The 41,075-nt window shown below is 34.4% G+C and carries 34 protein-coding genes, 4 pseudogenes and 1 other annotated feature; of the genes and pseudogenes, 7 read left to right on the top strand and 31 right to left on the bottom strand.

From position 1 onward, the window contains the following. Positions 1 to 68: 68 nt before the first annotated feature. From KUA57_RS08585 to KUA57_RS08540, 10 genes and pseudogenes are all read right to left on the bottom strand, one after another. Complete coding sequence (locus tag KUA57_RS08585) at positions 69 to 1,142, bottom strand: ABC transporter permease family protein (protein ID WP_250646347.1); 1,074 nt, start codon at positions 1,140 to 1,142, stop codon at positions 69 to 71. Positions 1,143 to 1,445: 303 nt separating this feature from the next. Beyond that, positions 1,446 to 1,595, bottom strand: a pseudogene (locus KUA57_RS09655) (helix-turn-helix transcriptional regulator); the annotation flags it as partial. 196 nt (positions 1,596 to 1,791) lie between these two features. Then, on the bottom strand, positions 1,792 to 2,532 hold the full coding sequence (locus KUA57_RS08575) for an ABC transporter permease (RefSeq protein ID WP_218494067.1): 741 nt from the start codon (positions 2,530 to 2,532) through the stop codon (positions 1,792 to 1,794). Position 2,533: 1 nt separating this feature from the next. Continuing rightward, a complete protein-coding gene (locus KUA57_RS08570) occupies positions 2,534 to 3,277 on the bottom strand; it encodes an ABC transporter permease (RefSeq protein WP_033685031.1) in 744 nt (247 codons plus the stop codon). A gap of 1 nt (position 3,278) precedes the next feature. Continuing rightward, positions 3,279 to 4,187 (bottom strand): ABC transporter ATP-binding protein, encoded by a 909-nt coding sequence (locus tag KUA57_RS08565; protein WP_218494066.1) that lies wholly within the window; start codon positions 4,185 to 4,187, stop codon positions 3,279 to 3,281. 113 nt (positions 4,188 to 4,300) lie between these two features. Then, a complete protein-coding gene (locus tag KUA57_RS08560; RefSeq protein WP_033685033.1) occupies positions 4,301 to 6,373 on the bottom strand; it encodes a cysteine peptidase family C39 domain-containing protein in 2,073 nt (690 codons plus the stop codon). A 22-nt stretch (positions 6,374 to 6,395) separates the two neighbouring features. After that, positions 6,396 to 9,176: a type 2 lanthipeptide synthetase LanM family protein gene (locus KUA57_RS08555; RefSeq protein ID WP_125448197.1), complete on the bottom strand. Its 2,781-nt coding sequence runs from the start codon at positions 9,174 to 9,176 to the stop codon at positions 6,396 to 6,398. An 18-nt stretch (positions 9,177 to 9,194) separates the two neighbouring features. Beyond that, positions 9,195 to 9,359 carry a lacticin 481 family lantibiotic gene (locus tag KUA57_RS08550; protein WP_080713125.1) on the bottom strand — a complete coding sequence of 55 codons (165 nt, stop codon included), beginning with the start codon at positions 9,357 to 9,359 and terminating at the stop codon, positions 9,195 to 9,197. Positions 9,360 to 9,758: 399 nt separating this feature from the next. Then, positions 9,759 to 9,914 carry a lacticin 481 family lantibiotic gene (locus tag KUA57_RS08545; RefSeq protein ID WP_033685035.1) on the bottom strand — a complete coding sequence of 52 codons (156 nt, stop codon included), beginning with the start codon at positions 9,912 to 9,914 and terminating at the stop codon, positions 9,759 to 9,761. Between the two features lie 27 nt (positions 9,915 to 9,941). Next, positions 9,942 to 10,097 (bottom strand): lacticin 481 family lantibiotic, encoded by a 156-nt coding sequence (locus KUA57_RS08540; protein ID WP_033685037.1) that lies wholly within the window; start codon positions 10,095 to 10,097, stop codon positions 9,942 to 9,944. Positions 10,098 to 10,293: 196 nt separating this feature from the next. On the opposite strand from KUA57_RS08540, the gene KUA57_RS08535 reads away from it, so the two are divergent. Continuing rightward, complete coding sequence (locus tag KUA57_RS08535; RefSeq protein ID WP_024056647.1) at positions 10,294 to 10,992, top strand: response regulator transcription factor; 699 nt, start codon at positions 10,294 to 10,296, stop codon at positions 10,990 to 10,992. Positions 10,993 to 11,011: 19 nt separating this feature from the next. Then, positions 11,012 to 12,367 carry a sensor histidine kinase gene (locus tag KUA57_RS08530; RefSeq protein ID WP_078238648.1) on the top strand — a complete coding sequence of 452 codons (1,356 nt, stop codon included), beginning with the start codon at positions 11,012 to 11,014 and terminating at the stop codon, positions 12,365 to 12,367. Between the two features lie 335 nt (positions 12,368 to 12,702). Here KUA57_RS08530 and KUA57_RS08525 read toward each other — a convergent pair. The 6 genes and pseudogenes from KUA57_RS08525 to KUA57_RS08500 all read right to left on the bottom strand — a co-directional run bounded on the left by KUA57_RS08525 (position 12,703) and on the right by KUA57_RS08500 (position 20,560). Then, a pseudogene (locus KUA57_RS08525) lies at positions 12,703 to 14,568 on the bottom strand (SAG1250 family conjugative relaxase). After that, positions 14,555 to 14,920: a plasmid mobilization relaxosome protein MobC gene (mobC, locus tag KUA57_RS08520; RefSeq protein ID WP_000263039.1), complete on the bottom strand. Its 366-nt coding sequence runs from the start codon at positions 14,918 to 14,920 to the stop codon at positions 14,555 to 14,557. Before mobC ends, KUA57_RS08525 begins: the two are co-directional and overlap by 14 nt. A 9-nt stretch (positions 14,921 to 14,929) precedes the next feature. Further along, complete coding sequence (locus KUA57_RS08515; RefSeq protein WP_218494065.1) at positions 14,930 to 15,289, bottom strand: SAG1252 family conjugative relaxosome accessory protein; 360 nt, start codon at positions 15,287 to 15,289, stop codon at positions 14,930 to 14,932. A gap of 327 nt (positions 15,290 to 15,616) precedes the next feature. Beyond that, on the bottom strand, positions 15,617 to 17,932 hold the full coding sequence (locus KUA57_RS08510) for a hypothetical protein (protein WP_049552028.1): 2,316 nt from the start codon (positions 17,930 to 17,932) through the stop codon (positions 15,617 to 15,619). 10 nt (positions 17,933 to 17,942) lie between these two features. Next, a complete protein-coding gene (locus tag KUA57_RS08505; RefSeq protein WP_218494064.1) occupies positions 17,943 to 18,989 on the bottom strand; it encodes a TGBp1 family protein in 1,047 nt (348 codons plus the stop codon). After that, the gene (locus KUA57_RS08500) at positions 18,971 to 20,560 is read right to left on the bottom strand and encodes an ATP-dependent nuclease (RefSeq protein WP_094753326.1); all 1,590 of its coding nucleotides are present in this window, start codon (positions 20,558 to 20,560) and stop codon (positions 18,971 to 18,973) included. The genes KUA57_RS08505 and KUA57_RS08500 overlap by 19 nt, the downstream gene beginning before the upstream one ends. Positions 20,561 to 20,833: 273 nt before the next feature. On the opposite strand from KUA57_RS08500, the gene KUA57_RS09650 reads away from it, so the two are divergent. Beyond that, on the top strand, positions 20,834 to 20,965 hold the full coding sequence (locus KUA57_RS09650; protein WP_250646346.1) for a hypothetical protein: 132 nt from the start codon (positions 20,834 to 20,836) through the stop codon (positions 20,963 to 20,965). Positions 20,966 to 21,345: 380 nt separating this feature from the next. Here KUA57_RS09650 and KUA57_RS08490 read toward each other — a convergent pair. After that, a pseudogene (locus KUA57_RS08490) lies at positions 21,346 to 21,759 on the bottom strand (XRE family transcriptional regulator). Between the two features lie 360 nt (positions 21,760 to 22,119). On the opposite strand from KUA57_RS08490, the gene KUA57_RS08485 reads away from it, so the two are divergent. Beyond that, on the top strand, positions 22,120 to 23,070 hold the full coding sequence (locus KUA57_RS08485; protein ID WP_094753327.1) for an ATP-grasp domain-containing protein: 951 nt from the start codon (positions 22,120 to 22,122) through the stop codon (positions 23,068 to 23,070). On the opposite strand, the gene KUA57_RS08480 is transcribed toward KUA57_RS08485, so the two are convergent. Continuing rightward, the gene (locus tag KUA57_RS08480) at positions 23,051 to 25,357 is read right to left on the bottom strand and encodes a hypothetical protein (RefSeq protein ID WP_179211360.1); all 2,307 of its coding nucleotides are present in this window, start codon (positions 25,355 to 25,357) and stop codon (positions 23,051 to 23,053) included. The two genes, KUA57_RS08485 and KUA57_RS08480, sit on opposite strands and share 20 nt — an antisense overlap. Positions 25,358 to 25,450: 93 nt before the next feature. Here KUA57_RS08480 and KUA57_RS08475 point away from each other — a divergent pair, with 93 nt between their 5' ends. Then, the gene (locus KUA57_RS08475) at positions 25,451 to 26,347 is read left to right on the top strand and encodes a tyrosine-type recombinase/integrase (RefSeq protein WP_125448006.1); all 897 of its coding nucleotides are present in this window, start codon (positions 25,451 to 25,453) and stop codon (positions 26,345 to 26,347) included. 345 nt (positions 26,348 to 26,692) lie between these two features. On the opposite strand, the gene pezT is transcribed toward KUA57_RS08475, so the two are convergent. The 12 genes from pezT to mecA form a co-directional block, all read right to left on the bottom strand. Then, a complete protein-coding gene (gene pezT, locus KUA57_RS08470) occupies positions 26,693 to 27,463 on the bottom strand; it encodes a type II toxin-antitoxin system toxin PezT (RefSeq protein WP_033685075.1) in 771 nt (256 codons plus the stop codon). After that, positions 27,463 to 27,939, bottom strand: coding sequence for a type II toxin-antitoxin system antitoxin PezA (pezA, locus tag KUA57_RS08465; RefSeq protein ID WP_125448005.1), 477 nt, complete (start codon positions 27,937 to 27,939; stop codon positions 27,463 to 27,465). The genes pezT and pezA overlap by 1 nt, the downstream gene beginning before the upstream one ends. A 151-nt stretch (positions 27,940 to 28,090) precedes the next feature. After that, positions 28,091 to 28,318 carry a hypothetical protein gene (locus KUA57_RS08460; RefSeq protein WP_115904248.1) on the bottom strand — a complete coding sequence of 76 codons (228 nt, stop codon included), beginning with the start codon at positions 28,316 to 28,318 and terminating at the stop codon, positions 28,091 to 28,093. Between the two features lie 501 nt (positions 28,319 to 28,819). Next, positions 28,820 to 29,188: a 50S ribosomal protein L7/L12 gene (rplL, locus tag KUA57_RS08455; protein ID WP_001196965.1), complete on the bottom strand. Its 369-nt coding sequence runs from the start codon at positions 29,186 to 29,188 to the stop codon at positions 28,820 to 28,822. 72 nt (positions 29,189 to 29,260) lie between these two features. Beyond that, a complete protein-coding gene (gene rplJ, locus KUA57_RS08450; protein ID WP_001287277.1) occupies positions 29,261 to 29,761 on the bottom strand; it encodes a 50S ribosomal protein L10 in 501 nt (166 codons plus the stop codon). Between the two features lie 38 nt (positions 29,762 to 29,799). After that, positions 29,800 to 29,935: a sequence feature (ribosomal protein L10 leader region), on the bottom strand. Positions 29,936 to 30,010: 75 nt separating this feature from the next. Next, positions 30,011 to 31,270, bottom strand: a complete 1,260-nt coding sequence (locus KUA57_RS08445; protein WP_218494063.1) for a TRZ/ATZ family protein — start codon at positions 31,268 to 31,270, stop codon at positions 30,011 to 30,013. Positions 31,271 to 31,371: 101 nt separating this feature from the next. Beyond that, positions 31,372 to 33,120: an ABC transporter ATP-binding protein gene (locus tag KUA57_RS08440; protein ID WP_084862399.1), complete on the bottom strand. Its 1,749-nt coding sequence runs from the start codon at positions 33,118 to 33,120 to the stop codon at positions 31,372 to 31,374. Between the two features lies 1 nt (position 33,121). After that, the gene (locus KUA57_RS08435; RefSeq protein ID WP_218494062.1) at positions 33,122 to 34,846 is read right to left on the bottom strand and encodes an ABC transporter ATP-binding protein; all 1,725 of its coding nucleotides are present in this window, start codon (positions 34,844 to 34,846) and stop codon (positions 33,122 to 33,124) included. Positions 34,847 to 34,906: 60 nt separating this feature from the next. Then, positions 34,907 to 35,845 carry a peptide-methionine (R)-S-oxide reductase MsrB gene (msrB, locus tag KUA57_RS08430; protein WP_218494061.1) on the bottom strand — a complete coding sequence of 313 codons (939 nt, stop codon included), beginning with the start codon at positions 35,843 to 35,845 and terminating at the stop codon, positions 34,907 to 34,909. 214 nt (positions 35,846 to 36,059) lie between these two features. Then, entirely contained in the window at positions 36,060 to 36,929 is an 870-nt protein-coding gene (gene thrB / locus KUA57_RS08425; RefSeq protein WP_125448003.1) for a homoserine kinase, read from the bottom strand. Position 36,930: 1 nt separating this feature from the next. Next, on the bottom strand, positions 36,931 to 38,217 hold the full coding sequence (locus KUA57_RS08420; protein WP_084862407.1) for a homoserine dehydrogenase: 1,287 nt from the start codon (positions 38,215 to 38,217) through the stop codon (positions 36,931 to 36,933). 151 nt (positions 38,218 to 38,368) lie between these two features. Further along, positions 38,369 to 39,106, bottom strand: coding sequence for an adaptor protein MecA (gene mecA / locus KUA57_RS08415; RefSeq protein WP_084862409.1), 738 nt, complete (start codon positions 39,104 to 39,106; stop codon positions 38,369 to 38,371). Between the two features lie 207 nt (positions 39,107 to 39,313). Here mecA and KUA57_RS08410 point away from each other — a divergent pair. Continuing rightward, positions 39,314 to 39,618, top strand: a pseudogene (locus tag KUA57_RS08410) (helix-turn-helix domain-containing protein); the annotation flags it as partial. A 36-nt stretch (positions 39,619 to 39,654) separates the two neighbouring features. Beyond that, positions 39,655 to 40,380: a polysaccharide biosynthesis protein gene (locus KUA57_RS08405; protein ID WP_125448009.1), complete on the top strand. Its 726-nt coding sequence runs from the start codon at positions 39,655 to 39,657 to the stop codon at positions 40,378 to 40,380. Between the two features lie 47 nt (positions 40,381 to 40,427). On the opposite strand, the gene KUA57_RS08400 is transcribed toward KUA57_RS08405, so the two are convergent. Then, positions 40,428 to 41,075: N-acetylmuramoyl-L-alanine amidase family protein (locus tag KUA57_RS08400; RefSeq protein WP_431830576.1), on the bottom strand; the 648-nt coding region annotated here is incomplete at its 5' end.

The following is a 41,075-nucleotide window of genomic DNA, read 5'->3' as shown; positions in this document are numbered from 1 at the left end:
CCCTTTATTCGCACAAAATAACAATAACCCTTGAAAATCCAGTATTTCCAAGGGTTATATTTTTGTCATTAGAATCCAGCTACCAAGGTATAGAATAACAAGCATGTTACCATTAAAGGCTTCATTGGTAATCGTTTATGAATTGCGGCTAATGGAGAAACCGAATAAACAATAATCGTTGGAATAATGAATATCAATAGTAGCAACAAGACTGAGAGGCTGACTCCAGCAAAAACTAGAATAAACGATGATAAACCAAAACTAGACCAGCCTGACAACAACCAACTACATAAAGAGATAATTGGAATAATGTAGATTGAAAATAGTAGAGAATTTTTGAAAAAAGCAGACCATAATTCTTTTCTATCCCATCCTAAAAGAATCAATGTTCCGAAATGTTTAAAGGATTGAAGAACACAGATTAAGAATAGAATCAGTAAAATGAAGGCATTTACTAAGATGCTGATAGCAAGTATTATTCCCCAAATTCCCTGATCAGTACTACTTCCAAAACTTTCTTTTGTCAAATCCTCAACAGAAATACCTGACCTCTTTGAAAGATGCAACAGAAAGTTATCTCTTGAGACAGCATCGTGGAGACCATTGATATGGTATATCCCATTAATCATATTAGTGTTTTGGAAAGTATAATCTAATCGTTCAATGACTACAGGCGTGCTAAATAATAAATCTGGAAGCTCGTAAAGCATATTATTTGAGCCTTTGTCAAGTCCAATAGTCATACTATTATCACTATGAGATAATAAATTTGCAAATTGTTGTTGTGATACAACTATTTTACCCGTACTTTCAAAATCTGAAAAACCAGCAGAGCTACCAAGGATGTCTATATAAATCCTATTTAGACCTTCTCCTGTATCACTACTTTCAGAACGTTTTGTCCATATGGACAAGTCACTCTGTTCTAAAAAATAATTAAATACATCTTGTGATTGCTCTTCTGTTAACTTCTGAAGATAAACTGTTACGGTCCCGGAATGATGATTATAACTCTGCCATGACTGCTGATACTGTAAACCTGCTAAAAAAATTGCTACCAGAGCAAGTAAGACACTCTGGATGGCAATCAAAAACAGGATTAAGTATCTCATTTTACCTAATAATATGTTTTTGTATGTCATAAGTACTTACCTACAATTCCAGTAACATTCAGCTGTACAGTTCCAATGAATTTAGAAACATGTGCTTCTACTCCAGGTGATTGCCAGCCTGAGAATGCCCCGTTAGCAGTTGCTGAGTGTTCGTAAACACTAGACTGAAGATTTGAATAGCTCCAAGCCGTCTTTTTTGACGCCGTAATTCATCTTGATGAAAAGACCTTCCTTAACCACCTTATCAATATGATACTCGGCTAGGACAACTTCAAACTCCTGAATCTGGTCATGTTTCTCTTTGACCTCCTTGTAGGCTGTTAGGAGTTCCTCACTTGAGAGTTTAATCAAGTAATCAATCGAAATCTGGCGTTGACCAGATTCGATTTTAGAATATGCCGACTGACTACATGATAAATATTTAGCAAGATACTCTTGCGTATAATCATAATCTTCTCTAAGATCCCTGACACGCCTATACATTCGTTTACTTCTAAGAAAATTATAGTTAAGTTTTGAACGAATCTTAGATTTTATACCAAATTGGCATAAGAAGATTATTAATTAGAATATAAATATAGATCTACATCTACATCTACATTTTACACAGAATAACCTATATAGCTTTAATTCAATTTTTCTGACTGATGATACTCAATTTTAAATAGTGCACTATATATCAATATTGTTTATCTTTTTCCAAAGCCCCTACAGTAAATTTATAAAAAACAAAACTATAAAATATATTCACTGCTAGAAAGATAATCATATCGTTTAATGACATATCCGCTAGTGACCGACTACGAAGCGCAATCATCGGTTGAGAATATGGAAAAAATTTTGTTAAGTCTTCATTAATAAAGATGAGGACAAAATTAAACATGCTCCCAATAGTTGCTAATCCCACACTTTTACTGAAATTTCTAGTTTTTACAGTTACATAGGATTGAAGAGTAATTATTGGAAAAGATGCTAGAACTGCTAAGAACAACCATTTGAAATAAGTTTGCAAACTCAGATCTAACGTAATTCCATCAACCTTAGTTGCTATAATAAAAATAAGGAACAGAATTAATTGAACTGGCAAAATTATGATGAAACTACATAGCAATTTCCCAAAATACAATTTCCCCATTGATACTTGATTCACCTTCAACATATCAAGAGTTTTCCTTTCAAACTCAGGCATAATCAACAGTCCTGTAATGATAGCTAGCATAGGGGGATAGAGCAAGGTGCTGTTATAAAAAGTCAACTGCCCCCATAAAACAAGGGATTGCGTCCCATCAACTAATACCTCTCGACTAGCAAAATAGATTCCCAGTCCAATAAAACTAGAAAAAATCAGAAAGGCAATTCCGATCAATAAAAGTTGAGTCTTTCGCGTTTTTTTCCATTCTGCTAAAAAATAACTTCCCATCTTAGTTTCCTCTCTTTTTCAAAATGATATTAGCCAAACCATATAATAATGCACAATAGAATACATAAACTACTAGTTTCCATAGTAGTTGTTCGTCAAAAATATATGTAAATACTCCATTTCCAAGGAACTGGTACTTATAAGGTGCTAAACTACCGAAACCTGTTATAGGATTGAGTAAACTACCAAAACCATTGCTTCTTGGGTTTAAAACAATTCCCAAAAAACCACCTAACAGACCTAACGCTAATAATATACCTTGCCTTTCCAAGAGCATTGCTAGGGTTAAATAGATACAAATCAGAGAAAATATTGCAAGTAGTTGTCCAACAAACTGAAGTCCAATAATTGAGAAGGGAATTGAGATACCTACCTGTTTTCCAAAAAAATAAATAGCAGTAACTTCTACTACCGACATGATGCTAAAGAAAATCATCATAAATAGGAGTTTGTGATTAAAAATAGTTAGAAAATGTTGACCGTTTGCAGCTTGTAACCTAAATGTTTGCCCCTCACGCTCATTTCCAACAATGCGAGCTGCAAATACACAGACTGCAATGGGAAACATAAGAAGATTGACATTTTGATTGCTAAAAAGTGTTCCTACAGTTTTTAACTCTGGATGTGAAAATGCAGATGAGAATGTAGCGATATTCCAAAGCGTAGCAACGACTATTAAGATAGCAACTATGGAAAAAGATTTTGTTCGCCTGCTTTTTAACCATTCAATGTAAATACCTGACATTTTATACCTCCTTTGTTAAATCTAAGAAAATGTCCTCTAGTGTCTCACTTTCTCTAACTACCCGAAAAATTCGATATCCATTTTCCGTTAAATAACTGATCATATCAGCTAGTTTATCATTATTAATATTGCTTAATTTGATATGACTTGCGGATGCGTCCAATACTTCTACCGAACCGAACTCAATCAAACTTTGAACAATGTTGTTCTGTGAAAAATCTCCACCAATCTCAATCCATGTGTTAGATTTAATTGCTTCAATTTCTCCTTCATAAACAAGGCGCCCGTGATTAATAATCCCTACTCTGTCTGCAATATGCTCAATCTCCGGAAGGATATGACTAGAAATAAATACTGTTAGCCCTTCTTCTTTCGCCAACTTCACAATCAATTCACGAATTTCATGAATACCAGCTGGATCAAGACCATTGGTTGGTTCGTCAAGCAATAGAATTCGCGGTTTCTTCACCAATGCGAAAGCAAGTGCCAGTCTTTGCTTCATACCGAGAGAATAATCTTTAACAAGTTTTTTTCTATTCTTTTCTTCGGCCAAACCTACCAACTCCAAAGTCGGATAAATATTACTTTTCTTAAATCCTACCATTTTTTGAAAAACAAGTAGATTTTCATAACCTGTCAAATTAGGATAGTAGGAGGGCTCTTCAATCATTGAACCGATTTGGTTTAAATAAGTCTTATCTTTTTTGATGTTCTGACCATGAACTAAAATCTCTCCAGAAGTAGGCGTTACTAAAGACAGTACCATTTTCATAGTTGTTGTCTTTCCTGCACCGTTTGGTCCAAGAAAACCGTAGATTTCTCCCTCTCGGACTGTGATTTTTTCTAAGTCTACCGTAGTAACATCTTTGTAAACTTTTGACAATTTACGTAATTCAATAATATTTTTCATTCCTATATTACCTCTCGTAAGTCTTGGTCTTAAAGACTTTCCCTTCTCTTGTTTATACTATAAATTATATCTCTGCCAGTTAAAGGTAACATTAAGAAAGAGGAAATTTTCCCTTAAACTTTCGAACGAATAAAGTTCTCGTAGTTTGAATTCCTTTTCATAAGGTTCTCATGGCTATCTTTGATTACTTCCCCCGTTTCACTATCAATGAAAATGATGTAATCAACAAAATTAACAATGTCTAAATGATGACTAACCATCAACATTGTTTTATCTGAATATCTAGTACTTCGTAGTACATTCTCATAGATTCTATTTTTACTATGTTCATCCAAATTACTAAAAGCTTCATCCCAAAAAATAATTCCATCTTTTTTTATCAAAGATTTAGCAATAAGTAATTTTTGAATCTGCCCACCTGATAGATTCTTCCCCTGCTTCAATAGCTTAGAATGTATTTTATTTGGCAACTGAGAAATAACCTCATCAGCTGTCGTATCATTCAATATCTGATAAAGTGGAGATAAGTCATCAGATATCCATTCCAAATTTTCTAAAATACTTCCTTTTCTTAACGTCATGTTTTGCAATACTACACTCAGGTAATTCTCAAACTCCTTAATTCCGTATTTTAGAGAACCACTATAGCGTAGCATTCCCGCTAATAATAACAATAGTGTAGATTTTCCACTACCCGACTTCCCGACAATAGCGATTTTTTCTCCTTTTTTAATTGTCAGATTCACATCATCATAGATTGGTTTGCTGCCATACGAAAAATTCAATTTATTAGTTTGAATTAGATAATCCTTTGAGTCTTCACTCGGTACAGTAATTGGTAACGTATCTTTTAACAAATCACTTTGTTTTTCAGCATAAACCCCTAATCGAAGTATTTCAAAAACAGCTCCTTTTACCTGTTCAATTGCAGAAATCAATATTGAAATACTAGTCTGATATACAAGTAAATCCGGGAGCGAGACCTTAATGTAATCATTATAATAAACTGCTATAACTATTATTGATGATAAACTAATGTAGTTAAATATAGTTCCAAGCAGTTGAGACAAATTTTCAATTTTCAATATTTGCGAATATTTAGTTGTAACTTGATTGTTAACTGTCATCCAAGAATTGAAGACATTATCTTCTTTCCTCATTATCTTAATATAGTCTATATCCTCCAAATCAGTCTGTAGTTCAGAATTGAAATCAATTAGATATTGTAGATAGGTCTGATTATATTCATTTTGCTTATAATATAGCACTATAGAAAACACACTATATATAGCAATCATTACGACTAAAATCAAGGTTAATTTTACTGAAATAGTTATTAAATAGATAAAAATTACAATAACAGAAATAAGACTTATAAATGACGGAATAATTTTTAATGTAACATTATCTCTTAATGTCGATTTAAAATTAATTTTTTCAGAAATTCCCCCACTTAGATGATTTCGAAAATATAACAATGGCTTTTGTAACAGCCTTCCAAATAATTCCCTACTATAATAATCATCAAAATCTTTATTATATCTATCTAAAGCACCATTTTTGATGAAATATCCTAACAATTGAAAAATAAGAACGATACCTAATAAAAGTAAACTAACACTAAACTTGAAATCATCTGCTAGCATTTGTCGCAAAATTATTGAAAACAATAATACACTTGTTTGGATAAATAGCAAAGATAGCATAAATAACGCAATTGGTTTCATTTGAAGAGTTTTCTTGAAATACTTCCAAAAGATTGAGTTGTATTTTTGTGATTTAAAATCACTACCTTTGTTTACCATAATCATTGTTTCGGAATAATGCTCCATAAACTCACTTTTACGGTATCTTACTTGTCCAATAGCTGGATCTACAATTAAAACTTGCTCAGATGTAATTTTTTCAAGAACCACAAAATGATCATTATTCCAATGGATAATCATTCTTTGCTTAGTTTTTTGATAGACTTTTAGTAACTCGTCAATTGAGGCATGATAGGCATTTATGGTTACTCCAAATCTATCATTTAGAGTCAACAGATAAGATACACTTAGCCCATCTGCTGGCAATGAATCTCTATCATAAACTTCATATAGTGGAACTCTGTGCCCTAAGTCGTTCAACAACATAGTATAACAGGCCAAAAGACAATCTTCTTCATTGTTTTGTAAAATAATCTTCATCGTACTTCTTCCTCTCTATCCCTTATAAATTAGGAATAAGAATGTCAAGCGAACTGTCTTCTTTTAAATATTTTGCTGTAGAAAATAGAACACCTGGAATTCCTGTCATTAGACCATAGACATTATACTTTGTATTAAAACTACACATCCAACCTTTTTCTAAACCAAATGCATGCAATTTTTTATATTCTCTATCTAAAATGCTTTTGAATTTTTTGGACTCGTCATTTCCCAAATAATTCATATAATAACTAAGAGCCAGTAAATTTCCACTAGTTCCGTGACAAAGGGAAAAATTAGTCATATCAAAACCAATTTCAACAATTTGTTCTGCCGCATGTTCCACATCCTTCTTCAATTCTTCACGCTCAGAATCGGATAAAATCTTATATCTATCATCTAATTGTAGCTGTGCTAACCTTGCAACTAATACTCCCGTCGAACCGTGGCACCAATTTGCACTTGTCTCGTTATTCCTTTTATCAACCCACCCCTTATCAATCTTCTGGCGATTATCAAAATTTCTAGCCTTGTTAAATAAATCTAAGGCATCAGTGCTTCTCAATTGACCAGCCAACAAAAGCAATGCTATCTCAACACCCAAATTCCCATGTGCAAGACTAACATTATTCACTTCTAATCGGTTCCAACAAATGTAATTTTCATCATAAATACCTAGCTCTTTAAGTTTATTAAGCGATTGAGATAGATTTTCTATCGTAGTATCTGTATTTCTAAACGCAGTAATTTCATTTGGGAAACTTGATAAAAAGTCTGCTTGAGATACATCTATGTTTAAACAATAACTATCTATAATATCTGACATATAGCTTGGGAGTTTCTGGTCTGTAATTAAACCAATTCTAAAAATAGCCGAGATAATGCCTAATTTCCCAACGAAATAGGATGTGTTTTGTATTTTAGAATAAGAATTTAATAAAGTAGAAAAAATTCGTTTCAAGCAAGCAATAATTTTTTTTTGTCTCAAAGAATCAACTAAGTCATAAGCTTCAGATAAAGCAATACCTATGCCAGCCAACCCTTCGTACACTGAATCATCCATTGGAACTAATTCAAAGGCATCATAATCTGTAACTTTCAAAGTGAGCCAGTTTGTACTATTATCTCCGAAGGAATATCTCTCATCATTCAAAATAATATCAACCAACGTATTAATTCCTGTGTATAATACCTCTTCATCATTACTGGGGCGTTCATATTTTCGATACTCCTCTTGAAGTTCTGTACTATACAATGCTTGTGTAGTTTTTATTGAGAATTCTATTAAATTAATTTGTTCTTCAATTAACTCCTCATTTAGATTCTCTAGCTTTTTAATCACTACACTTAACGCAGAAGTCCCTAGTTTCCAAATAATTGTCTCTCCATCTCTAATGTTACAACTATTAATATTCACATAAAAATAAGGAATATCCATATTTAATAACTGCTTCTCCTCTGATTGGACTAATGTATGACTATCATACTCATGTAATTTATTAGCCATTTTTTCAAATAGTATCTGTGATTGATTACAGTATACTGGCGAAATAAGTAGTTGTCGAATTAGACTATAGTCTCTAGTATTCCGAAACAAAATTCGAGTTTGAATATCACTATGAGTCAAGTAAAGTTTTTCAAGATATTTCTTTTCCTTCACAAAAAAATAACCTAATTCTCTGAATCCTTCTTTAATGAAATCAATATATTCTGCCGCATTAAGATAATTTTTCTCTCCCATAGAATTAAGAAAATAAGGCAAATGATCTTGATTTTTAATCTGATATTTTTTCTTCTCAACATGCACATCATCTCGATTATAATTCACAACAATCTTAGCTTCGCCAATAAGAGTTCCACCAAGAACTCCACTAGTATCTCCACCGAAAATCTTATCTGCTTCAGCAATGGGAAGAAGACCTGTTGAAAGTACTGAATTTCTACTGTTCTCTATAATTTGGAAGGTCGCTTCGTTGTTCGCTATCGTGTCAAAAGGTGTTATAGAGAAGATTGTTTCAACATCTACAAGAGTTGGAGTAATATTTGCAGATATCAAATTTTCAAAGTGTAAGTCTGAGATATTTAGAATATAGGAATATGCTAATAGGTAACCTACTCTACGATAAAACTCTTCGGCTTCTTTTTTTGAATTTAATGGTCTGCTAATTATAAATTTTTCCCAAAAATATTCTTCTTTATCCAAAAATTGAGGAATAAAATGGATTTTTTTGCCCAAATAAGCACTAACTCTAGCATCTAAAAGATTCAAAAGAAGATTTGGTTTAGATGATTTCTTTTTAAAAACAACTTTTTGCTCCTGATAAGTTACAATACACACCCCGTTACCGTTATGAATATCTCCTGTCACTTTAAGCTTAATAGCATCTATATTAGGAATTAGGGAGTTACTACTAATGTAATCTTGATCTACTAATTCTGAAAAATCTTCAATAAATCTATTTTTCACATATTCCATTAAGTCTAAGTATTTCTGGATGCTGAGTATAACACGATGATTTATATCCGAGAAACGTTGCTCAATTTCATCTAATATTATTCCTTTCTTACATAGGACATTATTAAAATAATCATAACGTATCTCCGATGAGGAACCTACCAAGCTTTCTTCAATTCTTTTTTCATTGATTAAATAGATTAGCGTTGGTCTGTAATAATCAGAAATTTTTTTCTCAATATCTTTGATAATATCACTATTCTCTAGTAGTAATTCTGGAAAATATTTTTCAATAAATACTTTTGGAAAGCTGTCAAATTGGCTATATAGAATTTCTTTTTCATTCATACTACTATCCTCCCGCGACTAACAACATGTAAAAATGGCTTGTAAACTGTTCCAACGACATTCTGCAGAAATTGTATTAACACCGTGCCCCTTGCCGCCTCCTAAAAGTATATCTAATTCATCAATTTGAATCTCTTGCAATACATTTACTGCCTCACAACACATTTCTTTATTAATTCTCATAACATTTAACCTCTTTCTTATATTAGGCACTTAATAATTATGTTCCCTATACGATGATTTTAATACTGTTACTTAAAGATAACTTTAAGAAAAAATTAATTTAAAATAAATTTATAATCTATACAAATCAAAAAGAGTACTGTATCTAATATCTACCAATTCATATCCTCTCATTCACTATAAATTAGTAAAAATCAAGAACTACTTTATCTATCCTTTTCTATTTTTTAGCGAATTCTCCCCCTGACTCCAAGCTTTATTCAAAAACTATACATTCTCACTATATCTACAGAATAGACAAAAGAAAAGACAAACCTCAAATAGTTCTTGGGTCTGTCTGTAATTTTTAAGAGGAATACCCTCTTTTGAGTAACTTCAAAGATACCTAATCGCACAATATTATGAGCAACATGTAAAGAAGAATTGGAATGAATTCATGTGACATTCATGCGAAATAGTTTTAAATACTCCATTCTTTCCAGCACCAATAATTTGCTCTAATTCATCAAGACTTACTTCCTGAATCGTATTCATTAGTTCATATTCTTTTTTCATGACAGCTACCTCTTTTCTATAAAATCTTTATGAACAACATGTAAAGAAGAATTGGAACGAATTCATGTGACATTCATGTGAAATGGTTTTAAATACCCCGTTCTTACCCGCACCAATAATTTGGTCTAACTCTTCAAGACTTATTTCCTGAATTGTGTTCATTAGTTCATATTCTTTTTTCATAGTATTTACCTCTTTCTATTTTAAATATCGGCAATCTAGATATCTTCTTTGTTACAAGTTTATCTTACAATGGCATCTTAAAGCTTGGATAAAGAAAACATAAATTTATCTTTAAGATTATCGAATATGAAATGTTCACCTTTTATCTAATAGCTTTATTTATGGTATAATTAAGTAAACTTTTGGAGGTGAAAACATGAGTTTTGAAGCACAATTATTAAATAAACACATATTGATTGTGGATGATGATACAGCGTTAAGTGAATCAATTAAAGAGGTACTTGTGAGTCGTGGTTTTAAAAATATTAGTCGCGCTTATAGTATTAGTGAAGGAATTGATGTTTTTTCGGTATCCCATATTGATCTAATTATTTTAGATGTCATGCTCCCAGACGGAGAAGGCTATTTACTCTCTCAATATGTGAGAAAAATCTCAGATATTCCAATTCTATTTTTGACTGCTAAAAATAATCCTGACGATGAAATTAGAGGACTTGATTCGGGAGGAGACGACTACGTTACAAAGCCCTTCTTACCTAAATCTTTAACGTATCGTATTATTGCACTGTTAAGAAGAGCTTATAAAGATGAATCTGAACTCATTGAACTAACTGACTGTATCATTGACTTGAACAATGCCAGTGTTAAGAAAAGTGGTCAAAATCTATCGCTAACACCTACAGAAATTCAAGTTCTTCGAAAATTATATGCTAATAAAAATTACATAGTCTCTACTGAAACAATTTGTGATACAATTTGGGGACTTGAGAGCTTTGGATATGAGAAATCTCTAATGGTACATATTCGAAATATCCGAGAAAAGATAGAACTTACCCCCTCTAAGCCTAATCACCTAATTACTGTCAAAGGACTTGGATATAAACTTGTTATTTAGATAATTTAAGGTATAACCCATGAATGTTTTCAAAAAAAATATACTAAAGTTTATTCTATCGTTTATTTTTATCATCATAGTTGATGTAATACTTTTAGTTACTGCAGCAAATTATATTCGTAGCCAACAATCTGCATCAAACATCATCGAAACAGTGTCGTCTGAAATTGTTTTAACTAATGGAAATTATGTTGTCAGTCCGATAGCCAAACAATTAATTGATGAAAATAATTTATGGATGATGATTATTGATAAGAACAGTGGCAAAGAAAAATTCAATATTGACAAACCCAAAGATATAGCTAATCAATTTAATTTTGCAGATGTTGTTCGTTTCTCTAGGTTCTACTTAAAAGACTATCCTGTATTTACTCAAATAAAAGACAATGATAACGATATCTATATTATTGCATTTCCAAAAGATAGTATTATTCGCTATGGTAATAATTATTTTGATTTGAATCGAATTCAAATTTTTCCAATCATTATTGTATCAATGATTTTTGCTAACATATTGTTCTGTTTATTTTTATATATCTACAGTGTTACCTTCCTAAATCGAAATATTAAACCGATTATTAACGCAATTGTAAAACTACCAAATGGAGGAAACACACAAGTTAAATCTGTACAGGAACTAGATAAATTAACACTTGCTATTAACTCAGCCAATCAAAAACTTCGTGAAAATGAAGAATTTAAGGAAAATTGGATTTCTGGAATTGCACATGATATCAAAACACCACTTTCAGTAATTGTATCAAACACATCCCTAGCGATTGAAAAAACTGATAATGATCTATTACTTAAGTATCTAAAGCCTACCCTAGTTGAAAGTCATTATATCCAAAACCTTCTTAATGATTTAAATATATTTGCCCGATTAACAAATGGTAATCTGATATTAAATCGAGAAATTGTATACATCGTTCCATTTTTTAAGGAGATTATTATCCAAATTATTAATCAAGAGATTTGGCATGACTTCAATTTTGAATTCACTTCTGACGACGGTTTGTTTAATCAAAAAACGTACGTCGAAAAATCTTTGATATCGAGAATTATTCATAATCTGATTTATAATTCTGTGCTTCATAATCCTTCTGGATGCGATATTCAAATCATTCTTAAGCATCTATCAAATAATACATTTTCAATTACCGTACGCGATAACGGAATAGGGGCCTCTCCCAACAGACTTAACAACATTAATAAAATTGAAGAATTTAGCTTTGATATTTCTGGTGTTCGTAGAAGTGGTATAGGATTGAAAATTACTAAGCAAATCGTTGATTTGCATCATGGTGATATGGTTATCACCAGTCAACTGGGTGAATACTTCCAAACAACTATAACTTTAGACACTGTTAATTAACTTGAAAAGGCAACTGTTTTCTATACAGATTTTATAAGTTCTATTTTTATTTTAAAATCGCCACAGAATAATAATGCTGCGATGAGGTTTTGCATATTCTTACCGTTTTTGACATCTCTAAACAATAGATTATTGGCAACCTCAAAGATAATGACCTCATGGGCAGAACAAGTTAAGTCCTGCATGGACAACTCACTCGCTGTCCTTTCTCTCTGGTAGCCTGAATTAATTCAGCATTATCATTATAAATTGACGATAATAAATATATTATTTGTCCTTAAATATCTATAAAATAAATTTAAAATGTCGAGATAGTTACATTGCCAGCATTTCTATTACTGTAATGAAATCTCCGTATCAAACTTTTGATTAAAGCCTTTACCAGTATTCAACATTTTTACAAATGTTTCTAATCTTTTTATGAGTCTCTCATACTCACCAATATGGTGACCTAGTTCCTCTTGCAATGCTCTTATTTCTTCAGTCACTTGTTCTAATGAAGTTGATTCTGTCAAGTTCAGTTTTGAAAAGTCATGTCTTGCAAGCTTTCGACTGCTCACATCCTCGCTCTTCAAATTGATAAGCACTTCCGCCATCTTATTTAAGTTGGCGATTTTTTCATTAATTTGATTTAGTTTTATATCTATCTCTGCTATTTCTTTTACTAACTCGTCTTTAATGTCTTGGTATTTCTTATCTGCTTCAGTTAATTCAATGAAGAGGTTAATCTCAGTAATCTTTTCCTGTAGACTCTTAACTGTAGGTCTTCTGTATGGTATTACTCGACTATCGTTGGTTAGCTGTCTTATCAAGGTTCGTCCTTTGACATACTGATTCTTATCCGAATGTTCTTTGTTATAGACAAAGTATGAAGTTGTCTCACGTATAAAAATTTTATATTTTGTCTGATTCTCTTCTTCCAGAATATCTAATTGATAATTGGGAATAAAAACAAGACCGCTCTGCTTAATACCAAAAGACACTTTGATATAAATGCCCTCATCAACTTGCTTCTCTATTTGGTTCTCTGCAAGTTCCACTTCAAATTCACGAACGATATCTCGTTTTTTCTTAAATGTCTCAAAGGCTTCCTCAATCTCTTCAGTGGATACTTTATCCTTATCTCGTTCTTCCTGGAAAACATGGTACTGTTCCTTTAAATTCTCTAATCCTTCTGAAGCAACGACTTCCTTATTTTTAAAATAATCTTGAAAAAATTTGACGTCATATAATTTCTTATCACTTATTTTTTGATGACCCAAACTTATCTTTTGATTCTCTTCTTCCAGGATAAAAGTTACATTTTTTTGTTTTAAGTCAATGGTTAGATTCAATTCTTTGGCTTTTGTTATTAAATCTTCTAAAGAATTGACACGGTTCAACAAAAATTCTAAACGACTTTCAATCTCTTGCTTAGCAAAATGCGTTCTAAAAAATTCTTCATCATATAGATCTCGTTTGCTGAGTTGGCGTCCTCGAATTGGTTTTATCATCGTTCTATCTGTCATCAAAAAACGGCTATGCTTTCGACTAAAATCAATCTGAACATGCAACTACTTTGCTTTCTCTAAAAAATCATCAAACGATTTAGATTGCTGCAGCAAAAAATAAAGACGTTGCTTTAATTCAAATTTATGACTAGACTGCCTATATTTTTGATAGTCACGGTAAGAAAAACTCTTCTCAATAATTTTCGCCCCAGCCACTTTAGAAATACGGTCTGAAATCATACGGAGGTTTCGTTCCAAGGCATAGTTCCATATCAACTTTTTATCTGAATTGCGGTCAATAGAGTTGATTAGGATGTGATTATGAACATGATTTTTGTCTGTGTGAGTTGCTACGATAAACTTAAAACGACCTCCTGTCAATTCCATCATGGTCTCATAACCAATGCGGTTAATTTCTTCAGGTGTCAGATTATCTTCAGGAGAAAATGATTGAATGAGGTGATGAGCATGAATAGTTTGTTGGTGTTTTTCTTGTCGGTCGTTTCTGGATTCGTACAACTTGTCATTATTGGTGAAGTTGACATTGTACATCTCTACCATTTCTGCATGACTAGGGAAGTCCAAGTAATTGCTCATGCCAAAATCAGATACCAATTTCAAATTGTCCGTTTTATCAGGGTTGAGAATATACTTAATTAAACGCCTACGATATTTTTTTCCGTGCGTCGCAAAGTGTTTAGTAACTACCATGAAACTCCTTCAGTCTTTTCACCTCCACTTGAAATTCTTTGTCCACTTCCTTAATTAACTCTCCGACTCCTTTACTCAATTCTTGTAATTGGTCCTGAGAAATCAGATGGCTTTGATTAATCGCACGCGCAATTTGATTTATGTTATTTCCAATCCGTCTCAATTCAAAAACTAACTGGTCATAAGTATCAGTGTTAATCGTGACAAATGACATATTGGGATTAAGTAAAACTTTTCTGGCATAGACTGAGAAATTTTGACAATTGCTCTTAGCAATCCGTTCATTCAATTGGTGTAATTCTGGATCAGTTAGAAATACTTTTTTGAGATTGGTACGATAGCGATAAACCATTACATTCTCCTAACCCATATATTTTTCACGGAACTCACGACTGAGTGGCTGCACTTGATTCACTTCTGCAATCAATTCTTGAACGCAAGTCAATAAGATTGAGACGTACTCTTGAGTCACTTGATGATTTTCTCTTGCGACAACCAGAACTTCATACACATCTCGACTAATCTGTTCAAACTTTTGAGACTGCCAAAGGGAGAACCAACTTTCAAAAATTCTATCCTGATAATTCTTTTTCAATAAATTTTGACGAAGAAATTCTGAGAAACTATCCACTTTTTGTTCTCTCATCATTTCTTTTATCTGTTTTTCTTCTTGTCTCGTAATTCTAAATTGCTTTCGGATTGACTTAATTTCTTGTCCCATTCTGATATCCCTTCAACATTCTACTTGTATGACAGTGTAAGTCTACCTCACATTGTCAGTACGCTTCCTAAAGACCTCACTTGCTTCTTGTTCGGTCTTTGCGAGCTCAGATATTGTGTCCACAATATCCCAAAAATCATATCGTCAACCGACCAAAACCTTCTAGTTTTGATAGCCAACGATAAGTTAACTTGGTGGCTTCGCCCCCAAACCCCTAGTTAAAATTTTTTAGGAATGATATAAGGATAACAGAGAAGATTTGGAAAAGATATCACAGCGTTGAATAGAGAGTAAAAAAGAGAGCTGAATGCTCTCAATAAAACGGCTCTATACAAATTTGATTTTTTCTGGAGAACCAAGAGATGTAAATATTATACCCTCTGGAAAGACATAGTTATGTTTAAAAATATAATCGATTAACATTCTAGTCGATTCTGGATAGTTTTTAAAATATTCTTTATAAGCTTCATCTCTATATATGACACTTTTCTCCATGACAGAACTATATGAGTTGTTAGCATTACAGCTTGATTCTATACAATATTTCATAGCATATTGTGCCAAAATTTCTGGGTCTACTATATTTTTATCTCCCTTTTTATCTAAATATTCAATAATTGTATTAACTGGTTCAATGATATAATGCGTTCGTCGAGCTTGTAAAATAATATCAGACCAGTTTTTTATATAATCTGGCGCTTGATTGGCTAAAAAATTTTTTAGATGTCTAAAAACAGACTCTATTAAACTTAATGTGTAGAAACCATCAACCGGGAAATATGTTGCTAATACCGACTGACTTCCTAACCCGAGAAACATATTTCCAATGTTTAAATAATGAGCATCCAATACCTGAGTCTGACATGCTCCCAATATCGTGACAACAGGTACAACTTTTAAATTATTTTCTAACTCAATCATATCAATTTCATCATCGCCAATATGAAGTTTACCAATCTGATCTGGTTGATTTCTACTAATTTCAGGCATACTACCGTGCCCATAGTAAATAAAAAAAGTTGAAGGGTTTTCATTCATTGTACGAATAAAATCCGTTTTATTTCTAACTTCATAGTAATTAACATAATGGTTAGGAAAATAATCTTTCAATAACTCCCCTAATTTTTTCCCATTATTATATAGTTCGTCAGATACATTAAGACTATTAATTACTAAAAATGATACATTAGCTTTTGGAATTTTTGTTTTTAAATTATTTTTTGCTGAGTTTACTAGCGTATTACCAGGAATAATTGGCAATCTACTGATGGATTTTATTAATCCCAAAGGAGTATCTTTATATTTAACCCATTCAATTGGTGCATCTGTAATGAATTTTATATGCTTTCCATGTTTAACAATAATATCAATAAAGTCATCATCTAATGATAACTTTAACTTCTCAGATATTTTATGGAAATTATTATTGAATTTTTCAATTTCTAATAAATTGGAATTCTTTATATTTTTAAACATATGCGAATAGCATAAAGCAATATCTTTAGAGGGTAAGTTAGGCAAACGCACATACGGAGATTTTGTATCTAGAGTAAAATTAAGGGATAAGGAATCTAAAATTGAGTTTTCTGATGCTCTGTCAGAAATTATTGGTAGCATCTTTTCAAAATCTTTACCAATTCCTATTCCATAATATCCTGAAAAATCATATATCTGCCGAAGAACTGATTTAGACAGTCGTAACTGAAACTCTCTATTTACCAAATCAACACTTGTTTTATTTACCATCGGCAAAACAAAAACCATATCTGTTCGATAAGATATTTCATCAAATCTCTTAAAAAAATAATCCGATAGATTCAAAAAATATTTTTCAAGAATATCCAAGTCTAAATCTGCAGTATCTATTGAATCATCCCATTTCCTTATAATTTCAATCAAAGAATCAATTCCTTTTTCATGTTTTGCAAGATATATGATATACTTTTCTGCAATTAGGAGCTTTAAATAATATTTCAAATCACTTATCGCTTGTTCCTCTGCCACTAGTTTTCCTTCTGTTGTTGGGTTATCAAATGGTTTTGGTTCCTGCCTATTTTCAAATATAGATAGGTACAAACCTCTATTACGATTGATTGCAATCTCTAAAGGTCGCAAAAAGTACTTATGAGGTATGCTAATCGGCTCAATTTTTGTTTTATCAGAGATTGTAACTTTATTATCTAATATCTGACTAGCATTAATGCTATTTTTTTCAACAATCAATTTTAGTTTGCTGAAAGGAATATCTACTCCATCTGTTAAAAAAATCACAGGTAGTGTTGTTTCTTGTATTTGTTCAATAATAGGATGATCTTTTAATTCTTCAGGAATGAAAACGCAGCCTAAAGGAGTTTGTTTAATTAAATCTATAATACCCTCTGTATTCTTAATTAACAGCTCTATGTTTATGTATTCCGTAATATAATTTGGTTCTTCAACAAATGAGGATAGAGGCCAAGGAAGAACTAACTCTTCAAAACTTTTAGGTATATGAGCAACTAAATACCTTGATTGAGTATGAGTCACAATGTTCCTATTAAAACGATAGGAGAATGTGTCTCTCTCAATAAAATTTGGATTATCATGATTATTTGTAGTTAAAAAATAACTTACAAATGGTATGTTTAAAAACTGTTCTGTCATAATATTTCCTTTACTTTATCTTCTTATAATCTATGATATCTTTTTGATTTACAAAATATAGGTTTCCCCTCGTACGTGTACACGCAACATAAAATTTACTTTTGGTTTGTGAAGAAAGTTCATTCAAGCGATCAGCTGCGAATAATTTGTATGATGTTGGATTTAATACTACACAAACATTGTCATATTCAGAGCCTTTACTATCCCCCCAATTCTGACTTTTACAATCATATTCATAAGATTTTTGATAAAAAAGTTTCATAACATTATCATTTGTCATTATTGATTCTATTTTATCCTTTGAATCTATGAGAATAATTTCGGCAGAAAGCTTTTCTTCTCGATGTGATAAAATTTCAATAGCTAACTTATCAACAATAAAGTCACAAACTATTTTTGGACAACGATAACTTTTTGACAAACTCGATAAATCAATTTCATATCCTGAATCATAAAGAACTTTTAACCAATTCTCAAAACTCGAATGGATCCCTTTTCCTTTATTAGCTCGCCTTGAAGTACTAAAGGTTTTTTGATAAAAATCTCCAAATAAAAATACTTCTGCATTAAGATTACTTAAACTTAAAAGCCAATCAAAATCATCTGATTCAAAATCCTGACACTCATCTACATAAATACAATCAAAAAATTTATCAATTCTATCCAAATATGAATTATCAAATCCAATCTCTTTCCTCTTATAAATTAATGAACCCCTTAATAGAGATTTAGAAAGTTGATTCTGAACAATTCTTCCAGTATTATCTATAGTAGTGTTATCAAATTTCCATTGAGGCTCATAATCAAAATTTATTCCTTTTGGTCGTTTCCCTAAATATGGCACTAAGCAAAAACTATATAGAAACTCAAAAACACCAAAAATAAAAGTAGACTCAGGGATGAATCCAAACTTGTCAATCAACTTTTCTCTGATTGTATTCTGGTTCGTCTCTGTATACGTAAGTATAAGATTTCTTTTTTGAGGATTAATACTTTCAATTATTTTAGTTGTTTTGCCACTTCCAGCAACGGCATGAATTAATCTTTTATTATCCATTCAATCGCCTCTTTAATGTAATCAGGTATAATAAATTCGTCACTTCTATGATCAGTTTCCATTTTTTCTAGTAATCGCAATGCAAATTCAGCCTTCTCCCTAAGCATATATCCTAATAAATCTTTAGATTTAGTTAAACCAAAAGAATCTAACAAATCCTTGTTATTATTATAAATACATAATTCAAATGTTCGATTAGCATTATCTAAATCAGAGGAAACTTTTATATTCTGGAATTGTTGATAAGAACTATATTTTGACTGTACTTTACTTTCATAATCACCATCGTTATCCGTTATAACTGCTACTTTTTTATCAGTAAAGTTGGTTGCAATTTCTAAATACCTCTCAAAACTTAATCCATCTACAGAAATAATTGATACATTAAATTCTTCAGGCTTTTTGGAGTGGAGTATTTCGAAAAACTTCTCTACTAAAATATACTCAGCATTCCCCTCAACAAGAATTATCTTCTTACCTAGAGAGAAGTTCAATAAATTTTGATTAGTAGATTTTTTGAAAAATCTTACAGTATCTTTTTTCAAACCTTTAAGTTTAGATATCTGACCATTATCTAAAAAAAGAAGATTGTCTACACCCAATCTTGAAGCAATCATATTTGAATGAGTCCCAATAAAAACTTGAACACCTGTTTTTGAACTTAGCATTCTAACTAATTTTTGGAGGTTTTGGAAGCTCAAATGATTCTCAGGTTCCTCAATAAGTAGTATTTTAACCGTTTCCTTGAGATGACTGTATGCATTTTCAACACCTAATAATACTTTTTCTCCTTGCCCTAAATTTTTTATATCTACACCATTTTTTACAGCTGATACTGAATTTCTAAATGAATTTTCTGATTCGTCAAAATGAAGTTGGAATTCTGAAGCATTCTCCTTCAACAGTTCATCCTTCCTTAAAGTCTTTAAAAAATTAAATGAATTTATCCTGTATTGATGATTAACTTTTGCTCTATTTTCAGCTGATATATTTTCTAAATACACCTCATGGATGCGTTTTTGAATTTCTTGTTGTGTATCAATAAGACTGGTATTTATTATCGAATGTAGAAACTTATACGGTTTATTGTACGAGGAGTAGGGTTTCCCTGAAAATGTCAAAAATTCAACTCTATAGAACTCAAATGGAAAGACTGTCCAGTTACTATCATTTAAGACAGAAGTAATTTCAGATATATAATCTTGATCGGGAATTATTTTTAATGAAAGTCCAAAAGCTTTGATTTTTTGAGAGTTATGCTTTCCTTCAATATTGAAGTTAGAGGAAATTTCAGTACATAATTCATCAAAATAAATTTCGACAAAGGCCTCAGGAAGCTGATTGATATCCTTTGTTCCCATAAAATCTAAAATCGCTTCTTGATTAATGATACTAGCCAAACTACTTCTCTCAATCTGACTATGACTTCCACTCAGCACTAATCCAACAGCATACAATAACGTCGACTTTCCTGCACCATTCTCTCCAACGAAAATGTTAACTTCTGAGTTACAAATAAAATCAACTCTTTTATAACGCTTAAAATTTTGTAAAATTATCCTAGAAATCATACATATCTCCTAACATCGATTAGCATAACATGCTCAATAAAATTATATCACACTAGTGATAAATTGTACTTAATCACTACCTTTAATAACCAATAACTCCTTAAATATATCTCTTCCTTACATCTTGAAAAATTTTTGACATAATTGTTGCATAATAAAGTAACTGGAGTTTTATCTTATGTTTTCTAGTATTCATCTTAAAGAACGTAGAATACCCAAACTGAACTCTCCAACCTATTAAAAATCAATAGAGCTTCATACAACAAGTGGGAAATGGGGAAATCCAATCCAAATCAAAAAAATCTTTCTACTCTGGCAAGAACACCTGATGTTCCAACAATCTATTTTAAATCAGAATACAAGATTATGCCCCAATCTTCAGTTCTCTTCAAAAAATTAAGATAAGGTTGATGAGTACGCAGGGGAATTACTTCAAACACAACAATCTCATGATAAGGTTGTGACACGTTTTCCTGTAGAAGTGTTCTATGATGTTTCTCTTTCTACTGGTCTTGGAGAATCTCTCTTTGATGAATAGTGGATGCTGTGCTCGAAAACTATCAACATCAATAATGATTATATTGCCCTGAAACTCTTTGAGCTTGATACAATGGATAGTTTTCTTTCTAGTTCGCCACGAAAGAAAGCTACTGGATTTTGTCTCATTTTCTTTCCTCTCGTCAGTGTGTGAATATTGCAAGCTAAGGTACGGGCAAACTCCTCCTAACTATATCATAAAAACTCATTAAGCTACTATCCGATTTTCTGGTGTTTTCTAGTATGCTCTAAATACCATCCAAGTAGTCTCTGTAACGCTCCAGTTCTTCTAAAGTAGTCAACAGATAAATGTTAGTATTCACCATAGCAGACAAGTCAACACTCATCATTTCTCTCATCATCAAAGGGACTGTCTTTATAACGATAGAGACAAGCTAGGAGACTTTGTTCCACGTTTCTTGACAATCTCCATTTTTAGAGTTACTTCATAATCTTCAACTGGATTCAACATTTTTTCTTTCCCCAGAATATCGACATAGGATACGTTGACCTTCTAGCAAATAGCATCTATCAGTCCCGTTGAAAGTGGACTGGTAACGTTCTAGTAACGACTAAGGCTATTACGTGAAATACCCCCAATTCGTGTAAATTCTGGTTGTGTCATGTGTCTTTCGTAAAGATTTGATACGGTCTCCAATCAGGGAAATTTCTTTTTACTTGATAATGCTATCATATCATTTAGAAATTTAAAAAAGACTGATTCAAAATCATTAGAGGATATAGTTCTGAAATTGAAATTTTTCGTTCTAATCCTATGAAATCTCGATTTTCTAATAAATTTGTACTTATTTTCTTCAGACTATATAAATATTTCGTCGTTGTAAGTTTGTAATTGACTCAAAGGTATTAGATATAATTTCAAAACAGTGTTTTAAGCTATAGTTGACCAATATCATAGTTTGCTATTTAATGTTAAGTAAAAATTCATTATACAATTCAAGCTACTGAAGATGAATTTATGGTATACTAGTGATAATAAATAGTTATCGGTAGGAGAAATTATGAGATTAGTAGTCATTTTAAATGTCAATCCAGATTCATCCATTCAAACAAAAATTATCGAAAACAGAGAATACACTCGCAATGAATTGAGAGATATTCTCTATAAAAGTTTTTCTAAATTTATTGATGAAATCATATTTTACGATAATTTTGAGAGATTCAAAAAAAGTGTTTTTAATCACCTAGACGATTTTGTGTTAAATTTTGATTTTGGCTATAAAAGTCGAATTAGAAACATGAGTGTCCCAGCATTTTGTGAAAATTATAAAATTAAATATTTCAACCCAGACCCATATGTACAAGTTTTATGTCAAGATAAATTTATGACAGAGAAATTTGCAGAAAATTTTGGTATAAAAGTCCCAAAAAGTTTGTTAGTATTTGCTCATTCATACACTAAAGAAATTTTAGCGAACTTTGAATATCCAATTATTATTAAACCGAACTATGAATCAGAATCAATAGGAATTACACAAAACTCTATTGTTGAAAATATGGAACAGGCAGATATGGCCCTCAAGAAATTAATGAAGGACTTTGATGGTATTCTAGTAGAGGAATACATTGAAGGAAGAGAAGTAGCTATTACTATTTTGGAAAATAAAGGAAAGTTATTTTTTGAAGAAGTTGAACTTATTTTTCCAGAATATAGTGAATTCAAGTATCAGGCTTATACCTCAGAAATTAAACAAAAAATCGGTGTAGAAATCGAAAAAAGTTGCTATTTAAGCGACAAAGATATTATCAACTTAAAGCAACTTTATAAGAACTTGTCTCCAAATAAATTGATACGAGTAGATGGTCGAATAAAAAATGCAGAATTTTATCTAATAGAGATCAATGCCAATCCTGGGTTATATCCAAAATCTGTTGTGCCTAAAACATTCAACATAAATGGCTATACGTACGATGAAATGATACAAACACTCTTTACTCATCATTTAAATTAAGGGGGAGTTTCCACGAAGTTTCATACATTAACTTCATTTTATAATCTGAGAAGTTTTTGATTTGATTATCAGCTAGTTTATTACAGTACATTTCGACCTTTTCAGAATTGTACATTCTATAATAATAATGGCAGAGGTTATAATAAATTTTATCAATAAATCTTTTAAAACCTGTCTCGTTTAACAAATCTTCTAATTCATACACAAGCATTTGACAATTAATATCTGCTATTTGGTCGCTTAGAATATAGTAAACTAGTAAATTATTATAAATTGCGAGTAAATCATATTGATCATATGCAGTTAGCTTAGCATTATTGAGCAGTTCTGGGATAGAGTTATCAATATCATTATTATGGAATTTAATGGTGGCTTCGTTATGAAGAATCATATGATTGTAAATAAGGCTGTCTCCAAAAAAATCTCTGGCTTTATTTAATTGCTCCTCTGCATCATTAATTTTATCATTGACCGCATACAAGTAAGACAAGTAAATAGCATTTAGACCAGAGAATTCTGCATTTTCTAGACTATAAATTCTACCTGAAATTTCCTCAACTTTCCTTAGTCGTTCAGAAAAGCTAAGCTCAAATACATTTGAAATTCTAATTAAATACGGGTAGTACGGATTATCTACTTGTAATTTAATATTTTCAAAGATTGTTTTAGCCTCATCTCTACGTTCTAATTGTATTAAGTTCATTAGTTTAATCAATGATAGTTTGAAAAATTGTGAGCTTTGTTCACTAAGATTCATAATATTTTCCTGAATGTATTTAATGGATTCAGGAAACAATTCACAACGATTTAAAATTAAGGACTTGGCAAATACTATGTCTGCCGTAACTTCTGTTGAAAGATTGATAAACTCTAGTGCCTCATAGTATAAATTTGCATCATAGGCTATTTTAGCTAGCGACAGTGCGAAGGAACTATCTTTCTCAATAAATCTCTGCCTATTTAAATAAAAAATTTCAAAATACTCTTTACGACCTTGTTGTGAATCAAAGTTTAATAAACGTTCCTGTATCTTAGGTAATATTAATTTAATTTGTAAGAAAAATTTTGAACAAATATAGTAATCAACAAGAGTATCTAAATAAACAAATTCATTTGTTTGAGATAGCTTTAAGTTAAGAAATCTGATGAGAATTGAGCCAACAAATGTTTTCTCTTTTTTGAAATAGGTTTCTTGTCTAATTACTTCTGATACAGAGTTTGATAGAAAAACGAAGTTTTCAACTTGGTCTAATAGCCCTTTTTCAAGAAGAAAATCGATATCTTCTTGGGAAAAAGTTTTATCAGTCTCTAACATGATTTCTCTTAAATCCGTAAGTGATAATTTTCTCTTTGTGTAGAATACAAAAAGTAAGAATACTAATTGAGTTTGAGAAATATTTTCAATAATCTGGTAAATGCTCTGTAATTTGGAAGCCTTATTTTCCTTCAAACGCTCAGAAAAATCTTTTAGTATTAAGGAGATTTCCGATAAATCTCCTTTTCTTATAGAATCCTGTAAAGTTGTAAAATTAATTTGTTCAGCTTGTAATGCTAACTGATTTGACAAAATATTTATGTATAGTTTAATGTGCTCATCGGAGAGTTTTTCTAATTGATATGTCCTCAATATTATGTTGCGACTATTTTTAAAACTATTTTCAACTTTTTTATCTGCACACTCAAAAATGAATAGACTTCCTTCAGATTTTTCAATCAATTTATTCAATAAATCGAGTGATTCTTGATCAATTACTGAGGCGTTTGGAAAATTGAAATATAAATTTTCATGATCTAGTACATATTTTGCGTATTCAAATAGATTCTCAGTTTGAGCTTTTAAAATAAAAGTTTCGTATTCTCTAGGATCAGGTATTAAAGAAGGCAAATTTACTTCAGAGATTATAGATTCTAAGCCATTTTCTTTAGATACCATTCCAATAAAAGCTTGACCAAAAAAAGAAGACATTTTTAATAGTAGTTGCAGGGCCTTTGAACTATTAATTTTTTTAGTATAGAATGCTTTAAAATCAAGATACCCATAGAACTGGCTTACTTTATCTAACTCAATTACAAAACGTCTAAATGTAGAAGAGTTTTCAGTGTCATCTAAATGAAGAATCTCAATAGGAGTTTGTGAAAAATGTTTTATAGTTTCTTTTATAAACTCCGACTTCCCTATACCTGAATTCGCTCTAATAATATAAACTTGACTTTTACCTGTTTTTAAATGTTGTTTATATTCATTTTGTATTTTATCTAGTTCATCTCTACGATTTATAAATTCCATATTTTTATTTTCCTACCGATAACTATTTATTATCACTATACAAAGCACTCAAATAGGTTTATAATAGCATGATTATTGATAAAGGAGATTTTTATGGATTATAAACTTATTTCTACTTACTTAGATTATTGCAAAACTCATAAGCGTTTGAGTTCACACACGATTCGCGCTTATAAGAATGATCTTATGCAATTTTATAACTCAGACTATGATAATGTCGAATCCTATATAGAACACTTGACACAATCTAACATAAAAACGAATACATTAAGAAGAAAAATTGCTTGTATGAAGGTGTTTTATAACTATCTAAAATACCAGAACATAATTGAAGAGAACCCCTTCAATCAATTGCGTTTTCAATTTAGAACTGAAAAAATATTGCCTAAAACGATTCCGTATGACATTCTGAAAAGTATTTTTTTATATTTAGAGCAGAGAGTAGTTCTATCTAAAACTGATTATCAAAAACAACACGCTGAAAGAAATCTACTAATTATTTCACTTTTACTTTCAACAGGCATCAGAATTTCTGAACTTTGCCACATTCATCTCAAAGACATTAATCTTTCCAATAAGACACTCCATATTATAGGAAAGGGTAAGAAAGAACGTATCCTATTTTTAGGAGATCAAAAAACATTCAATTTATTAGAAACATATATAAATAAAACAAGAAATGAATCCAATGATTTCTTGTTCCCAGGGAAACATTCACTTAAACCATTGTCAGAGCAAAGTGTACGTTTAGTAATAAAGAGAATCGTTGAACAAAATAACTTTTCTAGAACTATTACACCGCATATGTTTAGACATAGCTTTGCGACAATGCTTCTAGATAGTGATGTAGATATTCGATATATTCAACAAATTCTTGGACATAGTTCTATATCGATCACACAAATCTATACTCACGTATCTCATTCAAAGCAAAAAGAAATACTTAGTTCTTTTAATCCCGTATCAGTAATTCATTCTGAAATCGAGTAAGAGAACTTTCCAAAGCCTACAGTTTAGTTCATCTAAAATTAATTTTTGTAGTTCGACTTTAGTTAATAGATTTTATGCTCAACAAAAGCAAAAAACATACAACACTCCACTTTGAATCAGTATTTATACTAGATTCCGTATTAAGAACTCCATAACTGTTTTTCTAAAATATAACTTTCAAATATCCTTAAATATAGATGAGGAAAAACTCAATCTCAGAAGAAAATGGAGTAAATCTTCCTACAAGAAAACGCATAGTATCAAGTTTCAACACCTAATACTATGCGTTTTTCTGATTTTAAAGACTTTTTTATCCTAAATAGACTATATTTTAAAATTCGTGATCTAACCACCATTTCGATTAGTTAAATCTTTCAATCTTTCTTCTCCAGATTTAAGCATCTCCTTCTCTATTTGACTCCACTCTCCAAACAGTAAGTCTTGAAGAATATCTGCTGCTGAAGTCTTATCTTGTTCTGAATCATATACACAACTTCTATCTCGTTGATAAATTTGAATTCTTTCAAAAATAGCTAGTTTTTCCAATTGCCGTGTATTATCAACTAGATGATTTACAATGAAATCATGATGTTCTTTTGGAGTTGCGCGTGCTTGATTTGGATTGATAGCGTACAGTTCCTCGTATCGGATAAGAGTGCTCAGATAGGACAGCTTAGGCTTTGTCGCAATCAAGGCTAATTGTACTTCATATCCCTTACTTTTCAAGAGTTGTGCTGTTTCCTTTGGAACGTCAATCGTTCGTAAAGTTCCCTCTATCAAAAGATTGTATCCCAAATGACTCAATTCTGTTACTAAAGACTCTACCATTTTGCCTGCAAAATCTTTGGTGTATTCTACACTATCTTTGCCATATTCTTGCTGCAGTTTTATATAGTGTGGATGCTGAGAACGAAAACTATCGCCATCAATGATAATAATATTTCCTTGAAATTCTTTCTGTTTAATACGATGAATTGTAGTCTTACCAGCACCACTTTGCCCTCCAAGCAAAATCGCTATAGGTTGCTTACTGGACTTTTTTCCTCTTGTCAGTGAACGAAGATTCCGTGCTAGAGCATGTTTGAATTCACTATCAGTATAATCTTGGATTTCCATTAAGCTACCATCCGCTTTTCAGATATCTCTAACATACGTTCAATTCCATCCAAATAGCCGCTATATCTCTCTATTTCATCAAAAGTTTCTACTAAATAGATATTCGTATGAATCAAATCAGATAGATCATCACTCATTAAAATCCAAGGATTAGATTCATCATCAATGCTAATTCCCTGACCATCTTGATAGCGATAGAGTCGAGAAAGTAGATTAGCACCTCTTTCTTTCACAATTTCAATTTTTAAAGTCAATTCATAATCTTCAACAGGATTGAGCATTTTATCTTCTCCTACAATATCGACATAAGATACATTAAACTTCTGGCAGATGATGTCTATTAGTTCCGTAGAGACTGAACTAGTTCCATTTTCATACCGACTTAAGCTGTTCCGAGAAATTCCTATAATTCGGGCAAATTCGGGTTGTGTTAAGTCATGTGTTTTACGTAAGTATTTTATGTTCTTTCCAATCATGGCAAACTCCTTTATTTTTATAATTCAATTATAGCATAAAAATCATAACGCACCAAAATTGGTGCGTTATTTCTTGTTTTTCTAGCCTAAACTTTACTTCTAAAAAAGCAACCTTAAAGAGTAATTCCTTTTTCGGTGGCTTTTCAAAATACTATACATTAAAATACTCTTGTTTAATTTTTGTAAGCAAATTGTTAGCAACAGAAGTTACACCAACATGCATCAGTTCAGGATCATAATAATCTAGATTACGAGCATAGTCTTCTGCAACAGTCTGAGCAATACGCTCATCCAATTTATAATTAGAGGCTTTTAATAGTGCTTGAAATAATTCTGAACTATATAGTTTAATATTATTTTCCAATGATACTACTGCCATTTTTGTAACTCCTCTCCTGTCTTTGATTGATAAACCTTCTTTATTTTAAGATTGGTTGTGAATGGATAATTGTTTAAAAGAATAGAGGTTTCTAAACTCAGCAAGCATTTCTTCTTTTGTAATTTCATTCTGACGAAAACGAGCTAAAGCTTGGGTTGGATTGGATTGGCATCAGTCTGAACACTATAGATAAAATCAAAATGGTGTTGTAATTCATCTGAATTTTCCCGATTTTGAAAGACAAATTCCGCAAAATCTAAATCTGACTCTGATTTTTTATGTTTTGCAAAATAGTGACAACGATAGTCAGGGTTCTTAAAAAGTTCTACAAAACGAGTCCTGTTCTCCAAAATAATTTTATTAAAAAGAAAAACCCTGCCAAATTAATTTTTGGTAGGGTTTTTGGTAGGAAACTAAATAAATTTATCAGTTTCTAAAATGTGTTCACGATTCTAAAAGGCTGATACTATAGTATTCCGAATTCTAATTGGTATATGCCTCTTATTTAAGAGTAACTGAAGCTCCAGCTTCTTCCAATTTAGCTTTGATTTCTTCAGCTTCTGCAGTTGCAACGCCTTCTTTAACAAGTGCTGGTGCACCGTCAACAAGTTCTTTAGCTTCTTTAAGACCAAGACCTGTGATTTCACGTACAACTTTGATAACGCCAACTTTTTTGTCGCCTGCAGATGTCAATTCAACGTCGAATGAATCTTTAGCAGCACCAGCGTCAGCAGCACCAGCTGCAGCAACAGCTACAGGAGCAGCTGCAGTTACACCAAATTCTTCTTCGATAGCTTTTACAAGGTCGTTCAATTCAAGGATTGAAGCTTCTTTAATTTCAGCAATAATGTTTTCAATGTTCAATGCCATTGTTATTTCCTCCAAATATGTTTTAAATTTATAATATATTTTCGTAGCTAGGCTACGCTGCGTAGCTTAAGATTAAGCTGCGTCTTCTTTGTTGTCTGCAACCGCTTTGACTGCAAGAGCAACGTTGCGCACTGGCGCTTGAAGTACAGAAAGGAGCATAGAAAGAAGTCCTTCGCGGTTTGGAAGAGTTGCAAGAGCAAGAATCTCTTCTTTAGATGCGACAGCGCCTTCGATTGCACCACCTTTGATTTCAAGTGCTTCAGCGTTTTTAGAAAAGTCGTTCAAGATTTTCGCTGGTGCGATAACATCTTCGTTAGAAAATGCTACTGCAGATGGTCCAACAAATACAGATGCAAGATCTTCAAGACCAGCTTTTTCAGCTGCACGACGCAAGATTGAGTTTTTAATAACTTTATACTCAACTTCGCTTCCACGAAGCTCACGACGAAGAACTGTATCTTGCTCAACTGTCAAACCACGAGCGTCTACAACGACGATAGATGCAGCAGCTTTCATTTTTTCAGCTACTACGTCAACTAGTTCCGCTTTTTTAGCAATAATTGCTTCACTCATTAGTGTGTTCACCTCCGTTATTATTTTGCTTGGGGAAATTTTTCAAAAGAAAAACGCGCCCAAACCTAGACACGAAAGTACAATACGCTTCTTTTTACATGATACGTTTTGTCCTCGGTAGGATATTTATGAGTCGAGCTCCCCTACTGTCTTAGGCAGTTTTTTCAAACCGTATATAAGTATAGCATAGTAAAAAAAAGAATGCAAGATTTTTGCAAACTTTTTTTAAAATTTTTCGTGATTTTTCTTTTAAAGTTCTACTGTTAGTACTTGGCCTTGCTTAACAACCTGTTCTCCAGCGATATAAACATCATCAACATCACTGGATTTAACAGCATAGATGAGATGAGAAAGCATATTTTCCTGAGGTTGGAGATGAATTTTTCCTTGTGGTTGAATAACGAGAAAATCTGCTTGCTTGCCGACTTCTAGACTTCCTATCTGATTTTCCATTCCTAGAACCTTAGCCCCTTCGATTGTCAGTGCCTTGAGAGCTGTTTCGATAGGAAATTGGCTGGCATCCCCACTTTTCATCTTCTGAAGAAGGGCTGCAGTCCGTCCTTCCTCAAACATATCTAGATTGTTATTGGAAGCAACCGAATCTGTCGCAATTCCTACTGCCACTCCTGCTTTTTGCAGTTGAATGATGGGAGCAATCCCTGATGCCAGTTTGAGGTTACTAATAGGATTGTGGGCAATAGACACTTGAGAAGTTGCCAAGCGTTCAATTTCTCTCTCGTTTAATTCAACCCCGTGAGCAAAGACAGACGGATGATCTAAGTAACCCAGTTCTTCTAGAAAAGTAAGGGGGCGTTTGCCGTATCGTTTCAGGATAATTCCTGACTCCTCCTTGGTCTCCGCCACGTGGATATGGATTGGAATAGCAAGCTCTTTTGCCATGTCTAAACTTTCTTCCAGCAAGTCTCTATCACAGCTGTAGGGAGAATGTGGGGCTACCATCACCTTGAAATTTGGATTTTTATATCCAATAATTTCCTCAATGATTGCTCGAGTTTTACTTATCGTCTCAGCAGTTGTTTCTGCCTTTGAGGAAAAGAGGGTCGGTGAAAAATAACAACGCATCTTGGAAGTTTTCACTGCCTGATAAATCCGTTCAATATCCACACCATTGGGATTATACATATCGTTAAAGGTTGTTGTTCCCGACTGGAGCATCTCTATCATAGCTTCTTTAACCGCTCTTGTAGTCATGTCGGGAGTAAATCCTGCTTCTGCTGGCCAGATATAGTCATTAAGCCATTCATGGAGATTGCTATCATCTCGAATTCCTCTCAATCCTGTCATAGCAGAATGGGTGTGACAATTGACCAAACCAGGCATAATCCAGGCCCCCTGATAGTCTATAATCTGCTCAGCTTGCTCTAAAATCTCTGAATTCTCTTGACCGACATAGACGATTTGAGAATCCTTAACTGCTAAGATTCCATTCAGATAAACATGGAAATCTTGATCACAAGTCACGATATTTACATGCTGATAGACTTTCATTGTTTTTCTCCTTCTAAGGCCTTGATTTTTTCTAGCTATTGTAACAAAAAAGTCACCCGAAGGCAACTTTTTTCGTCCATAAACTTTCAAAAGAGAATGGCTTATTCAAAGCTAAAATCTGCTGCTTGCTGCATTTGATAATACTTACCCTTTCGAGCCATGAGTTCCTGATGGCTCCCATACTCAACAATGTCGCCATCCACCAAGACAAGAATCAAATCCGCATCCTGAATGGTTGACAAGCGGTGGGCAATGATAAAGCTTGTACGCCCCTTCATGAGTTTAGCAAAGGCATCCTGAACCAGCACTTCTGTCCGCGTATCGATGGAAGAGGTTGCCTCGTCTAAGATAAGAATCTTTGGAATAGTCAGAAAGACTCGGGCTATGGTCAAGAGCTGGGCCTGACCAACAGAGAGAGATTCTCCTGCATTTGCCAACTTGGTATCGTATCCCTGCGGCAACTGTTGGATGAAAAAGTCTGCATTGGCTGCTTTGGCAGCAGCAATCACTTGCTCCCGACTGGAATCAGGATTTCCAAAGGCAATATTATCATGAATAGTTCCTTGCTTGAGCCAGGTTTCTTGAAGCACCATTCCAAACTGCTGGCGTAAAGAGGCACGACTATAATCATAAATGGATTTCCCATCCAGCAAGATATCTCCTGAGTTAATAGGGTAAAAACGCATGAGGAGATTGATAAGAGTTGATTTTCCAGCACCTGTCGGACCAACAATAGCAACCTTGCTACCAGCTGGAATATCAATAGATAAATCCTTAATCAAAATCTTTTCAGGATGGTAGCCAAAAGAAACCTGTTTAAAGGAAATAGCTCCCTTAACTTGGTCACTAGTCAACTCTTCCTTACCTGTTTCAGCCACCTCAGGACTATCTAAGACTCCATAAACACGTTCTGCACAAGCCAAGGCACTTTGCAACTCAGCTAGCACTGAAGAAATATCATTAAAAGGCTTGGTGTACTGTTGAACATAGTTCAAAAAAGTCACTAAGCGTCCAATGGTCAAGGTAGAGCCTATCATGATACGATAAGCTCCCACTCCAGCTAGAAGGGCATAAATAAGCGCATTGACAAAGCGAGTCGAAGGATTGACCGTTGAAGAATAAAAGATAGCTGACTGTGAATAACCTGCATAGTTGTCATTAGCCTCACGCAGCCTTTGGATAAATTCTGCCTGAGCATTAAAGGACTGGATAATGGTCTGCTGGCTAAGAGATTCTTCAATCAACTGAGTTTGAATCCCCCTTGTCTCTGTTTGCTTTTGGAAGAGATGATAGGAGCGTTTGGCAATAAAGCGTGAGATTACCATAGACAGTGGCGTCAACAGCAAGACCAAAAGAGTCATGAGGAGATGAATTTGAAGCATGGCTAGAATACTAACCAAAATCATTAAGACACCAATGAAAAATTGGTTAAAAATCATGGTCAAGCCGGCTGCCAACTGTTCTATGTCTGTGGTCACACGACTGACCATCTCGCCACTGCCCTGCCGATCCACAAAAGCAATCGGTAAACGATGGAGCTTATGGATGATTCGCTCTCGCAAGTCTCTGGTATAAGAGAAGATTAGGTGATTATAAAGAAGAGGATTGGCCCATTGTACCAGAGTATTTCCTATGACTACCAAGAGCATCTGAAGGAAAATTTGCCAAAAAACTGGTGAGGAACCAGCCACTAGGACTTGGTCGATGACCTGCCCAATCAAGATAGGTAGGTAAATCGATAAACCAACTTGGGCAATAGTTCCTAGAAAGGCTAGGAAAAGGAGGAAGGGATGGCTTGCAAGGTCTTTAGCCAAACGTTTGAGCGTCTGTTTTGCAGTTTGTTGTCTCATGCTAGTCCTCCTTACCATGTTGGGATACATTGATTTCACGATAGACTTGACTGGTCTTCATCAAGTCATCGTGCTTGCCGATAGCTAGGAGCTCACCTTTTTCCAAGAGGAGAATCTGGTCTGCCATCTGAAGTGTCGAAGTCCGTTGAGAAATCAAGATTAAACTTGTATTTGGCAGGTTTTCTCGGATAGCTTTCAAGAGCTTGGACTCGGTAATGGTGTCCAGGGCCGAGGTCGCATCATCTAGGATGAGAAATGGAGCTTGGCGCAAGACTGCTCGTGCGATAGACAGCCTTTGTTTTTGACCGCCCGAGAAATTTCGCCCTCCTGCCTCAACTAGGGCATCCAATAGTCCTTCCTTTTCACTGATAAAATCCTTAGCTTGCGCAATCTCCAAAGCCTGCCAGAGTTCTTGGTCAGTCACTTCTTGATTTAAACCTAGAGTCAAGTTAGAACGAATGCTTCCCTTAAAGAGTTCGACCTTTTGGGGCACATAGGCAATCCATGACCGCCACTGCTCCAAATTACTAGGACTAGATCCATCTCGATAAGGGTAAATGCTCCCCTTATCTGCTGGATAAAGTCCAAGAATGAGTTGTACTAAGCTTGATTTACCGGAACCAGTTCCCCCAATGATACCAAGGATTTGTCCTTGAGTCATATCAAAGGAAATGTCTCTCAGAGAAGGCTGGGCCGCATCAGGATAGGTAAAGGTCAATTCTTGGACTTGTAAAACCTGATTTCTAGTAGCTTGCTTTTGTTCTAATTCTGAATGAATATCTTCTGGAACCTCAGCAAAGACTTCCTCGATTCGCTTGGCTGAGATATAGGACTGGTTGAGAGAATTGATCAGCATGGCTAGCTTGACCAATTCCACCAAAATCTGTAAAAGATAATTAATAAGGGCAATGAGAGCACCTTGACTCAGCAATCCTCCTTGAATAGAAATATAGCCTTGCCAGATAATAACAAGGAGGGTTCCATTAACAATCAGATAGGTCAGAGGAGTTAATAAACTGGACCAGAAACCTGTCTTTTCTTGTAATCTAGCATAGACTTGGTTAAGAGTTTGAAAAATTTGTAACTCTCGTTTTTCTTGACCAAAAGCACGAATAACCCGCATTCCTTGTATTTGCTGACGCGTTTCTTGAACCAGTTGGTCCGTTTTCTTTCTCAGACTGCTGTAGAGAGGATTAACCAGTCTAGAGAGCCCTACAATAACAATGGTCAAAATGACAACCATGACCAAGAACCAAAGAGTCAGCTCAGCTGAGATTCGATAGGCCATAAAAATGGCTCCAAAAACGATAATAGGCGCTCGTAAAAAGAGACGCAGGAATTGATTGATACCAGTCTGAATCTGGTAGGTATCCGAAATCAAGCGAGTGACCAAGCTAGAAGTGGTCAAACGATCTCTGCTGTCCTTGGGCAAGGAAAGAATATGGCGATAGAGGTCACCTGTCAATTCTTTGGCAAATCCAACCGCAGCCTTAGCTGAGTAGAACTGGGCTATTAAGGCCACTAAAACGCCAATCACTGCAAAGATAAGGAGCAGGCCAATCTGCATCCAGAGATGACCTTGATTTTTCTGGGGTAAGGATTGATCAACAATCCCAGCAATCACCATGGGAACCAAGAGCTCAAACACAGCTTCTAGTAGTTTGAACAAGGGGGCTAAAATGGATTCCTTGATGTAGGGTTTAAAGTAAGATAGTAGGTGTTTCATAAATCCTTTCTATTCGTATTCTGGAAATGAAGAAAGTGGGAAGCACCCACCCTCTCTGATTTATTTGTTTAAGTAAGGCAGTAGATAGCCATATCCTGCTTCTTCCATCTCATCCTTGGCCACAAAGCGCAAGGATGCAGAATTAATACAGTAACGAAGTCCACCTAACTCCCGAGGGCCATCTGTGAAAACATGACCCAAGTGAGCATTTCCTGACCGAGAACGAACTTCGATTCGCTCCATTCCATGACTGAGATCCTTGTAGTAGTGAATCAATTCCTTGGAAATCGGACGACTAAAACTTGGCCAACCACATCCTGAGGCAAACTTATCCTTGGCGAAAAAGAGTGGCTCACCCGTCGTGATATCTACATAAATCCCTTCTTCAAAGGTTTGGTCATAGGCATTGGTAAATGGAGCCTCTGTCGCAGCTTCTTGGGTGACACGATAGGATTCTTCTGATAAGCTTTCCTTTAACACCTCTTGACTAGGCTTTTCATAGTTAGAGGCATCAATCAAAGGTTTCTCAGCATCGGTCACATCGATATGACAGTAACCTGAAGGATTCTTCTTAAGATAGTCTTGGTGGTAATCTTCAGCCAGAATGTAGTGGCGAAGTTTCTCCACCTCTACTGCAATCTTTCGCCCAAGCATGCGCTCCTGCTCCTGCACCACTGTGTAGATAGCTGGCAAGTCTGCTTCATCCTGGTAATAAATCCCAGTTCGATATTGGCGACCACGGTCATTCCCTTGTTGATTGACTGATAATGGATCAATAACACGGAAATAATAAAGCAAAATTTCTCTGAGTGATACTGCTTTCTCATCGTAAATAACTTGAACCGTTTCTGCATGGTCTGTTTCCTTGAGCAACTGGTAATTGGTCGTTTCGACTTGCCCATTAGCGTAGCCAACACTGGTTGCTAGCACTCCAGAAATGCGTGAAAAATACTCCTCTAAACCCCAAAAACAACCACCTGCTAAATATATTTCTGCCATCTTCGTTTCTCCTTTACCAAGTTTTTAACTAATACTCTTCGAAAATTAAATTCAAACCACGTCAGCTTCCATCTGCAGCCTCAAAACAGTGTTTTGAGCAGCCTGCGGCTAGCTTCCTAGTTTGCTCTTTGATTTTCATTGAGTATAAACTGCTTTTCAAAAAAAGGATAGGAAGCCCTCTGATCAAGAGTTTCCCCATCCTATCTTCTATTCTTTATTTTGCTTCGACACGGACACCTTGGGTATCAACTTTCAAGTCATGAAGTTTTCCTTTGAAGGGTTGCTTTTCCAATTCTGCCTTAATCGTTGGCATCTTGTCGTGAGAAGCCAAAACCATAACTGTCGGCCCAGCACCAGAAAGGTAGGTTGCATAGGCACCATTTTCTTTGGCTACTTGCTTAATCGTCGCAAATTCTCTCACCAAGTCCTGACGATAGCGCTCGTGGAAGAGGTCGCCCTCGATTGCTTGCCCAGCGGTCACCATGTCTCCTGCCAACAAGGCTGCAACCGCCACATTGGCGATAGAACTAGCCGCAACAGCTTCCTTGTAAGACAATTTCTTAGGCAAGACGCCACGGCTGTCTCGAGTACGCAATTCATAGTTTGGAATGTAGGCTAGAAAATCACATTCTGGGAAGTCTGCTACGATAGCAGAAACTTGCCCTTCAACGGAACTTGCAATAACGAGATTACCATAAATGGCTGGAGCCACATTGTCAGGATGGCCTTCAATCTTAGTCGCTAACTGCAATTTTTCATGATCAGTTAAATTAAGATTTGCAAGTTGGTTAGCTAATTCAATCCCAGCTACAATAACCGAGCTGGAAGAACCCAAACCACGCGCCAAGGGAACATCACTAGTCATTTTCAAGCGTCTAGGTTGCAAGTCTGGCACAATTTGCAAAGCAATTTTGAGCAAGAGATTACGCTCGTCATGTGGAATCCATTTGCCAATCTGGTGTTCAATCAGCCACTCTTCTCGTTCTTCACATACCTCAATTTGAAGATACTTGGTTACAGCTACACCGACCGAGTCAAAACCTGGCCCGATATTGGCACTGGTTGCAGGTACAATAATCTTCATCTTATTCTCCTAGCACCTTGAAGGTATTCAAGAGGTCGAATTCTGAAACCTTCTTCAATTCAGCTGAGACATTTTCAAGTTGGGCTTTATTAATCTTGTGTGTTATGATCACAACACGCGCCTTGTCACCATCTTTTCCATCTTGGAGGATTTGCTTGAAGGAAATATCTTGGGCATTAAAGATTTCAGCCAACTTCAAGACCTGACCTTTTGAGTCTGGAGCCAAGATTGAGAAGTAGTAATTTGCTTTAACATCTTCAGGATTTGCCAAGACCAAGTCACGGCTATATTCGTTGAAGTCTTTGCCAATGGTTCCATCATTCAGGCGACGAACGATACGGACAATATCCGCCACAACACTTGTTGCAGTTGGTTTTTGACCAGCACCTGGTCCGTAGTACATAGACTCACCGATACCGATAGATTCTACAAAGACAGCGTTCATTACCCCATTTACACTGGCAAGTGGATGCGCTTTAGGAAGGAAGGTTGGAGTCACTTCTGCAGCAATTCCTGAAGAAGTTTCCTCGATAGAACCAACCAATTTCACTACATAACCCAAGTCTTGGGCTACAGCTACGTCTTCTGGTGTGATGTTACGAATTCCCTTGTGAGCTACATCATCAAAGGCAACCTTCATGCCAAAGGCAAATTGGCTCAAAATCACCATCTTGTAGGCTGCATCAATCCCATCTACGTCATTTGTCGGGTCGCTTTCTGCAAATCCTAGACGTTGCGCTTCCGCAAGAGCATCATCGTAAGACCAGCCTTCTTCCACCATCTTGGTCATCATGAAGTTGGAAGTTCCGTTGACCACGCCAAGGACACGCGTAATTTTATCAGAAGCCAAGGAATTTGCCAAGGTACGAAGAATTGGAATCCCACCAGCTACTGCTGCTTCATAGTAAAGTGCTACCTTGTTAGCTTTAGCGATTTCTAACAATTCTGCACCATGGACAGCCAAAAGGTCCTTGTTAGCAGTAACAACGTGTTTTCCAGCTTCCAAGGCACGAGTGATAAAGGTTTTAGCAGGTTCGATACGCCCCATCAATTCCACTACGATCGTAATGTCTTGATCTGACAAAATGTCATCCACATTGGTTACAAAGTTAAAGTCATTCCCTGCTGCAAGCAAGCGATTCTTTTCATCTTCATCCTTGACCAACACCTTAGCAACTTCAATCTCTGAATGTGCCGATTGATTGATTTTTTTTCCATTTTCCTTTAGGAGGAAAGGCACACCACTTGCAACGGTACCAAATCCTAGTAAAGCAATTTTAACTGTCATGTTTGTCTCCTCGAAATTTTCTATTATAGCCATTATAACAGAATTTTGTGAAAATTCCTATCATAGTAATTCACTATTTCAGTATAGAAAAGAAAAAACGAATCAAACGATTCGCTCTTCTTATAATCTAGAAATAGCTTTCCAGAAATGATTATCCGATTTTTTGCAGATTGAGCACAGCATCGTGATTCATCAAGACTTGGCCATACTCTTGCAAGACTGAACGACTGATGTCACTATCGTCTGCAAACTCGCGCATACGGGCCAAAAGCCACGCTGGATATGGACTTGGATGATTTTCAATATCCACTAAAATGGTCAAATAATAGCGCTCATTCATCTTGTAGAGTTCAGAAGTTTCCATCTCAAATGTCACTGTCTTGGCAAAAGCCACCAAATCAGCTAACTTAGCAAAAGAAAGGATGTAGTAGATGTAAGGCTCTTTCTTGCTCTCAACTTCTTGTTCAACCTGTTCCTGCTCTTCTTCCTTGGCTTCGACTTGCTCTAGAGATTGAATGGCTTCGATATCATCCTTTGTTTTGTCTGCGATACTTTTTTCCAAGGTTTTGATAAATTCATCTGGCGACATTTGAGCCAATTCTTCCATGTCTGGCAAATCCGATAAGTCTTCAAAATCTAGATTTTGGTCAATCTTTGATTTGGTTACAAAGACATCTACCTTATCAGGTTTTGGAGTCACACGGAAGCTCAACATACCTGTATCTAAAAAGCTATCAGGCATCTCTAACTCATCCAAGATAGCATAAAAGAACTCTTCTGTTTTTTCTTGAGGAACGAGAAAGTCAGCAATCTCCATTCCTCGATCCATCAAATCCTCTAAAGACATCGTGATTTTTAAAGTTGTATCACTGATTTGTTTCATTTTCATTGCTAGTAACCTCATACTTTCAGTTCTATCTATTATACTAGATTTTTACGATTTTATCAAAAGAAGGCTCCTCTGTCGGGATAGATTTTCCCTAGGGTAACTTCTCAAAGTAACTTCCACTTGCCTGACCGAAGTGGAAATTAGTCTAAAACGGATTTTTATGGTGGAATTCAGTGTGAGACGTTTGAGTTAGAAATAAGGCTCACTATGACAAAATATAAACATCTTACCCTTTCAGACCGTAACGATATCCAATTAAGCTTAGAGCGCGGGGAAACCTTCAAAGCTACCTGACAATCCATTCTAAAAGACAAAACTACTGTTTCCAAAGAAGTCAAACGAAACAGACAGTCCGAGAGTCTACATGCGATAACCTTCCTTGTCCTCTACTCGACAAAGCTCCCTTTATCTGTAACGGTTTCCCTAAAAGAAGACAGAATTGTGGCTATAAGAAGATTTTATACCTAGCTAAACAAGCTCAAAAACAGTACGAACAAACTATTGATGAAAACTACATTTCTTATTACACCATTGCTTCCAGCATCGTTATGTTGATTGCTAGTGTCTTGAGTGGAGCTATCAACGTCAGTATTCCACGTCTAGGCTACTATCTCGGTAAAAAAGACTACGAGTCTTATAAAAATCTTCTAAATCAAGGCGCTGCCCTCTTTTACTTCCTCATCATTCCAACCAGTATTGGGATTATGGTATTGGGAAACTACGCTGCAGTCATCTACTCTTCTGAAAAATACCTTGAAGCTGGTATTGTGACTAGTGTCTTCGCCTTTCGTACTATCATTTGGGCCATTGAATTAATCCTTGGTAAACAAATTATCTTCATCAACGACCACGAAAATCGTTTAACAGCCTTTTACTTCCTTGGTGGTGGAGCTAATATCCTATTCAACAGTCTCTTGTATTTCAATAATATTTTTGCACCAGAGTACTACATTGCTACTACTATTATTGCAGAAACTGTAGTTGTTCTACTGGAAATTTACTTTATCAAGAAACATAAGTTGCTTGATTTAAAAGAAATCTTTATTACCTTAACACGCTATACTATTGTATCGCTCGGATTTATTCCAATCTACTTAGCGTTTAAATTCCTTTTCCAAATCAACTCTTATACAGTCAACTTCAATATGGTACTCATGGTTCTCGCGACTGTTGCGACTTGCGGTATTTATTATCTCTTGACGCTATTTCTTACCAAAGATAAAACACTCCACTATGAACTCAATCTTGCACTTGCTAATATTAAAAGAAATTAAAATAATCCCCTGCTAATAGACTATTCTACTAGCAGGGGATTTTCTCATTATTCCTTTGATTTCTTGTTGGAAATACTTTGATCTACAATTGAGTCCTCTTTTTGTTTTTCTGAATTAGAAGAGTTCATTTCTTTTTGTTTTTCTTGTTTATCTTCCTTATTCATATTTTCTGATTTATCAGTCAAAGTAGACGTTTCCTGTTTGTTTCTAGATTGATTTGGATTCTTATCAACAGTAACTACTTGTTTCCATACACCTTCTTCATTAACTTTATAACCATCAGGTGTTGTTGCATTCTTCAATAAAGAACCATCAGCTTGGAAATAGTACCAATTACCATCAACCTGTTTCCAGCCAGTTTGCATCTCTCCTGTTGAATCAAAGTAATATTGATCACCATTGACTTTTTGAAGACCAACCAACATGATGCCATCTTCAGGATTTAGATAATACCAGACGCCTTTGTCTTTTATCCAACCAGTTTTCATGGCTCCATTTGATTCAAAGTAACGGTAATGATTATCAAACCATTTCCAGCCAGTCTGCATGGCTCCAGATGCACTAAAGTAATATTGCTTGCCATCTACTTGATTGAGGCCAACCAACATAATGCCATCATCAGGATTTAGATAATACCAGACGCCTTTGTCTTTTATCCAACCAGTTTTCATGGCTCCATTTGATTCAAAGTAACG

The sequence above is a fragment of the Streptococcus vulneris genome (genome assembly GCF_019218685.1).
Classification (GTDB): domain Bacteria; phylum Bacillota; class Bacilli; order Lactobacillales; family Streptococcaceae; genus Streptococcus; species Streptococcus vulneris.
This window is presented reverse-complemented; position numbering and strand designations above follow the sequence as displayed.

Excerpts from the sequence above, each read along its gene's own strand:
- KUA57_RS08585 (WP_250646347.1), bottom strand. The coding sequence starts at position 1,142 with ATGACATACAAAAACATATTATTAGGTAAAATGAGATACTTAATCCTG.
- KUA57_RS08575 (WP_218494067.1), bottom strand. The coding sequence starts at position 2,532 with ATGGGAAGTTATTTTTTAGCAGAATGGAAAAAAACGCGAAAGACTCAA.
- KUA57_RS08570 (WP_033685031.1), bottom strand. The coding sequence starts at position 3,277 with ATGTCAGGTATTTACATTGAATGGTTAAAAAGCAGGCGAACAAAATCT.
- KUA57_RS08565 (WP_218494066.1), bottom strand. The coding sequence starts at position 4,187 with ATGAAAAATATTATTGAATTACGTAAATTGTCAAAAGTTTACAAAGAT.
- KUA57_RS08560 (WP_033685033.1), bottom strand. The coding sequence starts at position 6,373 with ATGAAGATTATTTTACAAAACAATGAAGAAGATTGTCTTTTGGCCTGT.
- KUA57_RS08555 (WP_125448197.1), bottom strand. The coding sequence starts at position 9,176 with ATGAATGAAAAAGAAATTCTATATAGCCAATTTGACAGCTTTCCAAAA.
- KUA57_RS08550 (WP_080713125.1), bottom strand. The coding sequence starts at position 9,359 with ATGAGAATTAATAAAGAAATGTGTTGTGAGGCAGTAAATGTATTGCAA.
- KUA57_RS08545 (WP_033685035.1), bottom strand. The coding sequence starts at position 9,914 with ATGAAAAAAGAATATGAACTAATGAATACGATTCAGGAAGTAAGTCTT.
- KUA57_RS08540 (WP_033685037.1), bottom strand. The coding sequence starts at position 10,097 with ATGAAAAAAGAATATGAACTAATGAACACAATTCAGGAAATAAGTCTT.
- KUA57_RS08535 (WP_024056647.1), top strand. The coding sequence starts at position 10,294 with ATGAGTTTTGAAGCACAATTATTAAATAAACACATATTGATTGTGGAT.
- KUA57_RS08530 (WP_078238648.1), top strand. The coding sequence starts at position 11,012 with ATGAATGTTTTCAAAAAAAATATACTAAAGTTTATTCTATCGTTTATT.
- mobC (WP_000263039.1), bottom strand. The coding sequence starts at position 14,920 with ATGGTTTATCGCTATCGTACCAATCTCAAAAAAGTATTTCTAACTGAT.
- KUA57_RS08515 (WP_218494065.1), bottom strand. The coding sequence starts at position 15,289 with ATGGGACAAGAAATTAAGTCAATCCGAAAGCAATTTAGAATTACGAGA.
- KUA57_RS08510 (WP_049552028.1), bottom strand. The coding sequence starts at position 17,932 with ATGACAGAACAGTTTTTAAACATACCATTTGTAAGTTATTTTTTAACT.
- KUA57_RS08505 (WP_218494064.1), bottom strand. The coding sequence starts at position 18,989 with ATGGATAATAAAAGATTAATTCATGCCGTTGCTGGAAGTGGCAAAACA.
- KUA57_RS08500 (WP_094753326.1), bottom strand. The coding sequence starts at position 20,560 with ATGATTTCTAGGATAATTTTACAAAATTTTAAGCGTTATAAAAGAGTT.
- KUA57_RS09650 (WP_250646346.1), top strand. The coding sequence starts at position 20,834 with ATGGGGAAATCCAATCCAAATCAAAAAAATCTTTCTACTCTGGCAAGA.
- KUA57_RS08485 (WP_094753327.1), top strand. The coding sequence starts at position 22,120 with ATGAGATTAGTAGTCATTTTAAATGTCAATCCAGATTCATCCATTCAA.
- KUA57_RS08480 (WP_179211360.1), bottom strand. The coding sequence starts at position 25,357 with ATGGAATTTATAAATCGTAGAGATGAACTAGATAAAATACAAAATGAA.
- KUA57_RS08475 (WP_125448006.1), top strand. The coding sequence starts at position 25,451 with ATGGATTATAAACTTATTTCTACTTACTTAGATTATTGCAAAACTCAT.
- pezT (WP_033685075.1), bottom strand. The coding sequence starts at position 27,463 with ATGGAAATCCAAGATTATACTGATAGTGAATTCAAACATGCTCTAGCA.
- pezA (WP_125448005.1), bottom strand. The coding sequence starts at position 27,939 with ATGATTGGAAAGAACATAAAATACTTACGTAAAACACATGACTTAACA.
- KUA57_RS08460 (WP_115904248.1), bottom strand. The coding sequence starts at position 28,318 with ATGGCAGTAGTATCATTGGAAAATAATATTAAACTATATAGTTCAGAA.
- rplL (WP_001196965.1), bottom strand. The coding sequence starts at position 29,188 with ATGGCATTGAACATTGAAAACATTATTGCTGAAATTAAAGAAGCTTCA.
- rplJ (WP_001287277.1), bottom strand. The coding sequence starts at position 29,761 with ATGAGTGAAGCAATTATTGCTAAAAAAGCGGAACTAGTTGACGTAGTA.
- KUA57_RS08445 (WP_218494063.1), bottom strand. The coding sequence starts at position 31,270 with ATGAAAGTCTATCAGCATGTAAATATCGTGACTTGTGATCAAGATTTC.
- KUA57_RS08440 (WP_084862399.1), bottom strand. The coding sequence starts at position 33,120 with ATGAGACAACAAACTGCAAAACAGACGCTCAAACGTTTGGCTAAAGAC.
- KUA57_RS08435 (WP_218494062.1), bottom strand. The coding sequence starts at position 34,846 with ATGAAACACCTACTATCTTACTTTAAACCCTACATCAAGGAATCCATT.
- msrB (WP_218494061.1), bottom strand. The coding sequence starts at position 35,845 with ATGGCAGAAATATATTTAGCAGGTGGTTGTTTTTGGGGTTTAGAGGAG.
- thrB (WP_125448003.1), bottom strand. The coding sequence starts at position 36,929 with ATGAAGATTATTGTACCTGCAACCAGTGCCAATATCGGGCCAGGTTTT.
- KUA57_RS08420 (WP_084862407.1), bottom strand. The coding sequence starts at position 38,217 with ATGACAGTTAAAATTGCTTTACTAGGATTTGGTACCGTTGCAAGTGGT.
- mecA (WP_084862409.1), bottom strand. The coding sequence starts at position 39,106 with ATGAAAATGAAACAAATCAGTGATACAACTTTAAAAATCACGATGTCT.
- KUA57_RS08405 (WP_125448009.1), top strand. The coding sequence starts at position 39,655 with ATGTTGATTGCTAGTGTCTTGAGTGGAGCTATCAACGTCAGTATTCCA.